General features: G+C 69.4%; 59 protein-coding genes and 1 pseudogene (1 of these 60 running past the window's edge). 18 read left to right on the forward strand and 42 right to left on the reverse strand.

Annotated elements, in window-relative coordinates:
• The 7 genes from ACLBYD_RS07410 to rimP form a co-directional block, all read right to left on the reverse strand.
• The coding region (locus ACLBYD_RS07410) for a DHH family phosphoesterase (protein ID WP_447816060.1) at positions 1–931 on the reverse strand (931 nt) is incomplete at its 3' end.
• 28 nt (positions 932–959) lie between these two features.
• The gene (gene rbfA, locus ACLBYD_RS07415) at positions 960–1,418 is read right to left on the reverse strand and encodes a 30S ribosome-binding factor RbfA (RefSeq protein ID WP_016693580.1); all 459 of its coding nucleotides are present in this window, start codon (positions 1,416–1,418) and stop codon (positions 960–962) included.
• A 53-nt stretch (positions 1,419–1,471) separates the two neighbouring features.
• Positions 1,472–1,762: a DUF503 domain-containing protein gene (locus ACLBYD_RS07420; protein ID WP_006551275.1), complete on the reverse strand. Its 291-nt coding sequence runs from the start codon at positions 1,760–1,762 to the stop codon at positions 1,472–1,474.
• Between the two features lie 124 nt (positions 1,763–1,886).
• Entirely contained in the window at positions 1,887–4,769 is a 2,883-nt protein-coding gene (gene infB, locus ACLBYD_RS07425; RefSeq protein ID WP_447815931.1) for a translation initiation factor IF-2, read from the reverse strand.
• 203 nt (positions 4,770–4,972) lie between these two features.
• On the reverse strand, positions 4,973–5,281 hold the full coding sequence (locus tag ACLBYD_RS07430) for a YlxR family protein (RefSeq protein WP_081314385.1): 309 nt from the start codon (positions 5,279–5,281) through the stop codon (positions 4,973–4,975).
• A 44-nt stretch (positions 5,282–5,325) separates the two neighbouring features.
• Entirely contained in the window at positions 5,326–6,354 is a 1,029-nt protein-coding gene (gene nusA, locus ACLBYD_RS07435) for a transcription termination factor NusA (protein WP_230787453.1), read from the reverse strand.
• The gene (rimP, locus tag ACLBYD_RS07440; RefSeq protein WP_447815932.1) at positions 6,351–6,950 is read right to left on the reverse strand and encodes a ribosome maturation factor RimP; all 600 of its coding nucleotides are present in this window, start codon (positions 6,948–6,950) and stop codon (positions 6,351–6,353) included. The genes nusA and rimP overlap by 4 nt, the downstream gene beginning before the upstream one ends.
• Before the next feature lie 156 nt (positions 6,951–7,106).
• Here rimP and ACLBYD_RS07445 point away from each other — a divergent pair, with 156 nt between their 5' ends.
• The gene (locus ACLBYD_RS07445) at positions 7,107–7,598 is read left to right on the forward strand and encodes a hypothetical protein (RefSeq protein WP_194293741.1); all 492 of its coding nucleotides are present in this window, start codon (positions 7,107–7,109) and stop codon (positions 7,596–7,598) included.
• Entirely contained in the window at positions 7,595–8,038 is a 444-nt protein-coding gene (locus ACLBYD_RS07450; RefSeq protein WP_060650968.1) for a ferritin-like domain-containing protein, read from the forward strand. The genes ACLBYD_RS07445 and ACLBYD_RS07450 overlap by 4 nt, the downstream gene beginning before the upstream one ends.
• Here ACLBYD_RS07450 and ACLBYD_RS07455 read toward each other — a convergent pair.
• The 3 genes from ACLBYD_RS07455 to ACLBYD_RS07465 all read right to left on the reverse strand — a co-directional run bounded on the left by ACLBYD_RS07455 (position 7,956) and on the right by ACLBYD_RS07465 (position 11,413).
• Complete coding sequence (locus tag ACLBYD_RS07455) at positions 7,956–8,837, reverse strand: hypothetical protein (RefSeq protein WP_447815933.1); 882 nt, start codon at positions 8,835–8,837, stop codon at positions 7,956–7,958. The two genes, ACLBYD_RS07450 and ACLBYD_RS07455, sit on opposite strands and share 83 nt — an antisense overlap.
• Positions 8,838–8,900: 63 nt before the next feature.
• A complete protein-coding gene (locus ACLBYD_RS07460) occupies positions 8,901–9,560 on the reverse strand; it encodes an O-methyltransferase (protein ID WP_060650969.1) in 660 nt (219 codons plus the stop codon).
• A 119-nt stretch (positions 9,561–9,679) separates the two neighbouring features.
• Positions 9,680–11,413 (reverse strand): proline--tRNA ligase, encoded by a 1,734-nt coding sequence (locus ACLBYD_RS07465; protein ID WP_447815934.1) that lies wholly within the window; start codon positions 11,411–11,413, stop codon positions 9,680–9,682.
• Positions 11,414–11,516: 103 nt separating this feature from the next.
• Between ACLBYD_RS07465 and yaaA the strand changes: the two genes are divergently transcribed.
• On the forward strand, positions 11,517–12,260 hold the full coding sequence (gene yaaA / locus ACLBYD_RS07470; protein ID WP_447815935.1) for a peroxide stress protein YaaA: 744 nt from the start codon (positions 11,517–11,519) through the stop codon (positions 12,258–12,260).
• Here yaaA and ACLBYD_RS07475 read toward each other — a convergent pair.
• From ACLBYD_RS07475 to mqo, 4 genes are all read right to left on the reverse strand, one after another.
• Entirely contained in the window at positions 12,253–13,335 is a 1,083-nt protein-coding gene (locus ACLBYD_RS07475; RefSeq protein ID WP_277371480.1) for an FUSC family protein, read from the reverse strand. The genes yaaA and ACLBYD_RS07475 overlap by 8 nt on opposite strands.
• Positions 13,336–13,427: 92 nt before the next feature.
• Positions 13,428–14,849, reverse strand: coding sequence for an MFS transporter (locus ACLBYD_RS07480; RefSeq protein WP_447816062.1), 1,422 nt, complete (start codon positions 14,847–14,849; stop codon positions 13,428–13,430).
• 59 nt (positions 14,850–14,908) lie between these two features.
• Positions 14,909–16,171, reverse strand: coding sequence for a uroporphyrinogen-III C-methyltransferase (gene cobA / locus ACLBYD_RS07485; RefSeq protein ID WP_447815936.1), 1,263 nt, complete (start codon positions 16,169–16,171; stop codon positions 14,909–14,911).
• A 96-nt stretch (positions 16,172–16,267) separates the two neighbouring features.
• A complete protein-coding gene (gene mqo, locus ACLBYD_RS07490) occupies positions 16,268–17,794 on the reverse strand; it encodes a malate dehydrogenase (quinone) (protein ID WP_447815937.1) in 1,527 nt (508 codons plus the stop codon).
• Positions 17,795–17,981: 187 nt separating this feature from the next.
• On the opposite strand from mqo, the gene ACLBYD_RS07495 reads away from it, so the two are divergent.
• Together ACLBYD_RS07495 and mtr are read left to right on the forward strand one after the other, a co-directional pair.
• Positions 17,982–19,043 carry an alpha/beta hydrolase gene (locus ACLBYD_RS07495; protein WP_060650975.1) on the forward strand — a complete coding sequence of 354 codons (1,062 nt, stop codon included), beginning with the start codon at positions 17,982–17,984 and terminating at the stop codon, positions 19,041–19,043.
• Positions 19,040–20,413, forward strand: coding sequence for a mycothione reductase (mtr, locus tag ACLBYD_RS07500; protein ID WP_447815938.1), 1,374 nt, complete (start codon positions 19,040–19,042; stop codon positions 20,411–20,413). The genes ACLBYD_RS07495 and mtr overlap by 4 nt, the downstream gene beginning before the upstream one ends.
• Positions 20,414–20,488: 75 nt before the next feature.
• On the opposite strand, the gene ACLBYD_RS07505 is transcribed toward mtr, so the two are convergent.
• Positions 20,489–21,055 (reverse strand): alpha/beta fold hydrolase, encoded by a 567-nt coding sequence (locus ACLBYD_RS07505; RefSeq protein WP_024100650.1) that lies wholly within the window; start codon positions 21,053–21,055, stop codon positions 20,489–20,491.
• Between the two features lie 121 nt (positions 21,056–21,176).
• Here ACLBYD_RS07505 and ACLBYD_RS07510 point away from each other — a divergent pair, with 121 nt between their 5' ends.
• From ACLBYD_RS07510 to ACLBYD_RS07520, 3 genes are read left to right on the forward strand one after another with little or no spacing between them, the layout of a single operon-like run.
• The gene (locus ACLBYD_RS07510; protein WP_447816063.1) at positions 21,177–21,536 is read left to right on the forward strand and encodes a GntR family transcriptional regulator; all 360 of its coding nucleotides are present in this window, start codon (positions 21,177–21,179) and stop codon (positions 21,534–21,536) included.
• Positions 21,533–22,438: an ABC transporter ATP-binding protein gene (locus tag ACLBYD_RS07515; RefSeq protein ID WP_447815939.1), complete on the forward strand. Its 906-nt coding sequence runs from the start codon at positions 21,533–21,535 to the stop codon at positions 22,436–22,438. Before ACLBYD_RS07510 ends, ACLBYD_RS07515 begins: the two co-directional genes overlap by 4 nt.
• The gene (locus ACLBYD_RS07520) at positions 22,435–23,169 is read left to right on the forward strand and encodes a hypothetical protein (protein ID WP_447815940.1); all 735 of its coding nucleotides are present in this window, start codon (positions 22,435–22,437) and stop codon (positions 23,167–23,169) included. The genes ACLBYD_RS07515 and ACLBYD_RS07520 overlap by 4 nt, the downstream gene beginning before the upstream one ends.
• 72 nt (positions 23,170–23,241) lie before the next feature.
• On the opposite strand, the gene map is transcribed toward ACLBYD_RS07520, so the two are convergent.
• Positions 23,242–24,099 (reverse strand): type I methionyl aminopeptidase, encoded by an 858-nt coding sequence (map, locus tag ACLBYD_RS07525; RefSeq protein WP_447815941.1) that lies wholly within the window; start codon positions 24,097–24,099, stop codon positions 23,242–23,244.
• 65 nt (positions 24,100–24,164) lie between these two features.
• On the reverse strand, positions 24,165–25,808 hold the full coding sequence (locus tag ACLBYD_RS07530; protein ID WP_447815942.1) for an AMP-binding protein: 1,644 nt from the start codon (positions 25,806–25,808) through the stop codon (positions 24,165–24,167).
• A gap of 108 nt (positions 25,809–25,916) precedes the next feature.
• On the opposite strand from ACLBYD_RS07530, the gene ACLBYD_RS07535 reads away from it, so the two are divergent.
• On the forward strand, positions 25,917–26,780 hold the full coding sequence (locus tag ACLBYD_RS07535) for a LuxR C-terminal-related transcriptional regulator (protein WP_006554249.1): 864 nt from the start codon (positions 25,917–25,919) through the stop codon (positions 26,778–26,780).
• A gap of 50 nt (positions 26,781–26,830) precedes the next feature.
• The gene (locus ACLBYD_RS07540) at positions 26,831–28,186 is read left to right on the forward strand and encodes an APC family permease (protein WP_447815943.1); all 1,356 of its coding nucleotides are present in this window, start codon (positions 26,831–26,833) and stop codon (positions 28,184–28,186) included.
• 2 nt (positions 28,187–28,188) lie between these two features.
• Here the strand turns inward: ACLBYD_RS07540 and ACLBYD_RS07545 are convergent, their stop codons facing one another.
• From ACLBYD_RS07545 to dxr, 5 genes are all read right to left on the reverse strand, one after another.
• A complete protein-coding gene (locus ACLBYD_RS07545) occupies positions 28,189–30,030 on the reverse strand; it encodes a penicillin-binding transpeptidase domain-containing protein (RefSeq protein WP_447815944.1) in 1,842 nt (613 codons plus the stop codon).
• A gap of 32 nt (positions 30,031–30,062) precedes the next feature.
• On the reverse strand, positions 30,063–30,899 hold the full coding sequence (locus tag ACLBYD_RS07550; RefSeq protein ID WP_447815945.1) for a GNAT family N-acetyltransferase: 837 nt from the start codon (positions 30,897–30,899) through the stop codon (positions 30,063–30,065).
• Between the two features lie 114 nt (positions 30,900–31,013).
• Complete coding sequence (ispG, locus tag ACLBYD_RS07555; RefSeq protein WP_016691224.1) at positions 31,014–32,168, reverse strand: flavodoxin-dependent (E)-4-hydroxy-3-methylbut-2-enyl-diphosphate synthase; 1,155 nt, start codon at positions 32,166–32,168, stop codon at positions 31,014–31,016.
• A gap of 45 nt (positions 32,169–32,213) precedes the next feature.
• Positions 32,214–33,431: a M50 family metallopeptidase gene (locus ACLBYD_RS07560; protein ID WP_447815946.1), complete on the reverse strand. Its 1,218-nt coding sequence runs from the start codon at positions 33,429–33,431 to the stop codon at positions 32,214–32,216.
• 15 nt (positions 33,432–33,446) lie between these two features.
• The gene (dxr, locus tag ACLBYD_RS07565) at positions 33,447–34,598 is read right to left on the reverse strand and encodes a 1-deoxy-D-xylulose-5-phosphate reductoisomerase (protein WP_447815947.1); all 1,152 of its coding nucleotides are present in this window, start codon (positions 34,596–34,598) and stop codon (positions 33,447–33,449) included.
• Between the two features lie 151 nt (positions 34,599–34,749).
• On the opposite strand from dxr, the gene ACLBYD_RS07570 reads away from it, so the two are divergent.
• Positions 34,750–34,998, forward strand: a complete 249-nt coding sequence (locus ACLBYD_RS07570) for a DUF2631 domain-containing protein (protein ID WP_088897315.1) — start codon at positions 34,750–34,752, stop codon at positions 34,996–34,998.
• Between the two features lie 73 nt (positions 34,999–35,071).
• On the opposite strand, the gene rlmN is transcribed toward ACLBYD_RS07570, so the two are convergent.
• Positions 35,072–36,181 (reverse strand): 23S rRNA (adenine(2503)-C(2))-methyltransferase RlmN, encoded by a 1,110-nt coding sequence (rlmN, locus tag ACLBYD_RS07575; RefSeq protein WP_016691228.1) that lies wholly within the window; start codon positions 36,179–36,181, stop codon positions 35,072–35,074.
• Positions 36,182–36,317: 136 nt separating this feature from the next.
• Here rlmN and ACLBYD_RS07580 point away from each other — a divergent pair, with 136 nt between their 5' ends.
• Positions 36,318–37,157, forward strand: a complete 840-nt coding sequence (locus tag ACLBYD_RS07580) for an HpcH/HpaI aldolase/citrate lyase family protein (RefSeq protein WP_447815948.1) — start codon at positions 36,318–36,320, stop codon at positions 37,155–37,157.
• 6 nt (positions 37,158–37,163) lie between these two features.
• Here ACLBYD_RS07580 and ACLBYD_RS07585 read toward each other — a convergent pair whose 3' ends face one another.
• The 6 genes from ACLBYD_RS07585 to rpsB form a co-directional block, all read right to left on the reverse strand.
• The gene (locus ACLBYD_RS07585; protein ID WP_447815949.1) at positions 37,164–37,907 is read right to left on the reverse strand and encodes a class I SAM-dependent methyltransferase; all 744 of its coding nucleotides are present in this window, start codon (positions 37,905–37,907) and stop codon (positions 37,164–37,166) included.
• 7 nt (positions 37,908–37,914) lie between these two features.
• Entirely contained in the window at positions 37,915–38,853 is a 939-nt protein-coding gene (locus ACLBYD_RS07590) for a phosphatidate cytidylyltransferase (RefSeq protein WP_271038222.1), read from the reverse strand.
• A 2-nt stretch (positions 38,854–38,855) separates the two neighbouring features.
• Positions 38,856–39,413, reverse strand: coding sequence for a ribosome recycling factor (gene frr, locus ACLBYD_RS07595; protein WP_024100638.1), 558 nt, complete (start codon positions 39,411–39,413; stop codon positions 38,856–38,858).
• 28 nt (positions 39,414–39,441) lie between these two features.
• Entirely contained in the window at positions 39,442–40,170 is a 729-nt protein-coding gene (gene pyrH / locus ACLBYD_RS07600) for a UMP kinase (RefSeq protein WP_006550976.1), read from the reverse strand.
• Between the two features lie 188 nt (positions 40,171–40,358).
• Positions 40,359–41,183 carry a translation elongation factor Ts gene (tsf, locus tag ACLBYD_RS07605; protein WP_006550975.1) on the reverse strand — a complete coding sequence of 275 codons (825 nt, stop codon included), beginning with the start codon at positions 41,181–41,183 and terminating at the stop codon, positions 40,359–40,361.
• Between the two features lie 130 nt (positions 41,184–41,313).
• Entirely contained in the window at positions 41,314–42,156 is an 843-nt protein-coding gene (gene rpsB / locus ACLBYD_RS07610; protein ID WP_060650992.1) for a 30S ribosomal protein S2, read from the reverse strand.
• Between the two features lie 307 nt (positions 42,157–42,463).
• Between rpsB and ACLBYD_RS07615 the strand changes: the two genes are divergently transcribed.
• Entirely contained in the window at positions 42,464–42,967 is a 504-nt protein-coding gene (locus tag ACLBYD_RS07615; RefSeq protein WP_447815950.1) for a M23 family metallopeptidase, read from the forward strand.
• A 73-nt stretch (positions 42,968–43,040) separates the two neighbouring features.
• Here ACLBYD_RS07615 and ACLBYD_RS07620 read toward each other — a convergent pair whose 3' ends face one another.
• Positions 43,041–44,579 carry a MinD/ParA family ATP-binding protein gene (locus tag ACLBYD_RS07620; protein ID WP_447815951.1) on the reverse strand — a complete coding sequence of 513 codons (1,539 nt, stop codon included), beginning with the start codon at positions 44,577–44,579 and terminating at the stop codon, positions 43,041–43,043.
• Between the two features lie 66 nt (positions 44,580–44,645).
• Positions 44,646–45,584 carry a tyrosine recombinase XerC gene (locus ACLBYD_RS07625; RefSeq protein WP_447815952.1) on the reverse strand — a complete coding sequence of 313 codons (939 nt, stop codon included), beginning with the start codon at positions 45,582–45,584 and terminating at the stop codon, positions 44,646–44,648.
• Positions 45,585–45,669: 85 nt separating this feature from the next.
• On the opposite strand from ACLBYD_RS07625, the gene ACLBYD_RS07630 reads away from it, so the two are divergent.
• On the forward strand, positions 45,670–46,857 hold the full coding sequence (locus ACLBYD_RS07630) for a multidrug effflux MFS transporter (protein ID WP_024100634.1): 1,188 nt from the start codon (positions 45,670–45,672) through the stop codon (positions 46,855–46,857).
• Between the two features lie 16 nt (positions 46,858–46,873).
• On the opposite strand, the gene ACLBYD_RS07635 is transcribed toward ACLBYD_RS07630, so the two are convergent.
• Positions 46,874–47,638, reverse strand: coding sequence for a siderophore-interacting protein (locus ACLBYD_RS07635; RefSeq protein ID WP_060650997.1), 765 nt, complete (start codon positions 47,636–47,638; stop codon positions 46,874–46,876).
• Between the two features lie 115 nt (positions 47,639–47,753).
• Here ACLBYD_RS07635 and ACLBYD_RS07640 point away from each other — a divergent pair, with 115 nt between their 5' ends.
• Together ACLBYD_RS07640 and ACLBYD_RS07645 are read left to right on the forward strand one after the other, a co-directional pair.
• On the forward strand, positions 47,754–48,020 hold the full coding sequence (locus ACLBYD_RS07640) for a DUF6953 family protein (protein ID WP_447815953.1): 267 nt from the start codon (positions 47,754–47,756) through the stop codon (positions 48,018–48,020).
• 140 nt (positions 48,021–48,160) lie between these two features.
• Positions 48,161–49,233, forward strand: a pseudogene (locus ACLBYD_RS07645) (chloride channel protein).
• A 23-nt stretch (positions 49,234–49,256) separates the two neighbouring features.
• Here the strand turns inward: ACLBYD_RS07645 and dprA are convergent.
• Positions 49,257–50,390 (reverse strand): DNA-processing protein DprA, encoded by a 1,134-nt coding sequence (gene dprA, locus ACLBYD_RS07650; RefSeq protein WP_447815954.1) that lies wholly within the window; start codon positions 50,388–50,390, stop codon positions 49,257–49,259.
• Positions 50,387–50,506 (reverse strand): magnesium chelatase subunit ChlI family protein, encoded by a 120-nt coding sequence (locus ACLBYD_RS07655; RefSeq protein WP_447815955.1) that lies wholly within the window; start codon positions 50,504–50,506, stop codon positions 50,387–50,389. The genes dprA and ACLBYD_RS07655 overlap by 4 nt, the downstream gene beginning before the upstream one ends.
• 72 nt (positions 50,507–50,578) lie before the next feature.
• On the opposite strand from ACLBYD_RS07655, the gene ACLBYD_RS07660 reads away from it, so the two are divergent.
• Together ACLBYD_RS07660 and ACLBYD_RS07665 are read left to right on the forward strand one after the other, a co-directional pair.
• Positions 50,579–51,013, forward strand: a complete 435-nt coding sequence (locus ACLBYD_RS07660; protein ID WP_447815956.1) for a hypothetical protein — start codon at positions 50,579–50,581, stop codon at positions 51,011–51,013.
• The gene (locus ACLBYD_RS07665; protein WP_447815957.1) at positions 51,010–51,156 is read left to right on the forward strand and encodes a hypothetical protein; all 147 of its coding nucleotides are present in this window, start codon (positions 51,010–51,012) and stop codon (positions 51,154–51,156) included. The genes ACLBYD_RS07660 and ACLBYD_RS07665 overlap by 4 nt, the downstream gene beginning before the upstream one ends.
• Before the next feature lie 851 nt (positions 51,157–52,007).
• Here the strand turns inward: ACLBYD_RS07665 and ACLBYD_RS07670 are convergent.
• The 8 genes in view from ACLBYD_RS07670 to ACLBYD_RS07705 are tightly spaced (at most 21 nt apart) and all read right to left on the reverse strand, a layout consistent with a single transcriptional unit that may run on beyond the window.
• A complete protein-coding gene (locus ACLBYD_RS07670) occupies positions 52,008–52,454 on the reverse strand; it encodes a hypothetical protein (RefSeq protein ID WP_447815958.1) in 447 nt (148 codons plus the stop codon).
• A gap of 14 nt (positions 52,455–52,468) precedes the next feature.
• Positions 52,469–53,344: a major capsid protein gene (locus ACLBYD_RS07675; protein WP_447815959.1), complete on the reverse strand. Its 876-nt coding sequence runs from the start codon at positions 53,342–53,344 to the stop codon at positions 52,469–52,471.
• A gap of 18 nt (positions 53,345–53,362) precedes the next feature.
• Positions 53,363–53,734, reverse strand: a complete 372-nt coding sequence (locus tag ACLBYD_RS07680) for a capsid cement protein (protein WP_447815960.1) — start codon at positions 53,732–53,734, stop codon at positions 53,363–53,365.
• A 10-nt stretch (positions 53,735–53,744) separates the two neighbouring features.
• The gene (locus tag ACLBYD_RS07685) at positions 53,745–54,290 is read right to left on the reverse strand and encodes a hypothetical protein (protein WP_447815961.1); all 546 of its coding nucleotides are present in this window, start codon (positions 54,288–54,290) and stop codon (positions 53,745–53,747) included.
• Positions 54,291–54,311: 21 nt separating this feature from the next.
• On the reverse strand, positions 54,312–54,713 hold the full coding sequence (locus tag ACLBYD_RS07690; RefSeq protein ID WP_447815962.1) for a helix-turn-helix domain-containing protein: 402 nt from the start codon (positions 54,711–54,713) through the stop codon (positions 54,312–54,314).
• An 11-nt stretch (positions 54,714–54,724) separates the two neighbouring features.
• Positions 54,725–55,189, reverse strand: a complete 465-nt coding sequence (locus ACLBYD_RS07695) for a hypothetical protein (protein ID WP_447815963.1) — start codon at positions 55,187–55,189, stop codon at positions 54,725–54,727.
• A gap of 15 nt (positions 55,190–55,204) precedes the next feature.
• Positions 55,205–55,456 carry a hypothetical protein gene (locus tag ACLBYD_RS07700; protein ID WP_447815964.1) on the reverse strand — a complete coding sequence of 84 codons (252 nt, stop codon included), beginning with the start codon at positions 55,454–55,456 and terminating at the stop codon, positions 55,205–55,207.
• Positions 55,453–55,702, reverse strand: the 3' portion of a protein-coding gene (locus tag ACLBYD_RS07705; protein ID WP_447815965.1) for a hypothetical protein. The gene runs 107 nt beyond the window's last position; the window shows 250 of its 357 coding nt (coding positions 108–357); its start codon lies off the right edge, out of view — the gene reads right to left on this strand; the stop codon is at positions 55,453–55,455. Before ACLBYD_RS07705 ends, ACLBYD_RS07700 begins: the two co-directional genes overlap by 4 nt.

Consider the following 55,702-nt stretch of genomic DNA (forward strand, 5'->3'; position numbering starts at 1 on the left):
GTCCTCCGCCGCCGAGTGCGGTGGCGACGGCGGACACGTCCACCGAGGTCTTCGCGCGCAGCGAGACGGTCCACTCCTCGGGAGCGACCTCCTTGAACACCGCGGCGACCTCGGCCTCGGCGGTGGTGCGCACGATGTCGATGACGCTCTCGACCTCCTCCGGACCGAGATGCGCGGAGTCGGCGCGCCGGACGAAGGCGTAGACCAGTCCCCTGCCCTGAGCAGCGTCGCGTTCGAGCGTGGCGGTGGCCAGCACCGACGACAGCATCGGCAACCACCCGAAGGGATGGGTGTCGAGCAGGGCCCGCGTGATCGACGTGCCGTCGATACCGGTGGCGAGCAGGCGCTCGGCAAGTCCGTGGGCCTGCGGGCGACCCCAGCGGAACGATCCGGTGTCGGTCACCAGTCCCGCGTACAGGCAGTGCGCGAGTGCGGCGTCGATCTCGACACCCCACACGTCGAAGAGGTCGGCGAGCACCATCGCGGTGGCCTCGGACTCCGGGTCGACGAGGTTGTGGGTGCCGAACCGCGTGTTGGACAGGTGGTGGTCGATCACCAGGACGTTCGGGGCGGTCTTCAGACGGTCGCGCAGGACACCGAGACGGCCCGCGGTACCGCAGTCGACGGTCACCACGAGATCGGCCTCGCGGCGCACCTCCGCGACCGGCGTGACCAGGTGTGCGCCCGGCAGCGACCGCATCGATTCCGGCATGTCCGCGGGCGAACCGAACGCGACCTGCACGGCGACACCGCGTCGTTCGAGCGCGAGCCCGAGGGCCAGCCCGCTGCCGAGGGTGTCGGCGTCGGGGTTGATGTGGCACAGCACCGTCACGGTGGCCGCCGCGTCGAGCAGTGCGGCGGCACCGTGCAGGTCGACGGATCCTGCCGGGCCGGACGGGACGCCGGCCTCGTCCCGGTGCGACGGGACCATCGGAGGAGTCGGGTCGGGCACCGGTGCGTTATTCGTCGTCGTCACCGGCGTCGCGCTCACGGGGTTCCTTGTAGGGATCGGCATCGCCGGCCGGAACGGCGCCCTCACGGGCGCGTGCGACCTCGTCGTCGGCAGCGCGAGCACGCGCGAGGAGTTCCTCCATGTGCCGTGCCGTGTCGGGCACGGTGTCGGTGACGAACGTCAGCGTCGGGGTGAACCGCACACCGGTGCCGGCGCCGACCTTCGAGCGGAGCACGCCCTTGGCCTTCTCGAGGCCGGCAGCAGCGGCCTCGTGATCGGGTTCGGTGTTCAGATCCGCGCCCCGGACCGTGTAGTAGACGGTGGCGTCGTGCAGATCCGCGGTGACCTTCGCGTCGGTGATCGTCACGAACTCGAGCCGCGGATCCTTGATCTCGAGGTCGATGGCGGTGGCCACGATGGTGGCGATGCGCTTCGCGAGTCGGCGGGCCCGTGCTGGATCGGCCATGTCGTTCGTTCCCTTCTGTGGCCGCCGGCAGGCGGCCTGTCGTGCGGCCGGGATCAGTCCTCGGGCCCGTACAGCCTGCGTCTGACCGACAGCAGGTCGAGTTCGGGCCGCTGGGCGACCAGCCGCTCACACTTGTCCAGTATCTCTCCGACGTGCGCGAGGTCGGGGGCGACGACCGCCACACCCACCTGCGCCCGGCGGTACAGATCGTGTTCCCCGGTTTCGGCGGCGGACACCCCGAGCCGGCGCAGTTCTGCGACCACCGGACGGATCGCCGATCTCTTCTGTTTGAGCGAATGCACGTCGCCGAGCAGCAGGTCGAGTTCGAGCGCTCCCAGATACATCCGCTTCTCCCCTCGAGGACACTCCGGTCGGCCGCCCGGTCGGCTCCGTGCCGGCCGGGTCGGGCGTCCCGACACACCCGTGGCGGCGAACGACGAATCGTTCACCGCCACGGGTGCGGGTGGATCAGTCGCGCGGCTTCTCGCGCAACTCGTACGCCTCGATCACGTCGCCGACCTTGATGTCGGAGTAAGTGATCGTCAAACCGCACTCGAAGCCCTCGCGGACCTCGGTGACGTCGTCCTTCTCGCGGCGCAGCGACGAGATGGTGACCGTCTCGGCCACGACGTTGCTGTCGCGGATGAGGCGGGCCTTCGCATTGCGCTTGACGATGCCGGACTGCACGAGGCAACCCGCGATGTTGCCGACCTTCGACGACTTGAAGATCGCGCGGATCTCGGCGCGGCCGAGCTCGACCTCCTCGTAGATCGGCTTGAGCATGCCCTTGAGGGCCTTCTCCACCTCGTCGATCGCCTGGTAGATGACCGAGTAGTAACGGATGTCGACACCCTCGCGGTTCGCGAGCTCCGTGGCCTTGCCCTCGGCGCGGACGTTGAAGCCGATGATCACGGCGTTCGACGCGGCAGCGAGGTTGACGTTGGTCTCGGTGACGCCACCGACACCGCGGTCGATGACCCGCAGGCGCACCTCGTCGTCGATCTCGATACCCATGAGCGCCTCTTCGAGGGCCTCGACGGTACCCGAGTTGTCGCCCTTGAGGATGAGGTTGAGCTCGTTGTGCTCCTTGAGAGCGGCATCGAGGTCCTCGAGGCTGATGCGCTTGCGGCTGCGTGCTGCGAGCGCGTTGCGCTTGCGGGCATTACGCCGGTCGGCGATCTGACGCGCGATGCGGTCCTCTTCGACGACGACCAGGTTGTCGCCGGCGCCGGGCACCGACGTGAAGCCGACGACCTGGACCGGACGCGAAGGCAGTGCCTCGAGCACGTCCTCGCCGTGCTCGTCGACCATGCGGCGCACGCGGCCGTAGGCGTCGCCGGCGACGATCGAGTCGCCGACCCGCAGGGTGCCGCGCTGGATGAGCACCGTGGCCACCGGACCGCGACCGCGGTCGAGGTGCGCCTCGATGGCGACGCCCTGCGCCTCCATGTCCGGGTTGGCCCGCAGATCGAGCGCTGCGTCGGCGGTGAGCAGCACCGCTTCGAGCAGCTGGTCGATGTTGAGGTTCTGCTTCGCGGAGATGTCGACGAACATGGTGTCGCCGCCGTACTCCTCCGCGACCAGCCCGTACTCGGTGAGCTGCTGACGGATCTTCTGAGGGTTCGCACCCTCCTTGTCGATCTTGTTCACCGCGACCACGATCGGGACATCGGCAGCCTGCGCGTGGTTGATCGCCTCCACCGTCTGCGGCATGACGCCGTCGTCGGCTGCGACCACGAGGATCGCGATGTCCGTCGACTTCGCGCCGCGGGCACGCATGGCGGTGAACGCCTCGTGACCCGGGGTGTCGATGAAGGTGATCAGGCGATCTTCACCGTTGAGGTGCGTCATCACCTGGTAGGCACCGATGTGCTGGGTGATGCCACCGGCCTCGCCCTCGCCGACGTTCTCCTTGCGGATCGTGTCGAGCAGGCGGGTCTTGCCGTGGTCGACGTGACCCATGACGGTGACCACCGGCGGACGCTGACGGAGGTCTTCCTCGCCGCCTTCGTCCTCGCCGTACTGGATGTCGAACGACTCGAGCAGCTCGCGGTCCTCGTCCTCGGGCGAGACGACCTGCACGACGTAGTTCATCTCCGAGCCGAGCAGCTCGAGGATGTCGTCGTTCACCGACTGAGTGGCCGTGACCATCTCACCGAGGTTGAACAACGCCTGCACCAGGGCCGACGGGTTCGCGTCGATCTTCTCGGCGAAGTCGGACAGCGATGCGCCGCGAGCGAGACGGATGGTCTCGCCGTTGCCACGCGGCAACCGCACGCCGCCGACCGACGGCGCCTGCATCGAATCGTATTCCTGCCGCTTCTGGCGCTTCGACTTGCGACCACGACGCGGAGCGCCACCGGGACGACCGAACGCGCCGGCTGCACCGCCGCGACCGCGTCCACCGCCGCCGCCACCGGGGCGACCGCGGAAACCACCGGGAGCACCTGCACCTGCGGGTGCGCCGCCACCGGCGCCGCCACCGCGGTAGCCGCCGCCGCCACCACCACCGGGACGTCCACCGGGAGCTCCGCCCGGACGACCCGGACGACCGGATGCGGCCGGACGCGCAGCACGCTGCGGCATCGCACCCGGGTTGGGACGCGGGGGCATCGAACCCGGGGACGGACGGGGTCCGCCCTGACCGGGCGCGGGGCGGGGACCGCCCTGTCCGGGAGCCGGACGCGGACCGGCCTGGCCGGGTCCGGGACGCGGGCCACCGGGGCCTGCTGCGGGACGTCCCTGTCCGGGCGTGGGGCGGGGGCCGCCCTGTCCGGGGGTAGGACGCGGTCCGCCCGGGCCGGGGCGCGGGGCACCCGGACGCGGAGCGGGACGCTCGGCCGGAGCCGAGGAGTACGGGTTGTTACCGACGCGCGGGGTCTTCGGACCCGGACGCGGACCGGCCGGCTTGGGGCCGGGCTTGGCCGCGGGAGCCTGCGGCGTCGCGCCGGGAGCCTGAGCAGCCGGGGCCTGCGGAGCCACCTGGGCAGCGGGGGCCTGCGGCGCGGGAGCCGCGGGCTTCTCCGGTGCCGGAGCGGGCTTGGGAGCAGCCGGCTTCGGTGCGCCGGGCTTCGGACGTGCGGTCTCGGCCGCGGGGGCCGGGCTCGCAGGGGTGGGCCGGGGACCCGGCCGGGGGGCACCGGGCTTCGGTGCGGGGTTGGGTGCAGCCTTCGCGGCTGCATCGCCTTCGGTCTTACCGAACGATTCGCGCAGTCGACGCGCGACCGGCGGTTCGACGGTCGACGACGCGGACTTGACGAACTCGCCCTGTTCCTTCAGGCGTGCGAGTAGTTCCTTGCTGGTGACACCGAGTTCTTTCGCCAACTCGTGCACGCGGGCCTTGCCTGCCACTGCTCTCCTCACTGATGAGGTCGAGCGGCCGACTGCCCGCACGACCTCGGGTTATCTCCGATGGACGTTCATCGCTGGTGCTTCACGGTGTGCTCATGAGTGTTCGTGCCTGTTCTTCTCAGAGTGCGATGTCACTGTTGGTGTTCCTCGTCGTCGTTCCCACGTCCGTCTACCCGGCCGAAGCCGATTCGATGCGTCCGTGATCACTGTTCCGTGGACCCGACCAGCTGATCCAGCGCTGTGGTGTCCGGTTGTCCGGTCACGCGCAGTGCCCTGCCGAATGCTCGACGCCGAACCGCCAGGCCCAGACATTCCGAAGTGGGATGCAACCAAGCACCTCGCCCGGGAAGCCTGCGTCGGGGATCGGGAATCACGGCGAAACCTGACGGTTCCTTCTCGCGCGCCACCACCCGGAGCAGTTCGGCAGCCAGCGTTCGCTGCCGACATCCGACACAGGTCCGCACCGTAGTGGCGCGTTCCCCGCCGGTCGAGGACAGGTCATGCTGAACCATCGACCACTGTACCGCTGATTTGCCCGGAATCCCGCATCCCACTCCTACGCGCCTGTCGAGCCGCCGCGTGAATCGTCGTTCCCGGCCGGTGCCGCGTCGCTGCGGATGTCGATCCGCCAGCCGGTCAGCCGGGCCGCGAGCCGGGCGTTCTGCCCTTCCTTGCCGATCGCGAGGGACAACTGGAAGTCGGGAACGACCACCCGGGCGGCACGCGCGTCGGGGTCGACGACCGTGACCGAAACCACCTTCGACGGCGAGAGTGCGTTGCCTACGAACTTCGCAGGGTCCTCGTCGTAGTCGATGATGTCGATCTTCTCCTCGCCCAGCTCGCGCATGACGTTGCGCACCCGCTGCCCCATCGGGCCGATGCACGCACCCTTCGCGTTGAGGCCCGGGACGGTCGAGTGCACGGCGATCTTCGATCGGTGCCCGGCCTCGCGGGCGACCGCGACGATCTCCACCGACTCGTCGGCGATCTCGGGAACCTCGAGGGCGAACAACTTGCGCACGAGGTTGGGGTGCGTCCGCGACAGGGTGATCTGGGGGCCGCGCTGTCCGCGGGAGACGCCCACGACGTAGCACTTGATGCGGTCGCCGTGCTCGTAGGTCTCCCCCGGCACCTGCTCTGCCGGCGGGATCAGTCCCTCGGCGTTGTTGGTCTCGCCACCGATCTTCACGACGACCATGCCGCGGGCGTTGGCACGCGAGTCGCGCTGCACGACGCCGCTGACGATCTCGCCCTCGTGGGTCGCGAACTCGCCGAAGCGCTGCTCGTGCTCGGCGTCGCGGATGCGCTGCATGATGACCTGACGCGCGGTGGTCGCCGCGATCCGGCCGAAGTCCTCGGGAGTGTCGTCCCACTCGGCGATCAGGTTGCCGTCGGCGTCGCGCTCCTCGGCGAGGACCTGGATGGCGCCGGTCTTCGTGTCGACCACGACCCGCGCGTGCGGCTGGTGTCCGTCGACGTGCCGGTACGCCGTGAGCAGGGCCGTCTCGAGCGTCGCGATCAGCTCGTCGAACGGGATGTTCTTCTCCGCCTCGAGCATGCGCAGGGCGGCGATCTCGATATTCACTTGTCCACCTTCGTTTCGTTCGTCTCGTCGTGGTCGTCGCTGCCGGTCTCGTCGTCGGGTCCTTCGGCCAGCTCCCCGGCCGCGACCCGGCCGTCCGGAACCCCACCCGCCAGCTCGAGTTCCCTCGGCGGCGGCGGGGAGAACTCCACCTCCACCACCGCTCTGCGCACCGCCGAGAGCGGGACCGAACGCACGACCGGCCCGGACCGATCGGGCAGGACGAGCCTGATCTCGTCGCTGACGAGCTCGCCGATGCGGGCGACGAGGATCTCGTCGGCCAGTTCCACCTTCGCCTTGCGACCCTGGGCGCGCCGCCAGTGGCGGGGCTCGGTCAGGGGCCGGCCGATCCCGGGGCTGGTGACCTCGAGGACGTAGGGCGACTCACCGAAGTCCGAGACCCCGTCGAAGGCCTCGGAGACGATCCTGCTCAGGCGGGCCGCCTCGTCGAGACCGAGACCTGCGTCGCTGTCGACGAGGAGGCGCACCGTACTGTGCTTTCCGGCGGCCGTGACCACCACGTCCTCGAGGTCGTATCCCTCTCTGGCGAGCAGATCGGAGACGAGCTCGACGATCCTCTCCGGGGGCGGCACAGGCATGGCGGGCGGGCTCCTCGTTCAGTTGTGGTCGCAGCGGACAGCGGGCCGGAACGGATGCGTACCGGCAGACATCAAGCCTAACCCGCGTTTCGTGCTGCCGTGACCAGGGCGGCGTCCTTCGTCGGACGACGGGACTGGCAGGATGGTCCGGTGCCGATGCCACTCGACCGTCCCACCGTCTCCCGACGAACCCTCCTGCGATGGTCGTCGGTCGCTGTCGGTGGGTTCGGAATCACGACGATCACCGCGTGCGGCGCCTCCGACGAGGATGCCGCCGAACCGGATCCGCTTGCGAGCCAGGCGACCCGCGCCCGCACCGACGCCGCGACGGCCACCGCGTTGGTCGCGCGGGCGCCGGAGCTGTCCGCGGCGCTCACCACGATCGCGGCCGAGCGGACCTCCCACGCCGACGCTCTCGAGGCCGAGATCGCCCGCATGGAGGGTGCCACCACGAGTTTCACTCCCCCGTCGACCACGGTGACCACTCCCACCGGTGAGCTGCCGACCGTCGAGGCGCTCCGTGAGCGGTTGAACCGGTCGCAGCGCGAAGCCGCCGACCTCGCACGCACGCTGTCGGGTTACCGCGCGGGTCTGCTCGCCTCGATCAGCGCGTCCTGCGCCGTGCAGACGGCGGTGATGTTGCCGTGAGCTCACCCGAACTCGGTTCCGAACAGCAGGCCCTCGCCGACGCCCTCGAGGCCGAACACGCGGCGGTCTTCGGATACGGCGTGATCGCGGCCTTCGCGGATCCCGCCCGCGCGAACGCCGTGGCGGAGGACACCGCAGCGCACCGCGCACGCCGTGATGCGACGATCGAGGCGTTGCGCGCCGCGAGCGTCGAGCCGCCGGTCGCGGCACCCGGTTACACCGTGCCGTTCCCGGTGATCGACGCCGCGTCCGCCGCGCAGCTCGCCGAACAGATCGAGAGCGACACCGCGGTCGCGTGGCGGTCCGTCGTCGAACGGGCACGCAGCGAGGCCACCCGGGCCACGGCCGTGGGCGCACTCACCGAGGCGGCCCTGCGGGCGGCGCGGTGGCGGCAGAGCCGCGGAGTCGTGCCGTCGGTGGCCTTCCCCGGTCAACCCTGATCGAACGAGCCCAGCGCTCGTTCGACCACCTTCTCCACCGGAGAGAGTGGCCGGTCCATGGTCGAGAGCAGGGGTCCGACGAGCTCGAGCGGCGGCTGCGCGATGATCCGCGGTCTCGTCCCCCGGAGCGTCTGTGCAGCGTGGACGAGGAAGGGATGGCAGAGGTAGACGTCGCCGGCCCGCCCCGTTGCCTCCACGCTGCTGCGGTGCGGTGCGGTGCATCGAGCGTCCCGTCGGCGTCCATCTCCTCGCACAGGTCGAGCACCGACCGACCCCGTTCGCCGTGCCCCGCGAGATACCGCGGCACGTCGAGATGGGATCCGACCTTGATCCTGGTGGGCGCGTCGTCGGGTCCGACGTCCGAGAGCAGGAAGAGCATGAGCAGGCCGCGTCCCCGCGAGACGAGATTCACGTACGGCCAGTTCTCCCCCGGGACGTAGAACCCTCCGTCGATGTGCCATCCGGTATCCCCGGGGTCGTCGACATGGGGGAACCGGACCGGGAAGGTCCCGAGCCCACGCGGCGGGATCCATCGGTCCCGTCCGACGAGTCGGTCGTAGGTCTCGGTCAGCACCGGGGTGTTCGCCGCCGCGACGAAGGGGGGATCCGACATCCAGTCGATCCGCACGACCGGCCGCGTCCAGGTCGCCGGATCGTCGGGATCGGCGTCGATCTCGTGCCACAGCGCCGCCCGGCACTGCACGACCGTGTCGAGCGGCACGGCCCCTCGCACAACGACGAAACCGTCTTCCACGAATCGGTCGACATCGACTCCGTCGAGCCTCGAAGTCTCCACCACGGTCCGATCGTCCTGTGCGGATCACCGCCGCGCAACGGATTTTCGTCCGGCGCTCGCCGTCACTCAGTCCGTGACCAGGGCCAGCGCGAAGCCGTCCCAGCCCTTCGATCCGACGGTCTGCAGCGCCGTCGCGTCGAGGCGCGGTTCGCGGGCGAGCAGTTCGAGCACGTCCCGCGACGCGCGGACCCGTTCGTCGTCGCTGCCCTGATCGACGATGGCCCCTGCCCGCACCACGTTGTCGACGACGATAACGGTGCCGGGTCGCGACAACCCGAGCGCCGCGCGCACGTAGTTGCTGTTGTTCTCCTTGTCGGCGTCGATGAACACCAGGTCGAAGGGATCCTCGTCGACCAGGCCCGGCAGCGAGTCCAGGGCGGGGCCGACCCGGATGTCCACACGGTCACCGACGCCGGCGCGGTCGAGATTGGCGCGGGCCACCTCGGCGTGCTTGCGCTCGTATTCGAGGGTGACCACCCGGCCGGACTCCCCGACGGCCCGGGCGAGCCAGATGGTCGAGTATCCGCCGAGGGTGCCGATCTCCAGGACCCGGCGGGCACCCCGGATCCGTGCGAGCAGGTGCAGGAACTTGCCCTGCGGCGCGGAGACGTCGATGGGCGGCAGTTCCGCTGCGGCGTTCGCCTCGAGCGCTGAGCTCAGCGCAGGATCGTCGCCGATCAGCACGTCGGTGAGATAGTTGTCGGTCGCACTCCAGTTGTCGGCCATGCACCTCATTGTGGTTCGGTGCGCAGCGCACCACGGCGACTTCTGCCACATACGCCGGTGCCCCCGCGACGGCAGGTCGCAGGGACACCGGGTTCCGCCTGTATCGGCGAAAAAGAGCGTCAGCGGTTGACGATGCGCTGGACGACCTCACCGATCGGCAGTTCGTCGGCCTCGCCGGAGAAACGGTCGCGGACCTCGACCTTGCCGTCGGCGAAGCCGCGGCCGACCACGACGACGAGCGGCATGCCGAGCAGCTCCGAGTCCTTGAACTTCACGCCGGGCGACGCCTTGCGGTCGTCGAGGAGCACCTCGAGGCCGGCGTTCGAGAGTTCCTCGGCGAGGTTCTCGGCGCCTTCGCGGGCCTGCTCGTCCTTGTTGGCGATGACCAGGTGCACATCGAACGGTGCGATCTCCGACGGCCAGCGCAGGCCCTTCTCGTCGTGCTGCTGTTCGGCGACCACCGCGACGAGGCGTGACACGCCGACGCCGTAGGAGCCCATCGTGGGGCGGACGGGCTTGCCGCTCTCGCCGAGGACGTCCACCGCGAAGGCGTCGGTGTACTTGCGGCCGAGCTGGAAGACGTGGCCGATCTCGATGCCGCGGGCGGAGACGAGCGGGCCGGCTCCGTCGGGCGACGGATCGCCGTCGCGCACCTCGGCGGCCTCGATCGTGCCGTCCGGGGTGAAGTCGCGACCGGCGACCAGCCCGAAGACGTGCTTGCCCTGCTCGTCGGCGCCGGTGATCCAGCTGGTGCCGTCGACCACGCGGGGGTCGACGAGGTAGCGGACACCGTTGGCGAGCAGCGCCTTCGGGCCGATGTAGCCCTTGACGAGGAAGGAATTGGCCTCGAAGTCGGCGTCGGTGAGCAGCTCGACCTCGGCGGGTTCGAGCGAGGCCTCGAGGCGCTTGTCGTCGACCTCGCGGTCGCCGGGGATGCCGATGCCGAGCAGCTCCCACTCGCCACCGGGCTGCCGGACCTTGACCATGACGTTCTTGAGCGTCTCGGCCGCGGTGACCTCCCGACCGAGGACCTCCGACGCCGCGGCGACGAGCGAGGCGATCGTCGGGGTGTCGGGGGTGTCGTGCACGACCGCTTCGGGCTGTCCGTCGATCGGCAGCGGTTCCGGCGCGAGGGTCTTCACCGCTTCGACGTTCGCCGCGTAGCCGGACTCGAGGCACCGCACGTAGGTGTCCTCACCTGCGGGCGAGTCGGCCAGGAACTCCTCGGAGGCGCTGCCGCCCATCGCGCCGGAGGTGGCCGAGACGATCACGTACTTCACGCCGAGGCGCGCGAAGATGCGCTCGTAGGCGTCGCGGTGCGCCTTGTACGACTGGGCCAGACCCTCGTCGGTGAGGTCGAAGCTGTAGGAGTCCTTCATGACGAACTCACGACCGCGGAGGATGCCGGCGCGGGGGCGCTCCTCGTCGCGGTACTTCGTCTGGATCTGGTAGAGCGTGACCGGGAAGTCCTTGTACGAGTTGTACTCACCCTTCACGGTGAGCGCGAAGAGCTCCTCGTGCGTGGGGCCGAGGAGGTAGTCGCCGCCCTTGCGGTCCTTCAACCGGAACAGGCTGTCGCCGTACTCCGTCCACCGGTTGGTGGCCTCGTAGGGTTCGCGCGGCAGCAGCGCGGGCAGAGCGATCTCCTGCGCACCGATGGAGTTCATCTCCTCGCGCACGACCCGCTCGATCTGCCGCAGCACCCGCAGACCCAGAGGCAGCCACGAGTACACACCCGGCGCGATACGTCGCACGTATCCGGCTCGGACCAGCAACTTGTGGCTCGCGACCTCGGCGTCGGCCGGGTCGTCTCGGAGGGTGCGGAGGAACAGGTGCGACATGCGGGTGATCACGACCCTGCAGCCTACCGTGGCCATCTCGGGCAGTGACGTCGGCGCCCGGCACCTCGGGCAGTGACGTCGGCGCCCGGTGGCGGGGTCGGTACGGTTACCGGTTGTGCTGGTGCTTCTCCCTCCATCCGAAACCAAGTCCGACGGCGGCGACGGCGGGCCGCTCGATCTCGCCGACCTGTCGATGCCGCAGTTGACGGAGACGCGGGAGATGCTCGTGCAGGCCCTCGTCGACCTCGCAGCCGACCCCGAGGAGTCGAGCCGCGCACTCGGGCTGGGCACGAAGGGCGCCGACGAGATCGAACGCAACGCGAAGTTGTGGGTCTCCCCCACCCGCCCGGCGCTCGAGCGGTACACCGGCGTGCTGTACGACGCGCTCGACGCGGGAGCGTTCACGAAGGCGCAGCGCGACAAGGCCTATCGGCGCCTGGGCATCGGGTCGGCGCTGTTCGGCGCGGTCCGGGCTGCGGATCCGATCCCCGCCTACCGTCTCTCGGGAGGGTCGAAACTGCCCGGCTTCGGCACCTTGAAGTTCGTATGGCGGAACGAGCTCACCGACGCGCTGGTGGCCGAGGCCGGCGGCGACCTCGTGGTCGATCTCCGCTCCGGTGTCTACCAGCAGCTCGGTCCCGTGCCGGGTGCGGTGACCGCGACCGTGCTCACCGAGCAGCCCGACGGCACCCGCAAGGTCGTCAGCCACTTCAACAAGCACCACAAGGGCCTGCTGGCCCGCGCGCTGGTCCTCACCCGCGCGGAGCCGAGCGATATCGGAGCGCTCGCCCGCGTCGCGACGAAGGCGGGACTGAGGGTCGAGGTGGAGTCGCCGACCGAGCTGGTCGTGCTCACCTGACCTCGAGTCCCATCGCCGCGACGATCCGGCGGGCCGTGTGCAGGACGGCGCCGAGTCGTGCGGTCAGGACCAGGTCGTCCGATTCGGTGGCGAACCGTTCGAGTTCGGTGAGATTGCTGCGGCACGTCCCGTCGGGGTCGACCTCCCGGCCCGCCCCCACGGCATCGACCATCTCGGCGAGGGCGTCGAGCATCGCTGCGATCCCCGTCCGCAAGCGGTCGCGGTCGGCTTCGGCGATATCGTCGCCGAGTACGGGGTCCAGAGCGTGCGCGAGTTCCTCGACGGCGCTGGACACCGACGAGAGGTCGTCGAGGGTCCGGTCCCAGCGACGTGCCCGTTCCCCGGCCCGTGCAGCGGCGGGGCGTGGGTTCATCCGGGCACTCTCGTGCGCCCACCGTGATTCCTCGAAGGCGCGCTGCACGAGGCTGTCGATGCCCCGCGCCCGCTGCACCCAGTCCCGCACCCCCGACGATCCCTCACGGCATCCGGACGCCATGTCCCGCAGCAGGTCGCGCAGCTCATCGGTGAGTTCGCGGGCCTCCTTGCCTGCCGAGTACACCGGTGGGAAGACCAGCGCCGTCACGGCCACGCCGATCGCCGCGCCGATCATCGTCTCCGCGAGTCGCTCACCGAGCAGGATCGGACTGTCCGAGGCGCCCGTCGCGATCACCAGCAACGCCGTGATCGCCACCCAGATGCCGCTGGCCCCGAACCGCCGCCAACGACCCGCGAAGTAGCCGACCGCCACGGCGATTCCGATCGCAGCGGTCGTCGACTCCACGAGCCGTGTCACCACGACCGCGACCAGCAGACCCGCAACCACCGCCCCGACCTGCACCACCGCCTGCTGGAGCGAGCGCACGAGTGTCGCCTCGACGAGGAAGACCGCGACGTAGGGCGCGAGGAAGGCCTGCTGGAAGTGGAAGACCTCGGTCACGACGAGCCACGCGACGACCGCGGCGAGCGTGGACCGGAACGCCTGGAGGGCGACGTACCGCTCGTGTCCGGCCTCGCGCACCGCCCGGACGATCCACGATCCGACGAATCTGCCCCGTTCGAGAACACCGACCTGCATGAGTGTCGGGTACCCGGGGGTCGTGCGTGGCAGGCGTGAGCAAACTCATCCGCCGCAGCGGTCGCTCGTCCGCCACGGTGACGGTCCGACGGTCAGGAGGTCTGCGCGGCCTTCTCGGCCTCCTGCGCCTGCGCGACCTCTTCGGGAGTGAAGCGGATGAACAGCGCCGCGGCACCGGCGATCACCGCGCAGACCGCGCAGCCGACGAGCGCGAACATGTATCCCTCGCCCTGGGCGACGAGCTGGGCGTCGGTCATGTCGGCGACGGCTCCGGAGACACCACCGAGCGACATCGTCCGCGAGGTGGCCATCGCACCGATCACCCCGAGGCCGACCGGACCTCCGAGAGTCTGGGCGACCTGCGCGATCGCCGAGAGCGGTCCGATCTCGTGCGGTCCCACCCCGGATATCGCGCACAGCGGCAGCGGGACCACGGCCAGGCCGACCCCGAAGCCGACGACGAGCACCAGCACGAACAGGGTGGGGAAGTAGCGGACGCTGCCGTCCATGGTCGAGCCGTAGAGCAGGCTGACAGTCATGATCGCCGAGCCGGTGACCACGAGCCAACGCGGTTCGATCCGCGCGACCAGCTTCGACGACACCGCGGCGGCACCGCCGAGACCGAAGGCGAACGGCACGAAGGCCAGACCCGCGGCGAGCGGGCTGTAGCCGAGGATGTCCTGCACGAACAGGGCGACGAAGGCCGCGAGGCTGAACATCACGGCGCCCGCGAAGAAGATCGCCACAAAGGTCGCGACGCGATCCTTGTTGCGGAACAGCACGAACGGCAGCAGCGGGTTCTCCGCCCGCCGCTCGACGAGCAGGAACACTCCGAGCAGCACGAAGCCGGCGACGATCGCGCCGATGACCGAGGGGCTCGACCAACCGACTTCGGGACCCTCCGTGAGACCGAAGACCAGGCCGGTGCATCCGAGCGTCGCGAGGATCGCGCCTGGCACGTCGAGCGCGAGGCGTTCGGAGGCGGTCTCACGCAGCGCGATCGCGGCGAGCACGACGATGAGGACGCCGATGGGGACGTTGATGAGGAATATCCAGCGCCACGAAACCTGGGTGAGCGCACCCCCGAGGATCAGTCCGGCGATGGACCCGACACCGGTCATGGCCGCGAAGACCGCGATGGCGCGGTTGCGTGCCGGACCTGCGGCGAAGGTCGTCGCGACGAGCGCGAGGGCGGTCGGGGACGCGACCGCGGCGCCGACGCCCTGCAGAGCGCGGGCGCCGATGAGCATCGCCTCGCCGGTCGCCAGACCGCACAGCAGGGACGCCAGGGTGAACAGGCCGACTCCGCCCATGAACATGCGTTTGCGTCCGTAGCTGTCGCCGAGACGGCCGCCGAGGAGCATCAACCCGCCGAAGGCGAGGGCGTAGGAGGTGAGGACCCAGTTGCGACCCGCATCCGAGAGTCCCAGATCGCTCTGCAGCGGCGCGAGCGCGAGGTTCGCGACCGTTCCGTCGAGCACGACCATCAACTGGAGGCCGCTGAGGACCAGCATGGCCAGAGCGACCGCGCGGGTGGCCGACGGATGCGAGGTGGCTGACACGTGATCCAACGTTACCCACCGTCCGAGTCGGAGCCGGTCCGCGGATCGAGTCCGAATCCGGCCACCGGCCCGATCACGACGATCGCGGGCGGGCGCACGGCCTCGTCCCGGACACGCTGAGCGACGGTCGACAGGTCGGCACGCACCACACGCTGGCTGCTCAGCGTGCCCTCCTGCACGACGACCACGGGGGTGTCGGTGGGACGTCCGCCGGCGATCAGGGCGTCGGCGAACTGCTCGATGCGTTCGACGGCCATGAGCAGGACCAGGGTGCCGCGCAGCTTGGCGAGCGCGTCCCAGTCGGTGAGCGAGTCGGGATGTCCGGGCGCGACGTGGCCGCTGACCACGACGAATTCGTGGGTGACCCCACGGTGGGTGACGGGGATCCCGGCCGCGGACGGCACGGAGATCGCGCTGGTGATGCCGGGGACGACGGTCACCGGGATGCCGGCCGCGGTGCAGGCCTCGAGCTCCTCGTAACCGCGTCCGAAGACGTACGGGTCGCCGCCCTTGAGCCGGACGACGAACTTGCCGGCCTTTGCGCGGTCGATGAGGGTCTCGTTGATGACCTGCTGGGCCATGGCCCGTCCGTACGGGAGCTTCGCCGCGTCGATCACCTCGACGTGCGAGTCGAGTTCCGCGAGCAGTTCCTGCGGGGCGAGATGGTCGGCGACGACCACGTCGGCGCGGGTGAGGAGGCGGCGACCGCGCACGGTGATCAGGTCGGGATCGCCCGGTCCTCCGCCCACGAGGGCGACGCCGACCGGCTTCGGCGCGGTCTCGGCGAACTCGGTGACGGCCGCTCCGGCGAGGGCGTCACGGATCGAGGTGCGCACGGCGGCGGACCGGCGGTGGTCGCCACCGGCGAGGACGCCGACGGTCAGACCCTCGTAGCGGGCCGTGGCGGGGGTGACGGCGCTGCCGTGACGGGCGTTGTCCGCGCGGACGCAGAAGATCCTGTTGCGTTCGGCTTCGGCGACGACCGCGGCGTTGGTCTCGGGTTCGTCGGTGCAGGCCATGGCGTACCACGCGCCGTCGAGGTCGCCGTCGCGGTATTCGCGCAGGTCGAGGGTGATGCGGCCCTTCGTCGCCATGCTCTCGACCACGGGGGTCGCGGCCCGGGCGACGACGTGGATGGCGGCACCGGACGCGACGAGCAGACCGAGACGCCGCTGCGCGACGCTGCCTCCTCCGACGATTACGACGCGGCGCCCACGGAGATCGAGTCCGACCAGGTAACTGGTCTCGTCCTCAGCGGCAGCGGACACGGGCATCTCCCCATCTCTCGTGTCGGGGCGAATCCGATCGGACCCACCTTCAGGACACCTGTGGCCCGGGCATCGCCCCGGGCCACAGGTGCAGTGATCGGATCAGACCGCGGCGGCCTCTGCGGGCGCCTCGGCCACGGTTTCGGAGACGACGTCGAGCTGCAGCGACTTCGTGCTGTGGTCCCATACCTGGCGGAACAGGTCGGGGTTGTCGGACAGCTTCAGACCGAGCGACGGGACCATCTCGCGGAGCTTGGACTGCCAGCCCGCCCACTGCTGCGGGAAGCAGCGCTCGAGGACGTCGAGCATGGCCGGAACGGCCGTCGAGGCACCCGGCGACGCACCGAGCAGACCGGCGATCGAACCGTCACCCGCGTTGACCACGGCGGTACCGAATTCGAGGACACCGCCCGCACCCTTGCGGCGGATGACCTGCACACGCTGACCGGCGACGATGAGCTCCCAGTCCTCGAGGCGCGCCTCGGGCACGAACTCGGCGAGGGTGCCGATGCGGTCGGCGGGCGACTGCATGAGCTCACCGACGAGGTACTTGACCAGGCCGAGCTCGGTGACGCCGACGCCGAGCATCGACATCAGGTTGCCGGGCTTGACGGACTTGGGCAGGTCCATGATGCCGCCCTGCTTGAGGAACTTGGGCGACCAGCCGGCGTAGGGACCGAAGAGCAGACCCTGCTTGCCGCCGATGACGCGGGTGTCGAGGTGCGGCACCGACATCGGAGGGGCACCGACCGCGGCCTTGCCGTAGACCTTGGCGCTGTGCTGCGCGATGACCTCGGGGTTGGTGCAGCGCAGGAAGGCACCGGAGACGGGGAAGCCACCGAAACCCTTGATCTCCTTGATGCCCGACTTCTGCAGCAGGTGCAGCGCGCCGCCGCCGGCGCCGACGAAGACGAACTTCGCCTGGACCTTGCGCGACTCGCCGGTGCGGCGGTTGCGGACCTTCACGATCCAGCTGCCGTCGGACTGCTTGGACACGTCGGTGACGTCGTGGCCGAAGAAGACGGTGCCGCCGGAGGCCGCGACGTGGTTGATGAGCTGCTTGGTGAGGGCACCGAAGTCGACGTCGGTGCCGGTCTGCGTCCAGTTCAGGGCGACCGGGTCGGAGAAGTCGCGGCCCTTGCCCATGAGCGGCAGACGCTCGGTGAAGACCTCGGGGCTCTCGGTGTACTCCATGCCCTCGAAGAGGGGATGGCCGGCAAGGGCGTCGTAGCGGGCACGCAGGTACTTCACGTTCTCGGCGCCGTGCACGAAGCTGACGTGCGGAACCGGGTTGATGAAGTTCTTGGGGTCGGACAGAATGCCGTTGTCGACGGCGTACGCCCAGAACTGGCGCGAGACCTGGAACTGCTCGTTGACGTTGACGGCCTTCGCGATGTCGACCGAACCGTCCGGCTTCCCGGGGGTGTAGTTGAGCTCACACAGCGCGGAGTGGCCCGTACCGGCGTTGTTCCAGGGGTCGCTGCTCTCGGCGGCCGCGGCGTCGAGGCGCTCGAACGCGGTGATCGACCAGTCGGGCTGCACCTGACGCAACAACGCACCGAGGGTTGCGCTCATGATGCCCGCGCCCACGAGCACTACGTCGGTTTTCGCTACTACGTTCTCTGACACTGGGAAATCGACTTCCTTGTCTGGTTCGCACGCGCCGCCGAAGTACGGAGGTACCGTCTCGCGTGGGTGTCCCGTCAACGCGGCGCGCGAATGCGACCGACAGGTTACCCGCGCGTGTTCCGGCGTTTCATTTCACCTCATTGTGTACCCATGAGCGGTGGTCGGCGAACACACCTAGGGTGTGATAGTGACTACTTGGCGTCCTGACGTCCTCGGAGACGGCTACGAGCAGCTCGAACTGCCGCTGGGCACCGACCCCGACGGCGAAGGCGAGATCTCGGCGACCCTGGTGCGCTACCAGCCGCCGTCCACCGATCTCCCCGACCGCGCGGTGCTCTACGTCCACGGCTTCACCGACTACTTCTTCCAGCAGCACCTCGCCGAGCACTTCGCGGCGCGCGGTTACCGCTTCTTCGCGCTGGACCTGCGCAAGTGCGGCCGTTCGCGGGCACCCGGGCACACCCCTCACTTCGTCACCGATCTCTCCCACTACGACGCCGAGCTCGACGAGGCGCTGCGCGTGGTGCGCGAGGAGGTCGGTGGCGGTGTGCTGCTGGCGGCCCACTCGACGGGCGGGCTCGTCCTGCCGTTGTGGCTCGACCGGCTCCGTCGCCGGCCCGGCGGGGTTGCCGCGGCGGGCATCGTGGGTCTCGTCCTGAACAGCCCGTGGTTCGACCTGCAGGGACCGTCCTACCTGCGCAATGTCGGCACGGCGGCCATCGACGTCGTCGGCCGCCTCCGCCCGCGCGCGCTCATCCCGCTGCCGAAGACCGAGGCCTACGGCCGCAGCCTGCAGAGCGACGGCTGGCGCTACGACCTCGACTGGAAGCCGTTGACCGGCTTCCCCATCCGCTTCGGCTGGTTACGTGCCGTGCGGCGGGGCCAGGCCGTCCTGCACCGCGGGCTCGACATCGGGGTGCCGTCGCTGATCCTGCGGTCCGGTGCCTCGCGCTCCGCTCCGCGGTACGACGCGAGCGTCGACACCGTCGACGCAGTCCTCGACGTCCGCCAGATAGCCCGATGGGCGGGATGCCTCGGCAACCGCACGACGATCGTGCCGATCGACGGTGCCCGTCACGACGTGTTCCTGTCCACACCCGGTCCCCTGGCGGAGGCCTTCCGGGAATTGGACCTGTGGCTGGAATGGTTGGACGGAGCGGACGAGGCGGACACCTCCGGTTCCCGAACCGAGGCCGACGACTCCGCCACCGTTTCCGTACTGCACCGACCCATGGGAGAGCACGCGTGACCCACTACGACCTCGCGATCATCGGCACAGGATCGGGGAATTCGATCCTCGACGAGCGGTACGACGGGAAGCGCGTCGCTCTCCTCGAAGAAGGCACCTTCGGGGGCACCTGTCTCAACGTGGGCTGCATCCCCACGAAGATGTACGTCTACGCCGCGGAGGTCGCCCACACGGTCCGCACCGCGGCGAAGTACGGCGTCGACGCGTCGATCGACGGAGTGCGGTGGAACGACATCGTCGACCGGGTCTTCGGTCGCATCGATCCCATCGCTGCGGGCGGCGAGCGCTACCGCTGCGAGGACTGCGCGAACGTCACCGTCTACGACGGTCACGCGTGGTTCGTCGGCGAGCGCCGCATCGACACCGGAACCGGTGAGGTGATCACCGCGGACCAGGTGGTCGTCGCGGCCGGTTCGCGGCCCGCGATCCCGCAGGAGGTACTCGATTCCGGTGTGAGATATCACACGAGCGACGACGTCATGCGGCTGCCGAAACTGCCCGAGTCCCTCGTGATCCTCGGGACGGGCTTCATCGCGATGGAGTTCGCCCACGTCTTCTCGGCGCTCGGCACGCGGGTGTCGGTGGTCGCGCGGACCGACCGTCTGCTGCGGCACCTCGACGCCGACGTCTCCGAGCGGTTCACGGCGCTCGCCGCGGCCAAGTGGGACGTCCACCTCGCCAATCCGGCCCGGGCGTTCCGTCCGGTCGGCGACGGCGTGGAGGTCGAACTCGCCGACGGCACCGTCGTGAGCGGCGACGCCCTGCTCGTCGCGACGGGTCGGCAGCCCAACGGTGACCTGCTCGACGCCGCGGCGGCCGGCATCGAACTCGATGCGAAGGGCCGGATCGTGGTCGACGAGTTCCAGCGCACGTCCGCTGCGGGTGTGTTCGCCCTCGGCGACGTGTCGTCGCCCTACCAGCTCAAGCACGTGGCCAACCACGAGGCGCGGGTCGTCCAGCACAACCTGCTGCACGACGCGTGGAGCGGCGACACCACGGGTCTGCAGCGGACGGACCACCGCTACGTCCCCTCCGCGGTGTTCACCGATCCGCAGATCGCGTCGGTCGGTCTCACCGAGGCCGAGGCCCGGGAGGCGGGATACGACATCTCCGTCAAGATCCAGGACTACGGCAACGTCGCCTACGGCTGGGCCATGGAGGACACCGAAGGTTTCTGCAAGCTGATCGCCGATCGGTCGACGGGTCTGCTGCTCGGCGCCCACATCATCGGGGCCCAGGCGTCGACGGTCATCCAGCCGCTCATCCAGGCCATGTCGTTCGGTCTGCCCGCGCGGGAGATGGCGACCGGCCAGTACTGGATCCACCCCGCGCTGCCCGAACTCGTCGAGAACGCCCTGCTGGGTCTCTGAACTTCGGGGTCTCCGAGCACCTTCACCAGCGCCGTGTGGCCTGCTGCCCTCTCCGGGCCGCAGGCCACACGCGTCTCACCAGCTTCCGGTGCGCAGCGCGATCGCGGACGCGAAGTCGGTGGGCGCCTCGGCGGGCACGTTGGCGACCCCGGCGAGTTCGACCACCCGGAACTCTCCCGTCACGTAGCGCATCGATGCGTCCGCTTCGGGTCGGCGCGAGGCATCGCCCACGACGATCGTGGTGGGCACCTCCGCGGGCGGCGCCGACGCGTCGCGCACCGTGCCGTCACGATCCGCGACCGCGGGATGGCCGCGGTCGGCGACCACCAGGCTCGCGAAGCGTCCGAAGCGTCCTGCGGCGACGGCCCAGGCCAGCTCGGCTCCCGCGCCGCTGCCCGCCAGATGAACCCAGGGCAGGGCGAGGGCGTCCAGTAGGGCGAACACGTCGGCGGGCGCGAGTCCGTCGATCTTCTCGACCACGATCGTCCGCAGGTCGGACGTGTGCAGCCGCTCGCACACGACGTCGTACACACCTGCGTCCTCCCCCGCGTCGGGGAAGAGCAGCACCGTGTAACGACTTTCGGGGCCGCCGATCCGAACCTGCACGTCCCCACCGGGCGTGGTCACCGTCCTCGATTCCATGGGCAAACGCTACATGGCCGCAGTCCGTGCTCCGCCTCTTGCCGTATCGACGACAAGGTCCTATGGTTCATTACATGAGTAATGAACCGATGCACCCGTCTTCGAGTCCCGGGGCGTCGTGCTGAACGACGAGGGCAAGCCCCTCTTCCAACAGATCGCCGAGCTCATCGAGAACTCGATCGTCGACCGCAGCCTCGCGGAGGAATCGCAGGTTCCCTCGACGAACGAGCTCGCGGCCTTCCACCGCATCAATCCGGCCACGGCCGCGAAGGGCCTCAACGCCCTGGTCGCCGACGGAATCCTCTACAAGAAGCGAGGAATCGGCATGTTCGTCACCACCGGCGCCCGCGACAAATTGATCGCCCGCCGACGGGATCGGTTCGCCCAGCAGTACGTCGTCCCGCTCGTCCTCGAGGCCGAGAAACTCGGAATCGGCATCGACGAGCTCAAGTCCATGCTCGACACACGGGAGCACGTATGACCATCACTCCGCCCGTCGTCCGCGCACGTCACCTCGGCATGCGGTTCGGGGACGTCGCCGCCCTCACCGACGCCGACTTCACACTCCGCCGGAACACGATCTACGGCCTGCTCGGCCGCAACGGCGCCGGCAAGACCACCCTGATGCAGCTGCTCGCGGGCCACATACGCCCCACGACCGGCAGCGTCGAGGTGTTCGGAGCCGATCCGTACGAGAACACCGCGGTGCTCCAGCAGGTGTGCTTCGTCGCCGACACCCAGCGCTATCCCGACGACATGCGCGTCGGGCACGTACTCGCCTCGGCGGAACTGATTCTGCCGCTGTGGGATCGAGAGTACGCGGAGCGGCTGGCCGACAGGTTCGCGCTGCCCTGCGGACGCAAGGTCAAGAAGCTCTCCCGCGGCATGAGTTCCGCACTGGGCATCGTGGTGGGTCTCGCGTCGCGCGCACCGGTGACGATCTTCGACGAACCGTATCTCGGTCTCGACGCCGTGGCCCGGCAGATGTTCTACGACGAACTGCTGCTCGACTACGCGGAGCGTCCGCGCACGATCGTGTTGTCGACCCACCTGATCGACGAGGCCGCCGACCTGCTCGAACACATCCTCGTGCTCGACCGCGGACACCTCGTCGTCGACGAGGACACCGACACGCTGCGCACCCGCGCCGCACAGGCGACCGGCCCGGCGGACGAGGTGGCGCGGATCGTCGGCGACAGCACCGTCCTGCACACGGAGAGCCTCGGCGGTGTCGCCCGCACGGCCTTCCTCCGCAACGACGCGGACGAACTCCCCCACGCCTCCGGACGTGTGGACGTGCAACCGATCTCGCTCCAGGACCTCGTGGTCCACCTCCACCGGACACCCGAGACCGTCACCACGAACGAGGAGGCATCGCTGTGACCACCGCGATCCCGTTGCCTGCACCGGTCACCACCGGGTCGGCGCGTGTCCTGTCCGTCGCCCGCCTGCAACTCGTCTCGTGGCCGCTGTTCGTCGCGTGGCCCGTCGGGCTCCTGATCACCTCGGCCCTCATCCCATGGGTGATCTTCTCCCTCGTCGACACGGGTGCGGAGTACAACGTCACCGGCAGCATGCTGTCGGTCTACGGCTTCATCGTCGCCTTCTACATCCTGGCGATGACCCAGATGTTCTCGTTCGCACTGCGTCTCGGTTCCACGCGATCGCACTACATGCAGTCGATGGTGGCGATCGCGGTGGCCCAGTCGGCGGTGTTCGCGATCGCCTTCCAGCTCCTCTCGGTGCTCGAGGCCGCGACCGGGGGCTGGGGAGTGGACATGCGGATGTTCGGGATCCTGCGTTTCGTCACCGACAGTTCCGTGGTGCAGTTCCTGGGCTTCTTCGCCACGATGCTCCTGATCGTTGCGCTGTCGATGCTCATCGGGGCAATCCAGCACCGTTGGCGCGCAACGGGTCTGCTGACGGCCGCCGCGTCCGTCGTCGTGATCGGCGGTCTCGCCGCGATCCTCGTCACGTGGACCCGGTCGTGGTCGTCGCTGTGGTCGTGGATCGTCGACGCGTCGCCGACGACGACCCTGGTGGTGCTCCCCCTGCTGGTGGCCGCGGTGTGCGTGGGCGCGACCTGGCAGGTCGCCCGCAACGCGGCACCCTAGGCCGGCCGCCTTCCGGAACAGGTTCGGCCCCGACCCNGGGGCCGAACTCCGTGCTCGCTCAGCGAGCGGAGGTCACGGCAGGGTGAGGATCTCGGCGCCGGTGTCGGTGACGACGATGGTGTGCTCGAACTGCGCGGTCCACTTGCGGTCCTTGGTGACGACCGTCCAGCCGTCGTCCCAGATCTCGTAGTCGGGCGTACCGAGGTTGATCATCGGTTCGATGGTGAACACCATGCCGGGCTCGATGATCGTGTCGATGTCGGGCCGGTCGTAGTGCAGGATCACCAGGCCGTTGTGGAAGGTCTCGCCGATACCGTGGCCGGTGAAGTCGCGGACGACGCCGTAGCCGAAGCGGTTGGCGTAGGACTCGATGACCCGGCCGATGACGTTGAGGGCCCGGCCCGGCTTGACCGCCTTGATGCCGCGCATCGTGGCCTCGCGGGTGCGATCGACGAGCAGGCGGACGTCCTCGGAGACGTCGCCGGCCAGGAAGGTGGCGTTGGTGTCGCCGTGGACGCCGTCGATGTAGGCGGTGACGTCGATGTTGACGATGTCGCCGTCCTCGACGACGGTCGAGTCGGGGATGCCGTGGCAGATGACCTCGTTGAGCGAGGTGCAGCACGACTTGGTGAAGCCGCGGTAGCCGAGGGTCGACGGGTAGGCGCCGTGGTCGCACATGTACTCGTGCGCGACGCGGTCGATCTCGTCGGTGGTCACGCCCGGCGCGACAGCCTTACCGGCCTCGACGAGGGCCTGTGCGGCGATCTTCGACGCGAGTCGCACCTTCTCGATCGTCTCGGGTGTCTGCACCCACGGCTCGTTGCCTTCCTTCGCCGTGGGCTTCCACACGTACTCCGGCCGTTCGATCGATGCGGGCACCTCCCGGATGGGAGTCGGAGTGCCGGGGACGAGCGGAGCGCGGGTAGCCATGACTTCCAGATTAGCTGCCGCGCCCCGCTCCCCCGTCATCCACCGATCGGGCCGTCGTGCGCCGATCAGCCCACAGCGCCCGCCTGGCGCAGCTTGAAGCGCTGGACCTTGCCGCTCGGCGTCTTGGGCAGGTGCGGCACGAAGTGCACCGCGCGCGGGTAGGCGTGGGCGGCGTACTTCTGCTTCACGAGCTTCTGGAGCTCCGCCTCGAGCGCGTCGTCGCCCTCGACACCCTCCCGCAGCACCACGAACGCCTCGAGGACCTCCCCCCGCAGTTCGTCCGGCAGACCCACAACGGCGGCCTCGATCACGTCGGGGTGCATCACGAGCACCGACTCGACGTCGAACGGGCCGATGCGGTAACCGGCCATGATGATCACGTCGTCGTCGCGGGACGAGAAGAAGAAGAAGCCGTTCTCGTCGACCTTGCCGGCGTCGCCGGTCAGGTACCAGCGGCCGTCCTCGCTGAACCGGTCGGCGGTCTTCTCGGGTGCGTCGACGTAGCCGGTGAACCACACGAGCGGGCTCGCGTGCACGTCGATCGCGACGCGTCCGACCTCACCGGGCTCGGCGATCTCGTCGCTGTCCTCGCGCAGCACCGCGCAGCTCCAGCCCGGCAGCGGCTTGCCCATCGAACGCGCCGGGGTGTCCTCGCGCAGCTCGTCCGCCCACGCGTCGACGACGAACATGCCGTGTTCGGTCTGTCCGTACTGGTCGCGCACCACGACACCGAGGGTCTCCTGCGACCACTCGAGGACGTCCGGGGTCAGCGGCTCACCGGCCGAGGAAGCACGACGCAGCCGCACCGGCGGGTGCTCGGCGGTGTCGGCCTTGAGGCTGCGGTAGACCGTCGGGGCCGCCGCGAAGTTGGTCACCCCGAAGGTGTCGAGGATCTGCCAGGTGAGCGCGGGCGAGAAACCGGCGTGCAGCAGGAGGCTGCGCCGACCGGCCGCGAGCGGCCCGAGCAGCGCGTAGTAGAGCCCGTACGCCCATCCCGGATCGGCCGCGTTCCAGAAGACGTCGTCCTTGCGCACGTCGAGGCCGAACTCCAGGTAGGCGTGGAAGGACGCCAGCGCCTTCACCGGGACGGGAACACCCTTGGGAGTGCCGGTCGTGCCGGAGGTGAACAGCTGGACCAGGCGCCCCTCGGCGCCGACGGCGACAGCCTCGCCACGCGGGTCGTCGGCCGACTGCGCGGCGACCAGCTCGCCGAAGTCGCGGGCCCCACGCCCGGACGCGTCGGCGTCTCCCTCACCGGCCACGACGACCTGCCACGGCACCTCGGCGGGAAGATCCGATCCCGCGGCGAGCTTGCCGGCCTGATCACGATCGGCCACGACCACCTTGGTGCCGCTCGCGTCGAGTCGGAAGGCGATCGCCGGCGGGGCGAAGGCGGTGAAGAGCGGCACGTGCACGGCGCCGCGACGCCAGATACCGAGAACCGCGACCACCAGGTCTGCCGACTTGCCCATGAGCGTCGCGACGTGGTCGCCGGGTTCGACACCGAGATCCGCCAGCGCCGCGGCGAAGCGGGTCGACCGTTCGCGGAGCTCGCCGTAGGTGAGATCGGTGGAGCTCAGGTCCGCGTCGACGACGGTGAACGCCACCGCGTCGGCGGGATGGTCGTCGCACAGCAGTCGGGCTGCGCAGGCGTCTGCCGTGTCGTACCGCTCGAGCAGTGTCCGCACGCGGCTCGCGGTGTCGCCCATTGTGGTCCTTTCGTCCGTACCGGCCAGGGTGTTCCTGATCTGTGGAGCACACCCGTTCGACGTCTATGATTCGAGTCACACCATGTTCCCCGATACCCCCGGAAAGGGGTGGCGTTCGTGTCGTCCTCCTCGTCGGCGCTGCTGCGTCCCCGTGACGGTGATGCCCTGCGCGGTGAACTCCGCCGCACCGCGGCGCAGGCACAGCTGCCGGTGGTCTTCGCCGGCGAGGTCCAGCAGGGATCGCTGCAGCTCAGCGAATTCTTCGGCACCCGCACCAACAGCCTGGCGGGGGTCGTGGTGCCTCCGCGGGCCGGTCTCGGCGGTCGCGTCCTCGCGGAGTCGCGGGTGGTGACGGTGTCGGACTACGGTCGCTCTGCGTCGATCACGCACCACTTCGACCGTCCCGTTCTGTACGAGGGATTGCGGTCCATCCTCGCCGTGCCGGTACTCGTCGAGGGCAAGGCCCGCGCGGTGTTGTACGGCGCCGCGCGCGAGTGCGCGCCGGTCGGTGATCGGGCGGTGACGGCGTTCGCGCAGGCGGCCGCACGTCTCGCGCACGAGATCGAGGTGCGCGACGAGGTCGATCGGCGACTCGCGATGCTCGAGCGGTCGTCCGGCGACCGCGATCCCGTCGCGACCGCGCAGGTCCGCGAGGTCCACGCCGAGCTGCGGGTGCTCGCGCAGGGCACGACCGATCCGGCGCTGCAGGAGAAGCTCCGCTCGTTGTCCGACCGTCTCGCCGGGGTGCTCGACGGAACGGAACCGGAACCGACGGACGTCGTGCTGTCCCCGCGCGAGACCGACGTGCTGTCCCATGTGGCGCTGGGGTGCAGCAACGCCGAGATCGCCCAGCGACTGTCGGTCGGCGCCGAGACGGTCAAGAGCTACCTGCGCAGCGCCATGAGCAAGCTCGACGTCCATTCCCGCCACGAGGCCGTCGTCGCCGCGCGAAAATCGGGTCTGCTGCCCTGAATCCGGCCGGTCCCCCGCCGGCGGACAGGGTGCGCGGAAGGGGGCCTGCGGTGGCCGAGACGACCGACTCACCCCAGCTCGTCCGCGTCCTCGGGCCGGGTCTGCTCCTGCTGTTCGTCATCGGCGACATCCTGGGCACCGGCATCTACGCCCTCACCGGGGAGGTCGCGAACGAGGTCGGTGGCGTGGTGTGGCTGCCGTTCCTCGTCGCGTTCGCCGTCGCGACGGTGACGGCGTTCAGCTATCTGGAGCTGGTCACGAAGTATCCGCGGGCGGCCGGAGCGGCGCTCTACACGCACAAGGCGTTCGGCGTGCACTTCCTGACCTTCCTGGTGGCCTTCGCCGTGATGTCCTCGGGCATCACCTCTGCCGCCACGGCTGCGCGGGCGTTCGCCGCGAACTTTGCCGAGGCCTTCGGACTCGACCTGGCCGGCACGGCCGGGATCACCGTAATCGCGCTGGTCTTCGTCCTCGTCCTGGCGGTGATCAACTTCCGCGGGGTCGGCGAGAGCGTGAAGACCAACGTGGTGCTCACGATGATCGAGTTGGGCGGCCTGCTCATCATCGTCGCGATCGGCATGTGGGCGTTGGGTTTCGGCGGCGGCGACTTCTCGCGTGTGGTCGAGATCGATCCCGGCGACCGGTCCGTCTTCTCCGCAGTGGTGGCGGGGACGGCCCTGGCCTTCTTCGCGATGGTGGGATTCGAGGACTCGGTGAACATGGCCGAGGAGTGCAAGGAGCCCACCCGAATCTTCCCCCGGATGCTGCTGCTCGGCCTGGGTCTCGCCGCGCTGGTGTACGTGCTCGTGTCGATCACCGCGATCGCGCTCGTCGCGCCCGAGGAACTCGGGGCGGGCGAGACGCCCTTGCTGCGGGTGGTCGAGGTCGGCGCGCCGGCGTTCCCGGTCGGGATCTTCGCCTTCGTCACGATGTTCGCGGTGGCCAACACCGCGCTGATCAACATGCTGATGGCGAGCCGGCTGGTCTACGGCATCGCCCGCGAGGACGTCCTGCCCGCCGTCCTGGGGCGGGTGCACCCGACGCGCCGCACGCCCTATGTCGCGATCGCGTTCACGACGCTGCTCGCGGTCGGTCTCGTCGTCTTCGTCGGTGGGGTGCCCGAACTCGGGGGGACGACGGCGCTGCTCCTGCTGGGGGTGTTCGCGATCGTGAACGTCGCGGCCCTGGTCCTGCGCCGGGACCACGTGGAGCACCGGCACTTCCGCGCGCCGACGATCCTTCCGCTGCTCGGGGCGGCCAGCTGCCTGTTCCTCGTCCTGCCGTGGGTCGACCGGCCCGCGACCCAGTACCGGACGGCCGGGGTGCTGCTCGGGATCGGCGTGGTGCTGTGGCTGGTGACGCGACTCGCGGGCCGGCGCGACGGTCGGCCCGCGAGTACGACCTGAGCTCAGGCTCCCTCGTCGTATTCCGGCGGCAGAGCGGCGAACATGTCGCGGGTGACCGCGACCGCGTTGTCGGAGCTGCCGCCGCGCACGACGAGCGTTGCGAACGCCAGATCACCGCGGTAACCGACGAACCACGAGTGCGACCCGCCCTCGACCTCGGCCTCGCCGGTCTTGCCGTAGACGTCGCCCTGGTCCCGGATGCGGTCGGCGGTACCGCTCGTGATCACCAGGCGCATCATCTCGCGCAGACCCTCCACCATCTCCGGCGTCACCGGCGGCGGCGAACCGCTCACAACCGTCTCGCGACCCGCGATGAGATAGGGCACCGGGGTACGGCCGGCGGCGACCGTCGCCGCGGTGAGCGCCATCCCGAACGGGCTCACAACCACCTTGCCCTGACCGAAGCCGTCCTCGGTCCGTTCGACGAGATCCTCCGCGGGCGGAACCGATCCGGTGAAGGTCGGCATCCCGACCACCTCGTAGTCCACACCGATACCGAACTGCGAAGCGGCGACGGTCAGCGCGTCCGGGGCCATCTCGGAGGCGAGCTTGGCGAAGGAGGTGTTGCAGGATCGGGCGAAAGCGGTAGCGAGAGAGACCGTCCCGAGCTCGAACTCGTTGTAGTTCGGCACGCTGCGCTCGCCGATCGTGATGCGGCCGGGGCACGGCACCATCGTGTTCGGGGTCGCGCGGCCCTCGGCGATCGCCGCACCGGAGGTGACGATCTTGAACGTCGAGCCCGGTGGGTACTGGCCGGCCAGCGCGACCGGCCCGTCCCTGTCCGCGGCCTTGTTCTGAGCCACCGCCAGCACCGCACCCGTGGACGCCTCGATCACGACCGTCATCGCCTGCTCGGTGCGGGCGTCGACGGCCGCCTGAGCCGCGAGCTGGAGGGGACGGTCGAGACTGACCGAGAACGACGGCACCGGCTGCGGCGGCGTCTCGGTGAGCACCCCGGTGTCCACGCCGTACTGGTTCACCACGACGACACTCCACCCGGCGGTGCCGTCGACCTCGTCGATGACGGTCTTCTTGATCTGACCCACGAGATCGGGTGCGAAGTTGCGGTCGGTCGCGACGAGGTCGGCCTGCTCGGTCACCACGACACCGTCGATCCCGGCGAGACGTGGGGCGACGCGCTCGTAGTCGTCCTCGCGCAGTCGCATCACCGACCGCGGTCCGGACGAGGCCGTCACCGATTCCGCGATCGCCTGCGCCGTGAGCGAGGAATCGAACTCCGACAACGTCGACGCGAGCTGTCGTGCGGCACCGGCGACGTCGGTGGTCTGCGAGGCGTCGAAGGCGATGCCGTAGACCGTGCCGGGGACGAGGATGTCGCTGCCTGCGTGCTCGTTGACCCGGGCACGCGGCGCCGGGCTGCTGCGGAGCTGCATGGTCTGCCGTTCACCGAGCTGCGGGTGCAGCGCGGACTTCGCCCACCGCACGATCCAGTCGTTCCCGCTGCGCCCCATGTTGAGCTCACCGGTGTACTGCCATACCCGTTCCTTCGGCAGGTGCCACTCGTAGTTGTAGCCCACGGTCGCGGAGTCGCCGCTGATCCGGGTGGATGTCGTTGTGGCGGTGAGGGATTCGGCCTGAAGCCCGTCCAGGACCTCCTCCATCGCGACGGCCGCGTCGTCGGGGCGGTCGGTGCGATCCGCCGCCGACGCGACGTCCTGCGCGGCGAACGAGTCGAGAAACGCCTGGGCGGCGGCCTCCGGCCCGGCCGGCTGCGGCGTGCACGCGACGGCCAGGCCGAGGAGCACGATGGCCGCCGACAACACAGCGCCGATCCGGAGTGCGCGTGCGTACGGGGATGCCGGGGTGGAACTTCGAGGTCTCATCGCCCGTCATCGTAGGCAGAGCCGACGGGAAATCAGTCGAGCAGCACCGTGGAGAACGTCGCGACCTGACGGAAACCCGCGCGGGCGTAGGCTCCACGAGCCGGGGCGTTGAAGCTGTTGACGTAGAGGCTGGGCAGGCGACCGCTGCGAGCGACCGCGCAGGCCACCGCGGCCGTACCGATCGTGCCGAGGCCCGAGCCGCGATGCGCGGGATCGACCCAGACGCCCTGGATCTGGCCCACCGTGGACGACTGCGAACCCACCTCCGCCTTGAACACGACCTGTCCGTCCTCGAACCGCGCCCAGGCGCGTCCCGCCGCGATCAGGCTCGCGACGCGGCGCCGGTAACCCGCACCGCCGTCACCGGTGCGCGGGTCGATGCCGACTTCCTCGATGAACATCGAGATCGCGGCCGGCAGATAGCTGTCGAGTTCGTCGGGCCGGACGGGACGGACCTGCGGGTCGGGTTCGACGAGCGGCTCGCGGTCGAGAACGAGCAGGGGTTGCTCGGCCCTCACCTCGCGGGGAGCGCCCCACACCGATTCGAGCCGCTCCCACATCGGCAGCGCGTACTCCGCGCGACCGACGATGGACGAACACAGTCGCGGCCCGCGACTCGCGCGCTCGGCGAACGCCTGGATGTCGTCCGGACTGCCCAGCAGCGGAATGAGGTTCGCACCCGAGAAGCACAGCGAGGTCTCCGGGCCGCCGCGGCTCCACATCTCGCCGCCGACGGCACGCCCGTCGAGTCCGTACTCCTCGACGCGGCCGGCCACCATGCACGCGGCCACGGGGTCGCGGGAGAGCACCCGGAGCACCGCGGCGGTGTCACGTCCGCCCAACGACCGGACACCCAGAAGCTTGAGCACTCGCTCACCACCCGTCGACAAGCCGATACGAGATCAGAGTGCCATGCCGGACGGCGGCGTGGAAACCTGAGTCCTCGAAAGTGAGAGAACGCCGTCCCGTGCGCCCCACCCGTATCAGCCGACCGACACCACGGGGCCGCCGCCCGAGGCGTTGCCTTCCATCTCGTCGGCGATGCGCATCGCTTCCTCGATGAGGGTCTCGACGATCTGCGCCTCGGGCACGGTCTTGATGACCTTGCCCTTGACGAAGATCTGGCCCTTGCCGTTTCCGGAGGCCACACCGAGATCCGCCTCGCGGGCCTCACCGGGTCCGTTGACGACGCAACCCATCACCGCGACCCGCAGCGGCACCTCCATGCCCTCGAGTCCGGCGGTGACCTCGTTGGCGAGGGAGTAGACGTCCACCTGGGCGCGCCCGCAGGACGGGCACGAGACGATCTCGAGCTTGCGGGGACGCAGGTTCAGCGACTGCAGGATCTGCGTGCCGACCTTGATCTCCTCGGCGGGCGGCGCCGACAGCGACACGCGGATGGTGTCGCCGATGCCCTCGCTCAGCAGCGCCCCGAAGGCAACGGCCGACTTGATGGTGCCCTGGAAGGCGGGGCCCGCCTCGGTCACGCCGAGATGCAGGGGGTAGTCGCACTGCGCGGCGAGCTGCCGGTATGCCTCGACCATCACGACAGGGTCGTTGTGCTTGACGGAGATCTTGATGTCGCCGAAGCCGTGTTCCTCGAACAGGCTCGCCTCCCAGAGGGCGGACTCGACGAGCGCCTCCGGCGTGGCCTTGCCGTACTTGGCGAGCAGCCGGGGGTCGAGCGAGCCGGCGTTGACGCCGATGCGGATGGGGATCCCGGCATCGCCGGCCGCCTTGGCGACCTCCTTGACGCGACCGTCGAATTCCTTGATGTTGCCAGGATTGACGCGCACGGCCGCGCAGCCGGCGTCGATCGCGGCGAAGATGTACCGCGGCTGGAAGTGGATGTCGGCGATCACCGGGATCTTGCTCTTCTTCGCGATGATCGGGAGTGCGTCGGCGTCCTCCTGACGCGGGCACGCGACACGCACGATGTCGCAGCCGGACGCCGTGAGCTCCGCGATCTGCTGGAGGGTGGCGTTCACGTCGTGCGTCTTCGTGGTGGTCATCGACTGCACGGACACCGGGTGATCGCTGCCGACGCCGACATTTCCGACCATGAGCTGGCGGGTCTTGCGTCGGGGCGCGAGGACCGCAGGAATTTCGGGCATGCCCAATCCGACGGGGCTGGTCACAGTTCGCCTTCTTTCGTCGCTACTCGGCAATTCTACCGGCGCAGATCAGAACAGCTTGATGGGGTTGACGATGTCTGCTGTGAGGGTGAGCACCATGTAGGCGCCACCGATGACCACCGCCACATAGGTCAGCGGCAGCAGTTTCATGTAGTCCACGGGCGGGCCGACCGGCAGTCCGCGCAGTCCGCGCAGCCAGTTGCGGGCCTTCTCGTAGATCGCGACGGCCATGTGCCCGCCGTCGAGCGGCAGCAGCGGGAGGAGGTTGAACGCACCGAGGAAGAAGTTCAGCTGTGCGAGCAGCAACACGAACGACTCCCAGATGCCGCGCTCGGCGAATTGACCGCCGATGACACTGGCGCCCACGACGCTGACCGGGGTGTCGACCGCGCGCTCTCCCCCGGTGACGGCCGTCCACAGGTCGGCGACCTTGCTCGGCAGGCTCACGAGGGCCTCGGCCGTGCGGACCGCCAGGTAACCGGTGAAGTCGAAGGTCGCGGGGATCGCCGAGAGCGGCGTGTACTCGATGATGCCCGGCTCCCCCCCGACCCCGATAGCACCGACGGTGCGGGAGACGGGTTCGGCGTCGGGCGACTCGCTCTCGTAGACCCAGCGCTGGACCTGCTGGACCGTGACGGGCACGGTGAGGGTCTCCTCGCCGCGTTCGACGGTGAACGGCACGGTGCCCGCCAGGGGCTGCGTGGCCCGGACGAGGTCGCCGAAGGTCTCGACGGACTGCCCGTCCACGGCGACGATCACGTCGCCCGGTTCGATGCCGGCCTGCTCGGCCGGGCCGGGACCCGAGCAGTCGGCCGGGGTGTAGTCGGGCGGGCCGTCCTGGGTCGGTGCGGCACAGCCGACGGTGCCGACCACCGCGCGGTTGTCGGTGTTGGGCAGTCCCGCACTGGCGGCAAGGCCGTAGATGAGCACGATGCCGAGCAGGAAGTTCATCGCGATGCCGCCCGACATCACGACGAGGCGCTTCCACGTCTTCTGCTTGTACATCGCGCGCTCGACCTCGTCGGGCGCGAGTTCGTCCAGGGCCGTCATGCCGGCGATGTCGCAGAACCCGCCGGCCGGAACCGCCTTGAGACCGTATTCGGTCTCACCGCGGCGGAAGGCGAACACACGGGGACCGAACCCGATGTAGTAGCGCCGGACCTTCATGCCCAGCTTCTGCGCCGTCCACATGTGGCCGGCCTCGTGCAGGGCGATGGAGATGGCGATGCCGAGGGCGAACACCACCACGCCCAGTGCGAACATCATGAGTGGCCGATCCTCCTATACGAGTGTGCGCGCCCGGTCGCGGGCCCAGCCGTCGGCGGCGAGCACGTCGTCCACGGTACTGGGTTCGGCGGACCACTCGTGTGCGTCGTTCAGCACGGCCTCGACGGTCTGCACGATCCGCGGGAACGACAGCGTCCCCGCGAGGAAGGCCTCGGCGGCGACCTCGTTGGCCGCGTTGTAGACGGCGGTGAGGCATCCGCCGCCCGCGCCCGCTTGGCGCGCGAGCCGCACGGCGGGGAAGACGTCGTCGTCGAGGGGTTCGAACTCCCAGGTGGACGCGGTCGAGAAGTCGAGTGCCGGGGCGGCGTGCGGGACGCGGTGCGGCCAGCCGAGGGCCAGCGCGATCGGCAGCTTCATCGACGGCGGCGATGCCTGGGCGAGGGTCGATCCGTCGACGAAGGTGACCATCGAGTGCACGATCGACTGCGGGTGCACCGTCACGTCGATCCGGTCGTAGTCCACACCGAAGAGCAGGTGGGTCTCGATGAGTTCGAGTCCCTTGTTGACGAGGGTCGCCGAGTTGAGGGTGTTCATCGGCCCCATCGACCAGGTGGGGTGGGCGCCGGCCTGTTCGGGCGTCACCGATTCGAGGCGATCGGCGGTCCAGCCGCGGAACGGACCGCCCGAGGCGGTGAGCACGAGACGCGCCACCTCGCCGCCGGTGCCGCCGCGCAGGCACTGCGCGAGCGCGGAGTGCTCCGAGTCGACGGGCACGATCTGGCCCGGCGCCGCCGCCTTCGTGACGAGCGAGCCGCCCGCGACCAGCGATTCCTTGTTCGCCAACGCGAGTCGTGCACCGGTACCGAGCGCCGCGAGCGTCGGTTCGAGGCCGAGGGAGCCGACGAGGGCGTTGAGCACGACGTCGGCCTCGACCTCGCGCACGAGTTCGGTGACAGCGGTCTGGCCGCTCCGGACCGGCAGATCGAGACGTGCGGCGGCGTCGGGGTCGGCCACGGCCACCTCGCGGACACCCGTCGCGCGGATCTGCTCGGCGAGCAGGTCCGTCTTGCCTCCGCCCGCGGCGAGACCGACGACTTCGAAGTCGTCGTGGTTGGCGGCGATCACGTCGAGTGCCTGGGTACCGATGGAACCGGTACTGCCCAGCAGGAGCACCCGGGTGCGGGAAGAAGATCGAGTGTCGGCCACGCGAGCATTGTTCCCCACGCACCTGAACGGTTCCTGAACCGCCCGGTCTGCACCCCTCGGAAGGCGCCACACGCATGCCCCGCTTCGTACGACGCGGGGTCGTATGTCACGATAAGCAGCAACAGCAGCATCTGGTGAGCAGGAGGAAACCGTGGCCGGTACCGAGTTGCAGTCCACTCGTGGTGATGTGGCGGCGGAAGTGCCGTCCGCCGAGTGGGGTTGGAGCGGGGAAGCCCCCAAGTTCTTCCGCGTCATGGCCCTGATCGTGGCGGTGTTCCTGCTGCTGATGCTGATCGGCAACCACGAAGGCCACGTCGAGAGCCTGTACCTCATCGGTTCGTCGGCTCTGCTGATCTTCATCGTCGCGCGCGATGCGGTGCGTCGCCGCCGGTTGCGCTAGGTCCATCGACGAAAGGCNCGGGCCTTTCGTGTCTGTCGGGGGTCGGCTCAGCTCGGCTGTCACATCTGTCGGCTCAGCCCTCGGCAGCGAGCTGACCGCAGGCCGCGGCGATCTCCTGGCCGCGGGTGTCGCGCACGGTGCACGACACGCCCTGGGCCTGCACGCGCCGCACGAACTCGCGTTCGACGTCCTTCGGGCTGGCGTCCCACTCACTACCCGGGGTGGGGTTGAGCGGGATGAGGTTCACGTGCACGAGCGACCCGAGAGCCTTGTGGAGCTTCTTGCCGAGCATGTCGGCGCGCCACGGCTGGTCGTTGACGTCGCGGATGAGGGCGTACTCGATCGAGACGCGCCGGCCGGTCTTGTCGGCGTAGTACCGCGCCGCCTCGAGGACCTCGGCGACCGACCACCGGTTGTTGACCGGGACGAGGGTGTCGCGCAGTTCGTCGTCCGGGGTGTGCAACGACACTGCGAGGGTGACGCTGAGTCCTTCGTCGGCGAGGCGGCGGATGGCCGGTGCGAGTCCCACGGTGGAGACGGTGACCGAACGCTGCGACAGACCGAGGCCTTCGGGGGCGGGTGAGGTGATGCGCCGCACCGCCGCGACCACGCGCTTGTAGTTCGCGAGCGGCTCGCCCATGCCCATGAACACGACGTTCGACAGCCGTCCCGGTCCGCCGGCGACGTCACCGTCGCGCAGGGCAGCGGCAGCCGCGCGCACCTGGTCGACGATCTCGGCCGTCGACAGGTTGCGGTCGAGACCGCCCTGGCCGGTCGCGCAGAACGGGCATGCCATGCCGCATCCGGCCTGGCTGGAGATGCACAGCGTGGCGCGGTCGGGATAGCGCATGAGGACGCTCTCGAGCAGGGTGCCGTCGTGGGCGCGCCACAGGGTCTTGCGGGTCTCGCCTCCGTCGCACGCGATGTGCCGGACCGCGCTGAGCAGGGGCGGGAACAACGCCTCCCCCACCTTGTCGCGGACGGCGGCGGGCAGATCGGTCATCTTCGCCGGATCCGCCTCGAGTCGCCCGTAGTACTGGCGGGCGAGCTGGTCGGCGCGGAAGGCCGGAAGCCCCAGTTCGCGCACCGCATCACGACGCTGATCTGCGTCGAGGTCGGCGAGATGGCGCGGCGGAAGACCGCGCTTGGGTGCATCGAAGACCAGGGGCAGGGAAGAAGCCATAATCACCTATTGTCCCATGATCCGGGACGGATGGGTCCGGGCTTCGCTGTGATACTCGCCCCCATTCCTGTGCCGGTGTCACCGGTCGGTCTCCCTCACGCCGAGTCACCCGGGCGCGGAGGGGGAATACGGGAGCATGGACATCATGACCGGTCTCGTCGCTCCCGAAGTCGCACGCTCGTGGTTGCTCGTTCCGGGCCGCTCCCCCGATCTCTTCGACGCCGCCGCCGACTCGCCCGCTGATGCGGTGGTGCTCGACCTCGAGGATGCCGTACCCGCCGCGGCCAAACCCGCCGCTCGCGACGGCATCGTGGCGTGGCTGCGCGAGGGTGGGAAGGCCTGGGTGCGGGTCAACGACGCCACCACGTCGTTCTGGGCCGACGATCTCGCCGCGCTCGCCGGCCTATCGGGCCTGCAGGGCGTCATGCTCGCGAAGGCGGAGAGCGGTCACCAGGTCGAGGCCACCGCCGACCTGCTGCCGGAGGGCACGCGCATCCTCGTGTTGATCGAGTCGGCGATGGGTCTCGAGGCGGCTCCCGAGATCGCCCGCGCGGAGGGCACCTTCCGCCTGGTCTTCGGCAGCGGCGACTTCCGGCGCGACACCGGCATGAGCGACAGCCCGATGGCGATGGCGTACGCGCGATCGCGGTTGGTCATCACGAGCCGCGCCGCGCGCCTGCCGGGACCCATCGACGGACCCACACTCAGCGACGACCCCGAGGTCCTCGAGCGTGAGGCCGAGCTGACCCGCTCGATGGGGATGACCGGCAAGTTGTGCATGACCGGCGAACGCGCGTCGTACGCGAACGTGGCTCTGAGCCCGAACAGCACGGACGTGGACTGGGCGGAAGGCATCATCGACAAGCTCGGTGAGGACGGGCGCAACGTCCGCGACGGCAGCGACCTGCCGAACCTCGCGAAGGCGAAGAAGATCACCGAGCTGGCGCGGATGTTCGGTATCGGCCGGTCGCGCTGACCGGTCTCAGCTCAGTTCCAGGCCGATGGGTCTGCGGCGCACGTGCAGCCGGTAGCGGACGGTGAGCGTCGTGCCGGGTGTCTCCCGGATCGCCCGGGTCGCGACGCGGGGTGCGAACTCGATGCCGAGCACCCGCTCGAGGGTCGCGCGGTCCGGGAACTCCCACAACGTGTCGATGCGGCGCAGATCGAATCCCTGCGCCTCGAAGAACGCCTCGACCGCGGCCGGGTCGTAGTGCGGCAGGTCGTCGCGCATCCAGTCGCCGTAGGGATGGGCGGTGGCGTCGAGGTCGACGACGGCGAGCGCCCCGCCGGGACGCAGCACACGCATCGCCTCGAGGATTCCGGCGCCGCACCCGGGGCCGAAGAAGTAGGCGGTGCGGGCGTGGACGAGATCGACCGAGGCGTCGGGCAGCGGCATGTCCGCGGCGGAGCCTTCCGTCACGGTGACCGACGGAAGATCTGCCACGCGGGTGCGGGCCGCGGCGACCAGCGGCGGGTGCGGCTCGATTCCGGTCACCGTGCGTGCGTCGGCCGCGAACATCGGAAGGTGGAAACCCGAACCGCACCCGACGTCGACGACGTGGCGGCCGGTCCAGTCCGCGGCCTCCCGCAGCGCCGCGTACACGGCGCCGCGGGGGTCCTGCGCGCGGTTCTCCTCCTCGTACACCTCGGGCCAGTGCCAGATGTTGGGGCTGGCGATCACACCACTTCCCGACTTCGGCGCACGAAGCTTCGACGGACACACCATCGGCCGACTACACGAAGGCCGTGAGGATCAGCCAGGTGACGAAGGCCGACGGCAGGATCGAGTCGAGCCGGTCCATGATGCCGCCGTGACCGGGCAGCAAGGTGCCCATGTCCTTGATGCCGAGATCCCGCTTGACCTGCGACTCGATGAGATCGCCGGCCGTCGCCGTCACCACGAGCACGGCGCCGAGCAGCAGACCGGCCCACCACGGGCCGTCGAGCAGGAACATGACGGTGAGGACACCGACCGCGATGCAGGCCACCAGCGACCCGGCGAAGCCTTCCCACGACTTCTTCGGGCTGATCGCCGGCACCATCGGGTGCTTGCCGAACAGGACACCCGAGGCGTAACCACCGATGTCCGATGCCACGCACACGAGCATCAGGCAGAACACGCGCTGCGCGCCCTGATCCTCGAGGACCATGAGGGTCGCGAACGACGCCAGCAGCGGCAACCAGGCGGCGACGAAGACCGCGACCGCGGTATCGCGCAGGTAGTTGCGCGGTTGCGCGACGAGACCGTGGTCGAACAGGCGCCACAGCATCGTCACGACGACCGTGCCCGCGAACGCGCCGAGCACACCCGTCGTGCCGTACGGCCACCCGAGCCAGATCATCGCCTGACCACCGGCCAGCAGCGGCAGTCTGGGGACGAGCACGTCGGCTTCACGCAGACGCTTGGTGACCTCCCAGGTCGCGATGCCGATGGCGATCGCGACGACGGCGAGCCACGCCTTCGGGGCGAACAGCAGGATCCCGATGACGAGCGCACCCAGACCCCCGCCGACCGCGAAGGCGGCCGGCAGGTCGCGTCCCGCCCGTGAGGGTTTCTTCACCGGCTCCGACGCGGGGTCGGGGGCCGGTGCCGGGTCTGCAGGGGTGGCACCGGAGTCGGCTCCGGCACCGAGTGGAAGCTGCGGGTCGGAGGACCCGTCGGCTCGACCCACTGTCAGACCTCCATCAGTTCGGCTTCCTTGTGCTTGATCAACTCGTCGATCTGACCGACGTACTTGGCGGTCGTCTTGTCGAGTTCCTTCTCGGCGCGGTTCACGTCGTCCTCGCCGGCCTCGCCGTCCTTCTGGATGCGGCCGAGTTCCTCCATCGCCTTGCGGCGGACGTTGCGCACGGCGACCTTGGCGTCCTCGCCCTTGGCCTTGGCCTGCTTGACGAGTTCGCGGCGACGCTCCTCGGTGAGCTGCGGGACCGAGATGCGGATGATGTTGCCGTCGTTGGTGGGATTGACACCGAGATCGGAGTTGCGGATCGCGGTCTCGATCGCGTTCAGCTGCGAGGCCTCGTACGGCTTGACGATGACCATGCGCGCCTCGGGAACATTGATGCTGGCGATCTGCGTGATCGGCGTGGGAGCCCCGTAGTAGTCGACGACGATGCGGTTGAACATGCCCGGGTTCGCGCGACCGGTCCGGATGCCACCCAGATCGTCCCGGGCCACCGTGACGGCCTTCTCCATCTTCTCTTCTGCTTCGAAGAGGGCTTCATCGATCACGGCAGTTCCTCCATGTTCCGTTGTCCGTTCATGACCGTACGAGTGTTCCGATCTTCTCACCGGCGATGGCTCGGGCGATATTGCCCTTGGTCAGCAGATTGAAGACCATGATCGGCATGGCGTTGTCCATGCACAGGCTGAAGGCGGTCGCGTCGGCGACCTTGAGGCCCTGTTCGATGACCTCGCGATGGGTGATCTCCTCGAACAGCACCGCATCCGGGTTCGTGCGGGGGTCGTCGGAATAGACACCGTCCACGGCCTTCGCCATGAGGACGACCTCGGCGCCGATCTCGAGTGCGCGCTGCGCGGCGGTGGTGTCGGTGGAGAAGTACGGCATGCCCATGCCGGCACCGAAGATGACCACACGCCCCTTCTCGAGGTGGCGGCGCGCACGCAGCGGCAGGTAGGGCTCGGCGACCTGCCCCATCGTGATGGCGGTCTGGACGCGGGTGTCGATGCCTTCCTTCTCCAGGAAGTCCTGCAGCGCAAGGGAGTTCATGACCGTGCCGAGCATGCCCATGTAGTCGGATCGCGCGCGTTCGAGACCGCGCTGCTGGAGTTCGGCGCCGCGGAAGAAGTTGCCGCCACCGATCACGACCGCGACCTCGGCGCCACCGCGCACGACCTCCGCGATCTGCTGGGCCACCGTCGTCACCACGTCCGGGTCGAGTCCGACCTTGCCGCCGCCGAACATCTCGCCGCCGAGCTTGAGCAGTACCCGGCGGAATCCGGGCCGATCGTGGGCGTGGTCGGACATGACTCTCCTCTGGTTGCGCATGAATCGGCCCTTATCATCCTGCCTCATCCGCTCGAGGGAACCGAGATCGGGCGGATAGACACGCCACACCTGTCACCGCGCGGGCGCCTCCGGGCCCCGAGGCGGCGTGGCCCGACACACCTCGACCCCGCCGGTAGCAGCACCGACGGGGTCGTGGAGTGGAAGAACTAGCTGGCGCCGACCTCGAAACGCACGAAGCGGACGACGTTCGCGCCGGCCTCGTCGAGGATCGCCTTGACGGTCTTCTTCGAATCCGTCACGGACGCCTGCTCGAGCAGGACGACATCCTTGAAGTACCCGTTGACTCGGCCTTCGACGATCTTCGGCAGAGCCTGCTCCGGCTTGCCCTCGGCCTTGGCGGTCTCCTCGGCGATACGACGCTCGTTGGCGACGATGTCCTCGGGAACCTCGTCACGGGTGACGTACTTGGCCTTCAGAGCGGCGATCTGCATGGCGGCAGCGCGAGCGGCCTCGGCAGCAGCGTCGCCCTCACCGGTGTACTCGACGAGCACGCCGACGGACGGCGGCAGGTCGGAAGCACGCTTGTGCAGGTAGACAGCGGTCTGGCCGTCGAAAGCGGCAACGCGACGCAGCTCGAGCTTCTCGCCGATCTTCGCGGACAGCTCCTGGACGAGGGCGTCGACGGTCTTGCCGTCGGCCTCGACGGCCTTGAGCGCCTCGACGTCGTTCGCGCGGGCCTGTGCGGCAGCGGTGACGACCTTGTCGGCGAGAGCCTGGAACTCGTCGTTCTTGGCGACGAAGTCGGTCTCGGAGTTCAGCTCGACGAGAACGCCGTCCTTGGCGACGACGAGGCCCTCGGCGGTGGAGCGCTCGGCGCGCTTGCCCACGTCCTTGGCACCCTTGATGCGCAGCTGCTCGACGGCCTTGTCGAAGTCGCCGTCGTTGTCGGCGAGAGCGTTCTTGCAGTCCAGCATTCCGGAGCCGGTGAGCTCACGGAGACGCTTGACGTCGGCGGCGGTGTAGTTCGCCATGGAAGCGAGCCTCCTGTGTCTGTGGTGGAAAAGTCTCTGGGGGCGGCCCTATCGCGCGGATGAGCTCGGGCCGCGATGCGACGGCCCCGACCAGGATCTCTCGATCGGAAGGTCGGGGCCGGGCAACGAATCAGGCCTCGGGGGCCGCGTCTGCTGCGGGGGCTGCGTCCGCTGCGGGCGCCTCGGCGTCGGCGGCGGGGGTGGCCTGCGCGAGCAGCTCCTGCTCCCACTCGGCGAGAGGCTCGGCACCGGCCTCGGGCTTGGCCTCGGCGTCGCTGCTCTTGCCGGCGCGGGCCTGCAGGCCCTCGGCGACGGCGGAAGCGACGACCTTGGTCAGCAGCGCCGCGGAACGGATCGCGTCGTCGTTGCCCGGGATCGGGTAGTCGACGAGGTCCGGATCGCAGTTGGTGTCGAGGATCGCGATGACCGGGATGTTCAGCTTGCGGGCCTCACCGACGGCGATGTGCTCCTTGTTGGTGTCGACGACCCAGATCGCCGACGGAACCTTCGCCATGTCGCGGATGCCGCCGAGGGTGCGCTCCAGCTTGTTCTTCTCACGCGTGAGCATGAGGATTTCCTTCTTGGTGCGTCCCTCGAAGCCGCCGGTCTGCTCCATGGACTCGAGCTCCTTCAGGCGCTGCAGGCGCTTGTGGACGGTCGAGAAGTTGGTGAGCATGCCGCCGAGCCAGCGCTGGTTCACGTAGGGCATGCCCACGCGGGTGGCCTCTTCGGCGATGGATTCCTGAGCCTGCTTCTTGGTGCCGACGAACAGCACGGTTCCACCGTGAGCGACGGTCTCCTTGACGAACTCGTACGCCTTGTCGATGTACGTCAGGGTCTGCTGCAGGTCGATGATGTAGATGCCGTTGCGGTCGGTGAAGATGAACCGCTTCATCTTCGGGTTCCAGCGACGGGTCTGGTGTCCGAAGTGGGCGCCGCTGTCGAGCAGCTGCCGCATAGTCACAACAGGCATGCCTGTTTCTCTCTTTCGTGTCGGTTTCCGCGGTGGATCTTCCGATCCCCGCCCTGGCGTCCACATGCCCGTCGAACCCTTGCGGGACCGGCCGACGGCCATTTCCGATGCGGCCCGGAGAAACGGGTCGGCATCGATGCGCGGACGCGCGAAGTCGATCTGCGTATACAGACCGCCCGACAAGTGTACGCGGAGCAGGCGCGGATCCCTAACCGGGAGTCACGGGACCTGTGGACGGATCCGGGGTTGTCCACAGATCGCGTCGCCCCCTGGTGCGCAGCGACTCCGATTCACGAGGCTGGCGGGCATGCTCCTCACCGCTCCCCTCCGGTCGCTCGCCGTCGTGATCGCCGCGTTCGTCGTGCTCACCGCTGCGCCGGGACCCGGATCGGCCGACGCCGGACGGTTCGTGTGGCCGCTCGATCCCCGGCCGGTCGTGAGCCGGGAGTTCGACCCGCCCGAGCAGAACTGGCTCCCCGGTCACCGCGGTGTCGACCTCGACGCACACGTGGGGCAGACCGTCGTGGCCGCCGGTGACGGCGTCGTCGCGTTCGCCGGTCTCGTGGCCGGGAAGCCTGTGGTCTCCGTCGATCACGAAGGCGGGCTGCGCACCACCTACGAGCCCGTGGAGGCGGCGGTCGCCGCGGGGCGCCGGGTGACGAGGGGCGATCCCATCGGCACCGTCGTCGCCGGTCACGAGGGCTGCGCCTCCCCCGCATGCCTGCACTGGGGACTCCGACGCGGCCGCGACGACTATCTCGATCCGCTGCCCCTCGTCGAGCGCCCGGTGATCCGCCTGCTGCCGGTATGAGACGTCCTGGGGCCCGTGCGCCCGCCTGATGCACTGCGTGTCGACCCGACCAGCGCTCCGCGTGTCGACCCGACTAGCGCCCCGCGTGTCGACCCGACAGTGCAGGGAAGTCGTCGGCGACCATCGCGGCGAGTTCGACGAACGCCGTGCGTGTCGCGGGGCGGAGGCGTTCGAGATCGATCTCGGCTCCCTCGGCGAGATGCTCGTCGAAGGGCAGCACCTCCACCGCCCGGCACCGCGCGAGGAAATGCGCGGTCAGCGCGTCCATGTCGATGCTCGCCGCACCCGGGCGCGGCGAGCTGATCACCACGACCGTGCGTTCGACCAGGTCGGAGTAGCCGTGCGCCTGCAGCCAGTCGAGGGTCGCCGCCGCACTGCGGGCCGCGTCGACCGCAGGTGAGGCGACGAGGACGAGGGTGTTCGCCAGGTCCAGCACGCCCCGCATAACCGAATGCATGATCCCGGTCCCGCAGTCGGTGAGGATCACGTTGTAGTAGACCTGCAGGATGTCGACGACGCGGCGGTAGTCCTCCTCGCTGAACGCTTCCGAGGCAGCGGGATCGCGTTCGCTCGCGAGCACTTCGAGCCGGCTCGGCGCCTGGGAGGTGTGGGCACGCACGTCCGAGTACCGGCGGATGTTCGACGCGTTCGCGAGCAGGTCCCGCACCGTCGAGGTGGTCTGCTGCGGAATTCTCTGCCCGAGGGTGCCGAAGTCCGGATTCGCGTCGACGGCGATGACGCAGTCGCCGCGCAGCGACGCGAACGTCGACCCGAGCCCGACGGTCGTGGTGGTCTTCCCCACCCCGCCCTTCAGTGACAGCACCGCGATCCGGTAGTCGCCCGGGATCGGCTGGCGGATCCGGGCGACGAGCTCCTCGCGGCGCTCGCTGCCTCCTCCGTCGAGCCTGCCGCCGGTCAGCCGGTCGACCCGCTCCCGCCACCGCCGCGTGGAACGTCGTGACCTGCGGACGAGCACTCCCGACGCGAGGTCGACATTCGACGGCTGATGGTCGAACCGATGGGCCTCGTGTTGCAGGTCGTCGACCGGAGCGTCCGTTCGCGCCGGTCGCAGGCCCGGGATCTCGGGTTCGACCGGTCCAAGAGCGACCTCCGTAGTCTCCGGGCCCGACACCTCAGGTGCAGGGGCAGGTGCAGGTGCAGGTGCAGGTGCAGGTGCCACAGTCTCGGGCTGCGTCTCCATGGCTTCGGGTGCCGCCTCCGAGAAGACGGGCTCAGGCTCGGGTTCGGTCACCGCTTCCGGAACCGCCGCATCGGGCGCTGCCGAGACCGCCGCCTCTGGCTCCGACGATAGGAGCACCGGATTCTCGGGTCGCGCCGGTTCGTGCGCGACGAGCGGTTCGGACGCCTCCGGCTCCGGGTCGTCTGCGCTGATCCGGGGCCGCAACGCCATGCCGAGAGGCACGGAGGCCGTCATCTCGATCGGAGCGGAGGCAGTGGGCGGAATCGCACCGTCGCCAGGCGAAGTGGAGGAGCCGAGCGTCTCCGCGACTCTGGCCGCGCGGCGGAGGCCGCGTCGCGCGTGGTCGGTTCCGGATTCCGGTGGGTCCTGCAGCCAGGCGGGCACGGCAGGACCCGGTTCGTTGCGTCTCATCTGTTCCCCCGATTCGATGGTGCCGGCGCACGCTATCAAACCGGGACGGCTTCTCGGGCAGGCCGATCAGGCGCGGGGATGGGCCTGATCGTGCGCGGCGCGCAGACGCGCCACCGAGACGTGGGTGTAGAGCTGCGTGGTGGCCAGACTCGAATGGCCCAGCACCTCCTGGACCACACGCAGGTCCGCTCCCCCTTCGAGCAGGTGCGTCGCAGCACTGTGCCGCAGGCCGTGCGGTGCGAGGTCGGGTGCGCCCGGCACCGACGAGACGGCGTCGTGCACCACCGACCGGACCTGCCGCTGATCGATCCGACCACCACGCTTGCCCAGCAGCAGCGCCGCACCCGACGACGGGCGTGCGAGATGCGGGCGCCCGTGACGCAGCCACGCCTCGAGCGCCTCGGCTGCGGGACCTCCGTAGGGGACGATCCGTTCCTTGTCGCCCTTGCCGAGAACCCGGACGACCCGCCGCTCGGCGTCGACGTCGTCGATGTCGACCGCGCACAGCTCACCGACCCGGATTCCGGTGGCATAGAGCAGCTCGACGATCGCCCGGTCACGCAGTGCGACGGGATCGAGTTCACGCGCACCGGATTTCGCGGCCTCCATGATCTCCAGTGCCTGGTCGTCGCGGAGCACGGCGGGCAGGGAGCGGTGCGGACGTGGCGAGACGAGACGCGTCGCCGGGTCGGCGTCGAGTCGCCGGGTGCGCACGAGCCATGCCGTGAAGACGCGTGCCGAGGAGGTGCGCCGCGCGAGCGTGGTGCGGGCCGCTCCCGCCGCCACCATCCCGGCGAGCCAGGACCGCAGCAGATCGAGGTCGAGGTCGGTGATGCGCGCGTCGGGATTCCGGTCGGCGAGGTGCTGCAACAGCGAGCGGATGTCGGTGCGATAGGCGCGGATCGTGTGTTCCGAGCGGTTGCCTTCGAGGCGGAGGTGGTCGACGAAGTCCCCGAGGTGCACGTCCAGCGTCGCCGGGAGCATGTCGGATTCGTTGCCTCGCATGGGTCTACCGTGCGGCACGACCGCCTCGGGTGCAACGACCCGCGCCGACTAAGGTGCTTTCGTGAACAAAACGATCCCGGTACCGATGTTGTGCGCCCTGGCGTTGCTGTCGGCGATCGCGCCGCTCGCCACGGACATGTACCTCCCGGGACTTCCCGTCATGGCGGAGAGCCTGGGCAGTTCGACCGTCGGCGTCCAGCTCACACTCACGACGTTCATGGCGGGTCTCGGGCTCGGCCAGCTGCTCGTGGGTCCCCTGTCGGACGGCTGGGGCCGGCGACGACTGATCCTCGCCGGCACGATCGTCCTGGCGGTGAGCAGCGCGATCTGCGCGATGGCACCCACCGTCGAGATCCTGATCGCGGCGCGTCTGGTCCAGGGATTCAGCGGCGGCACCGGCATCGTCCTCGCCCGGGCGGTCATCGCCGACCGGGCGCGAGGCAATCAGGCCGCCAAGCTGTTCAGCCTGATGATGATCATCGGCGGCATCGCGCCCGTCGCCGCTCCCCTACTCGGTGGCGTGCTGCTGGGCCCGATCGGGTGGCGCGGTATCTTCTGGGTGCTCACGGGCCTTGCCGTCCTGATGGCCGTCGGCGCCTTCGCGTTCGTCCCGGAGACCCTGCCGCCGGAGAAGCGGCACGGCGGCGGTCTGAAGACGATGGCCGGCAACTTCGGGTACGTCCTCCGGCAGCGACGCTTCGTCGGTTACGCCGCCGCGATGGCCCTGGGCTTCGGCGCGATGTTCTCGTACATCTCGGCCTCGCCGTTCGTCACCCAGAACATCCTCGGTCTGAGCCCCGGCCAGTTCTCGATGGTGTTCGCCGTGAACTCGGCCGGTCTCGTGCTGGCCAATGCCGTCAACACCCGCCTCATCGGCCGGTTCGAGGTGCGGACACTGCTGCTCTTCGGTGTGACCACCATGTTCACGGCAGGGGCTCTGCTGTTGCTGACGATGGTCGTCGTCGGCTACGTCGCGGCGCTGATCCTGCCGCTGCTGTTCGTCGCGATCAGCATGATGGGCCTGACGCTGGGCAACGCCACCGCGCTGGCCCAGTCGCAGGTCCCGAAGGCGGCCGGTACGGGCTCCGCCGTGATCGGCGCCTCCCAGTTCGGTCTCGCCGCCGTGGTCTCCCCCCTCGTCGGGCTCGGCGGCGAAGGCACCGGTATCCCGATGGCAGTCGCCATCGTGGTGTGCTCGGGACTCGCGCTCACCTCCGCTGCGGTGCTGGCGCGTGACTCGGCCGCGGTGCCGGCGCGCGAGTCCTCGAGCTGACGCGAACCGCCGGCCGTCAGTTGCTCTCGACGGCCGCCAGTTCGCTCTTCCACACGCGGAAGCCCTCCTCGGTGCGTCCGCGACGCCAGTAACCCGAGATCGACGCGCGTGCCGGCGGTACGGCCCGTTCCTTCCGCAGGTACGGCCGGATGTGCTTCATGACGGCCTCGGCCTCACCGTGCACGAAGACCTGCACGTCGCCGCCCGGCCAGGGCAGGGCCTTCACCGCGGCGACGAGCGGCGAGTTGCCGTCGATCAGGTCGGCACCGGCGTCACCGGCCGCGACACCGCGATGGAGCCACGTGATGTCCACACCCGCCGGGGCGTCGAGTTTCAGTTCGTCGCCGGGACCGATGACCTCCAGAAAGACTGCGCCCCGCGCGTCGGCGGGCAGGTCTTCGAGCGCAGCCGCGATCGCGGGGATCGCGGTCTCGTCGCCGGCGAGCAGATGGAAGTCGGCGGAGCGATCGGGCCGGTATCCGGCGCCGGGTCCTCGCACCACGACCTGCGTGCCCGGCTGTACCGAGCGGGCCCACGGCCCCGCGACACCCTCGTCGCCGTGCACGACGAAGTCGATCCAGATCTCCCGGGCGTCCGGGTCCACGCGCCGGACGGTGTAGGTGCGGACGACCGTCTCGTCCCCCGCGGGCAGCTCGATCTTCACGTAGCTGTCGGTCTCCGCGCGGGCCTGGAACTCGCCGAAGCCGTCTCCGCCGAGCACGACGCGGACGAAGTGCTCGCCGATCGCCTCGGTCCGCAGAACCGTGAGTGTCGTCCCCATGGGCGCTTTCCGTGCCACCGAACCTCCTATTAGGGTTACCTATTCTCACGTCACCGTACTCTGTCGCGGGGTGCGGCGGGAAAGTCACGATCGGGGAGGCTCTAGGCTCGAGAACATGAGCACCACCGCGGCCGACATCGCCACCTGGATGACCGACATCATCACCACCGAACGCAGGGTCACCCAGACCGACATGGTCGACGCGATCGAGGCCAAGTTCGGCTCCGAGTGGATCTACGTGAACGACAACGGCCACCCCTCGATCGACCGCGCTGTCCTCAAGGAGTTCCGCAAGGCCCACCGCGGTGCCGTGAAATGGGACCGCGACGACCGCGCCTGGTACGTCGAGGACGAGCCCACGGCCGAGACCTCCGCCGAGTAAGCGGCCTTCCTCCGAATTCACCCTCACGTCCCGGTGGAACGTCCCGGAGTCTGTGAACATACGGTCACGACTCCTTCGCGCGACCGTCTGCGGTACTGCCGGGCGGACGCGTGCGTCGGCGGCAGGTCGGAGGACACCGGGTGGACATCGAGGACGTGCAGGAACCTTCCGCACCCCCTCGCGAACTGGCAGCCATCTGGGTGCCGGCGATCGTGGCCGGCGCCGTCATCGGCATTGTCGGCGGAGCCTTCCGCTGGTGCCTGGAGCGGCTCGAACGATGGCGGATCCACACCGTCGAATGGGGCGCACGAACTCCCCGGGCCGGGATGGCTCGTTCCCGTGGCGATCACGATCCTCGGCGCTCTGCTCGCAGCGCTGATCGTCCGGATGGTGCCCCTCGCCTCGGGTAGCGGAATCCAGCACGTCGAGGCCGTCGACCGCGGGCAGGCCGAGCCACCACCTTTGTCGGTGCTGCCCTCCAGATTCGTCGGGGCACTCCTGTCGATCGGGTCGGGTCTCGTCCTGGGACGAGAAGGCCCGATCGTGCACATGGGTGCCGCGGTAGGCGCCGAGGCCGCGCGCCGCGCCCGGCATCCCGAGCACGAACGTCTATTGCAGACCTCGGTGTCCGGTGCCGGACTCGCGGTCGCGTTCAATGCCCCGATCGGCGGTGCGCTGTTCGTCTTCGAGGAGGCCACCGGCAGCTTCCGTGTCCGCATCGTCGTACCCGTCGTCCTGTCGGTGGCCGCCGCGGTGGCGTGCTCGCGGACGATCGTCGGCGACACCCCCGACTTCGCCGTGGACTCCATCGCTCCCCCGTCCATCGTCCTGCTGCGTCCTGCTGCGGTTCGTCGCAGGTCCGCTGTCGTACGCGGCCGGGACACCGGGTGGACTGTTCGCACCGCTCCTCGCACTGGGTGCTCTCTGGGGAGTGTTGTGCGCTGGGATTTGCGCCGCGATGGTCCCCGGGATCGGGTCGATGCTGGCCGTGCCGATGGCCATTGCGGGGATGGCCGCCCTCTTCGGCGCGTCGGTGCGGGCTCCGATCACCGGCGTCGTCCTCGTCGTGGAGATGACCGCGGCGACGGGAGTGACGGTTCCGATGCTCGCCGCGACGATCTGCGCCGTCGTCGTGGCGTATTCCACTCGGGTCCCGCCCATCTACGACAGCCTGCGCGACCGCATGTTCGGCGCCCCTCCCGCCCGGGGGTAGACCGCCCCGGCGTCGATCCGCCGTCACGTCCGCCGCCACCCTCCGTCCGTCGCGGCCACCAGACCGTCGAGTTCGAGCAGGGGCAGCGCCGCCCGCACCCGCTCGATCGGCAGCCCCGCCGACTCGGCCACCATCGCCGGATCGCAGACGTCCGACGCGGGAAGCGCCTCGTAGACCACCGCCATGTCGCCCGACAGTCCGTCCAGGTCGCGGCGGAACAGGCCGTCGCGGTCGTCGTCCCCGCCCGCCAGCAGCGGACCGCACTCCTCGACGACGTCGCGCGCCGCGCCCACCAAGCGGGCCTCTCCTTCCCTGATCATGCGGTGACAGCCTTGCGAGGCCGCCGAGGTCACCGGTCCGGGCACCGCCATGACAGGCCGTCCGAGTCGTCGCGCCCACGCCGCGGTGTTGCGCGCCCCGCTGCGCCAGCCGGCCTCGACGACGACCGTGCCGGCGGACAACGCCGCGATCAGCCGGTTGCGGGCGAGGAACCGGTACCGCGCCGGAGTCGTGCCCGGGGGATACTCGCTCACCACCAGACCCGATTCGGAGATCCGCCGCAACATCGTCGCGTGTGCCGCCGGATACGCCCGGTCGACACCGCAGGCCAGGATCGCGACGGTGGTGCCACCCACCCCGAGCGCCGCGCGGTGTGCGGCCGCGTCGACGCCGAAGGCCGCGCCGGACACGACCGTCCATCCGTCGGCGGCGAGATCCCCGGCGATCTCGGCGGTGACGTGCTCCCCGTAACCGCTCGCGGCGCGGGTCCCGACGATGCCGATCGCGCGTTCGGCGAGGTCGTCGATCCGCCGGCTTCCCCACACCCACAGCGCGAGGGGTGGCCCCTCGGCGTCGGTCGCGGTGTCGAGGGTGCCGAAGCCGAGCATCTGCCAGGCAGGCCATTCGTCGTCGTGGGGCGTGACCAGTCGCCCGCCGGCCCGTCCCAAACGATCGAGATCCCGTGCCGCGGTATCGAGGTGCGCCCGCACCGAGTACCGCGACGAGAGTTCGTCGAGGCCCGCACCCGACCGGATGGCCGCTGCCACCTCGAGTACACCCTCGGCTTCCACTGCCGCCGACAACGATCGTGACGCACCCTGCGCGACGGTCGACAGATAGGCCCAGGCCAGGCGCCGTTCGTCGCCGTGCCCGCTCATGCGACACCCCGATCCCGGAAGTCGAGTGCGGCAGCGACGTGCGTCGCCGTCGGCGAATCGGAACCGTCGAGGTCGCTCAGCGTCCACGCGACCCCTAGCGTCCGCGCAAGGCGCAACTAAATACAAACGGCCCCGGTCGGTGTTGGTAGCACCGGATCAGGGCCTCGGCCCAACGGAAGTAGAGTCCGATGAACCGTGACAGCAGTCTATCTGCACCCCGCGACACCCCGCCCGCGTTGCTCTCGATCCGCGCGGCTGCGCAGTACCTCGACGCCACCACGGCCGAGGTTATGGACGCCTCCACGATCACCCTCGGCGAAGCACAGGACGTCGCCATAGCCGCCGGGCTCGACCCGCACATGGACTATCTGCGCGTGCCGATCGTCCCCGAGGATGCCCTCGATCAGATCATGGGGCGGATCCTCGACGAGCGCGCCGAGCTGGCAGCCCTCGACCGTTTCCAGGTGACCATCGACACCGGTAACGCCGCGTTCGACGGGGACGGAATGGCCACCGAGCTGGCGCGGATCCTGCGCACCGTTGCCGATGCCCTCGAGGACGGCCACACCTCGGGCGTGGCCCGTGACCACAACGGCAACACCGTGGGGCGGTGGGCGCTGTGAGCGTTCTCCTGAGCCTGATTGCTGCGCTCGTCCTCGCGCTCGGCGGGACGATCGACGAAGATTCCCCGCTGTTCGATTGCCGGATCCACGGCAACGCAATCTGTGGCCCCGGCGCCACCGTCTACGGCGAGCCTGCCAACTGACCTCGGCGTGTTGAGCCGGGACGGTCTCGCACCGTCCCGTGCTTTGCACGCCGCGTTCCGTGAGCCTCTGCACGTCGCTACACCGCCGAGTCAGACGTAACTCGACCGGCCGCCAGTAAGCACAGTCCCCACCGCTGGCAGTGGGGCACTTGGACCGTTGGGGTGCACACCATGGACCGAGTCAGCACCGCCACGCGTCCGAGTCGACGCGGGGCTATCGGTGCTGCCCGACACGGTGAGGGGCCAGGTCCGTGGGTCGCATGGCGGGACAAGCCCGCAGGGCTAGGGGGACCAAGCCGGGAGACCTCTGCCGCCCCGCAGGGGCGTCTATGCGGCCCGTTGTTCAATACAGCACGGGCGCAGCCCGTTCCGTTGCCGGGCGGTAGCCCGGTCCCCCACCGCGACCACGGCCCCAGAGAATGTGCGCCCACTAGACTGGACTCGTTCGCGGGTGTGAGGCCCCGTGGATATTGGAACGGTCCCGATCGGTGCAGTTGTCAGACGCTCCCACCGATCGGGACCGTGGCATTTGTCCAGCACCCTCGGCCAGCTGGCCAACTGGCGGCCACACTGCGCCTGACCCCCGCCCCCGGCATTTGCTGGGGTGGGGGGCACGGACAGCTCCTCCCACGGTGCCTAGTGTCCGTTTTTTTACGACCGCTCAGCGGCCCTGGTCAGCTGACCAGGGCAAATGGCGGGGCGGTGCCCATATCCGCAGGTCAGGGCGGGGACGACGGCCCTGTGTAGCCTCGATGGCGGTGGCGGCCCCTCGTCTCCCTGCCACCGACACGAGAACGGCCCCCGGTTGTCCGGGGGCCGTTCGTCGTTGCGGGTCCTGCGGTGTCAGCTACTCAGCGGAACCACTCGGGAGTGTTCGCGTCGATATCGGCGTCGGCGCCATGGCTGTGGCCGATCTCGGTCACGGGGATCACTGCCGGTGCGCTGGCCAGGACATCGGCCATGCTCTCGTCAGCTTCGATCAGCTTGACCCAGTGATCCTTGCGGGCCGGTGGGAGCTTGCCGGCCTTGATCGCATCGGTCACGATCCCCTCGACCTTGGCCGCCTTGGCCGCAGCGGCGATCGTTCGGCCTTCCTCCGCTGCGGCCTCGAGGGCGGCGAGCTGTTCGCCGTCGATCAGCGTCAGCCCGGTACCCGCAGCCTTGGCGGCGACGGCGTTCTCTGCCACGGCCAGGTCAGAGATCGCGGCCAGGATCACCGCCACGTCGGTCGTGTCAGCGGAGAGGCCGAGCACGTCGAGCAGGCGTGCGGTCTGGTCATCGTTGAATGTCAGCGTCATGGTTCTATCTCCCCTCAGACCGATGCCAGCGCGGTCAGTTTCTTTGCCGCGTAAGGCTTTTCGACGGCAAACGCGGGCACGCAGAATGCCTGGACCCATTTGGACCGGGTCGCACGGTCGTCGTACACCTCGACGGTCAGCGGATCCTCGAACCCGACCGTGCCGACTTCACCGGCCCGCAGGACGTACGCGGCCCCGGCCTCGAGGCGGGCGTTACTGACCAGGGTCAGCCCGAACGAGTCGAGGACGGCGCCGAGATCCTTGCCGTACAGGGTGCGGAGAACGCGCGCCTCCTGCGGTGCGACCAAGAGTGTGTTGGGCACAATTCCGAGGCTGTCGGACTCGAACATCTCGAGCGCCTGTGCCAGCGTGCCGGTCGGACGCTCGGCCGGGCTGGACGGCGTGGCGCCCTCGATAATGGCCTCGTCCCACGCGGTGGTGGCCACGATCGAATCGATGTCGGCGGCGGCGATCGCGGCCATTGCGGCGGCGTCGACCTTCGATGCCACGGTGTTGCTGAGCTGTGTCACCTGACCATCGAGGTAGCTCACATCGTTGCGCTTGCGCTGCTCGTCGAGCGTCTGGAACCGGCCGCCGTAGTCGTCCACCTTGGCCAGCTTGGGTTCGGGGTCGACGCCCTCGACCACGGGGTACTCGGCGCCGGGTGCGCGCTTCTCCACGCCGGTCGCGTAGAGGTCAGACGCCTTGGCCACCGAGTAGAGGATCCCGCCGCCCTCGACGGGCTTACCGAGGCTCGAGAAGAATCGGGGCATGACCATCTGGCTATCGGCCAACTTGGCGATCCGGTCACGAATCACGGAGGGCTGCGACAGGGCCACCTCGACGGTGAGGAGACGGCCGGTGAGCTGGGGAGTAAGTGCGGAAGTCATAGTCTCTAGTTCTCCTGATCAGTACAGAGCGATTTCGGCGTGTGCACCGGACGCGGCGGCGGTGAGCGCGAGACCCACAGCCTTACCGGCTGCGAGCGTCACCGCCTTCCCAGCGGCCCCGACCTCGACCTCTGCCCCGGCTGCGATCGCGGCACCGGCCACGACACGGACGACACCAGCGCGGTGGACGGCGACGACCTGACCGGTCGCGGCGTCGGCGGCGGCGACACCGAGGGCACGGACACCGGCCCCTGCGGTAGAGGCGGCGATGTTCCCGCCGCCGGCGGTGCGGTTACCGGACACGGCCACGAACGTCGACTGTGCGACGGCGCCAGTGGCCTCGACCGTGATGGCCTGGCCAGGCGAGTAGACCTGAATGCTCTTGGGCATGGTGCGTTACCTACTTTCCTCGAGCACGACGGGCGCGCCGTGCCGATGCGAGCGCCACGGCGAGTGCCGTGGGCGTTTCCGTTGCGGGGACGGTGACGGCGACGGCCTTAGCGGCCACGCCGAAATAGGCCGGGATGTCGGCCAGGGTGCTGATACCGGGATCCGTGACGCCGAGCAGGGCGGTCGCGGTAAGGACGAACGGGTAGCGGGTGCCGTCCACGGCCACGACATCGTGCACACCCTCGACCGACCTCGTCGGGTAGGCGGTGGCCAGGATCTCGGCCAGCCATTGCGGTACGCCGACGTAGTCCCCGACGAGCGTCTGCCCGTCGGCGGTGACACGCAGATTGTCGAGGTACCCCACTGCCGGCTGACCGTCGAACCGGGGATCCTCGTGACCGAGCTTGAGCACCGGCCGACGAACGACACCGGCAGCATGGGCGGCCACAGCGGACTCGAGCGTTTCCGTCGTGACCGTCCACTGCCCTGTGGAGATATCCCACGTGCCGGTGTGGATCAATTCGACCGAGGGGACGGTGACCAACTGTGCGGGCATGGTCACCGCCCCCGGTCCGGGCTATCGGCGCAGTCGGCGGGCGCGCTCGGCTGCGATGCGCTCCGCATCAGCTGCGCTATAGAGCCAACGACCGCCCGCTTTGCGGCTTGCAATCTGACCAGTTCTAGCCCGATAGCGAATGCCACCCGGGGTGATTCCGAGGATGGCCGCAGCTTGGGCGGAGTCAACGAAGGCATACAGGTCACGATCGGGGGTCGACTGTTCCCGATCGGTGCCACTGACGTTCGCGTTGACGTTTGCCCCTCGGGCGTTGACGCGGACGCTAGCCCGCTCCAATTGGGCCCGTAGACGGACCACCAACGGACCGAGTTGGCGGCCGGTCGAACGCATCGCCTCGGCGTGCGCGTCGATCAGTCGAACGATCAAGTCGGCGTCCTCCGCATCGAGCTGCACCGTGGTCACGGCCCGGGCGGTCATTTTGCCGCCGCCTCGGCGTACTTCTCGGCCACCATGTGCCCGACCATGATCGTGTTGTGGTTGATCCATGTCAGCGTCGCCGCCTCGACGGCGTCGCCAATGGTCTCGAATATCGCAGCGCGGTGGCGGTTGGCCCACGATTCCTCGACGCCGAGGGATTCGAGGACACCGTCTGCGGCGGCCGTGGCCACCTCGGTCAGCTGGTCACGCGTGGTGGCGGCCGCGTCGATCGGGGTCAGCGAACACAGGACGGTGCGGCCGCCGTCGTCGGTGAGGCGGTGGATTTCCCCGTCAGAGGAGAGCCTTACGGTCGCGTCCTCGACGGTGCGCTGACCGACGCGGTGCCCCTGATCGGTCAGGATCCCGTGCAGCTCCTCGATCGTGGCCGGGCGGTCGAGGTCGAGCAGGGCAGCGTGGATGGCCACGCGCAAGGCAAGCCCGGTCGTCGAATTTGTGGTCATGGGTCAGGTCTCCGATCAGAGGGAAGTAGTCAGGTGGCGGGCAAAGCGGCGGCGGCCGTGGCCGGCGTGGCCACCGACCCGTTCCCGCCAGCGGTCGAGGGCGGCGTCACGCTCGGCCGGGGCAACGCCGACGCTGCGCAGCGCCAGCGGCACGACCACGGCGTCGAACGTGCAGCGCGGGCACACGCCTGCGATATCGAGGGCGGCCGTCACAGCGGCCTCGAGGGCGGCCAGGGACGGGTTACGGGGCGGTGCAATGGTGATCATCGTCCACCGTCCCGAATCGCAGCCTCGAGGTCGTCGCCATCGGTGAATGCGCGCACCCTGCACCGTTCGACCATCGCCCGCAGCGTGGCGGGGTCGGTGGTTTCGATCAGCAGACCGACCAGAGCGTCGAGCAGTGCCTCGACGCCTATCGGCCCCTTCTCGTATGCCTCCATGACGATTCGGGCGGTGTGCTCGGCGAACACGATGGCCGTGTCATAGTCGCCGCCATACGGGCCGTCGTCGTCC

Source organism: Rhodococcus sp. C26F (assembly GCF_053345925.1).

Excerpts from the sequence above, each read along its gene's own strand:
- rbfA (WP_016693580.1), bottom strand. The coding sequence starts at position 1,418 with ATGGCCGATCCAGCACGGGCCCGCCGACTCGCGAAGCGCATCGCCACC.
- ACLBYD_RS07420 (WP_006551275.1), bottom strand. The coding sequence starts at position 1,762 with ATGTATCTGGGAGCGCTCGAACTCGACCTGCTGCTCGGCGACGTGCAT.
- ACLBYD_RS07430 (WP_081314385.1), bottom strand. The coding sequence starts at position 5,281 with ATGGTTCAGCATGACCTGTCCTCGACCGGCGGGGAACGCGCCACTACG.
- rimP (WP_447815932.1), bottom strand. The coding sequence starts at position 6,950 with ATGCCTGTGCCGCCCCCGGAGAGGATCGTCGAGCTCGTCTCCGATCTG.
- ACLBYD_RS07445 (WP_194293741.1), top strand. The coding sequence starts at position 7,107 with ATGCCACTCGACCGTCCCACCGTCTCCCGACGAACCCTCCTGCGATGG.
- ACLBYD_RS07460 (WP_060650969.1), bottom strand. The coding sequence starts at position 9,560 with ATGGCCGACAACTGGAGTGCGACCGACAACTATCTCACCGACGTGCTG.
- ACLBYD_RS07475 (WP_277371480.1), bottom strand. The coding sequence starts at position 13,335 with ATGCAGGTCGGTGTTCTCGAACGGGGCAGATTCGTCGGATCGTGGATC.
- ACLBYD_RS07480 (WP_447816062.1), bottom strand. The coding sequence starts at position 14,849 with ATGCTGGTCCTCAGCGGCCTCCAGTTGATGGTCGTGCTCGACGGAACG.
- cobA (WP_447815936.1), bottom strand. The coding sequence starts at position 16,171 with ATGCCCGTGTCCGCTGCCGCTGAGGACGAGACCAGTTACCTGGTCGGA.
- ACLBYD_RS07505 (WP_024100650.1), bottom strand. The coding sequence starts at position 21,055 with ATGGAATCGAGGACGGTGACCACGCCCGGTGGGGACGTGCAGGTTCGG.
- ACLBYD_RS07515 (WP_447815939.1), top strand. The coding sequence starts at position 21,533 with ATGACCATCACTCCGCCCGTCGTCCGCGCACGTCACCTCGGCATGCGG.
- map (WP_447815941.1), bottom strand. The coding sequence starts at position 24,099 with ATGGCTACCCGCGCTCCGCTCGTCCCCGGCACTCCGACTCCCATCCGG.
- ACLBYD_RS07530 (WP_447815942.1), bottom strand. The coding sequence starts at position 25,808 with ATGGGCGACACCGCGAGCCGCGTGCGGACACTGCTCGAGCGGTACGAC.
- ACLBYD_RS07545 (WP_447815944.1), bottom strand. The coding sequence starts at position 30,030 with ATGAGACCTCGAAGTTCCACCCCGGCATCCCCGTACGCACGCGCACTC.
- ACLBYD_RS07560 (WP_447815946.1), bottom strand. The coding sequence starts at position 33,431 with ATGATGTTCGCACTGGGCGTGGTGGTGTTCGCCCTCGGCATCGCCATC.
- rlmN (WP_016691228.1), bottom strand. The coding sequence starts at position 36,181 with ATGGCTTCTTCCCTGCCCCTGGTCTTCGATGCACCCAAGCGCGGTCTT.
- ACLBYD_RS07580 (WP_447815948.1), top strand. The coding sequence starts at position 36,318 with ATGGACATCATGACCGGTCTCGTCGCTCCCGAAGTCGCACGCTCGTGG.
- ACLBYD_RS07585 (WP_447815949.1), bottom strand. The coding sequence starts at position 37,907 with ATGGTGTGTCCGTCGAAGCTTCGTGCGCCGAAGTCGGGAAGTGGTGTG.
- pyrH (WP_006550976.1), bottom strand. The coding sequence starts at position 40,170 with ATGTCCGACCACGCCCACGATCGGCCCGGATTCCGCCGGGTACTGCTC.
- tsf (WP_006550975.1), bottom strand. The coding sequence starts at position 41,183 with ATGGCGAACTACACCGCCGCCGACGTCAAGCGTCTCCGTGAGCTCACC.
- rpsB (WP_060650992.1), bottom strand. The coding sequence starts at position 42,156 with ATGCCTGTTGTGACTATGCGGCAGCTGCTCGACAGCGGCGCCCACTTC.
- ACLBYD_RS07615 (WP_447815950.1), top strand. The coding sequence starts at position 42,464 with ATGCTCCTCACCGCTCCCCTCCGGTCGCTCGCCGTCGTGATCGCCGCG.
- ACLBYD_RS07620 (WP_447815951.1), bottom strand. The coding sequence starts at position 44,579 with ATGAGACGCAACGAACCGGGTCCTGCCGTGCCCGCCTGGCTGCAGGAC.
- ACLBYD_RS07625 (WP_447815952.1), bottom strand. The coding sequence starts at position 45,584 with ATGCGAGGCAACGAATCCGACATGCTCCCGGCGACGCTGGACGTGCAC.
- ACLBYD_RS07630 (WP_024100634.1), top strand. The coding sequence starts at position 45,670 with ATGTTGTGCGCCCTGGCGTTGCTGTCGGCGATCGCGCCGCTCGCCACG.
- ACLBYD_RS07635 (WP_060650997.1), bottom strand. The coding sequence starts at position 47,638 with ATGGGGACGACACTCACGGTTCTGCGGACCGAGGCGATCGGCGAGCAC.
- ACLBYD_RS07640 (WP_447815953.1), top strand. The coding sequence starts at position 47,754 with ATGAGCACCACCGCGGCCGACATCGCCACCTGGATGACCGACATCATC.
- dprA (WP_447815954.1), bottom strand. The coding sequence starts at position 50,390 with ATGAGCGGGCACGGCGACGAACGGCGCCTGGCCTGGGCCTATCTGTCG.
- ACLBYD_RS07660 (WP_447815956.1), top strand. The coding sequence starts at position 50,579 with ATGAACCGTGACAGCAGTCTATCTGCACCCCGCGACACCCCGCCCGCG.
- ACLBYD_RS07670 (WP_447815958.1), bottom strand. The coding sequence starts at position 52,454 with ATGACGCTGACATTCAACGATGACCAGACCGCACGCCTGCTCGACGTG.
- ACLBYD_RS07675 (WP_447815959.1), bottom strand. The coding sequence starts at position 53,344 with ATGACTTCCGCACTTACTCCCCAGCTCACCGGCCGTCTCCTCACCGTC.
- ACLBYD_RS07680 (WP_447815960.1), bottom strand. The coding sequence starts at position 53,734 with ATGCCCAAGAGCATTCAGGTCTACTCGCCTGGCCAGGCCATCACGGTC.
- ACLBYD_RS07685 (WP_447815961.1), bottom strand. The coding sequence starts at position 54,290 with ATGCCCGCACAGTTGGTCACCGTCCCCTCGGTCGAATTGATCCACACC.
- ACLBYD_RS07695 (WP_447815963.1), bottom strand. The coding sequence starts at position 55,189 with ATGACCACAAATTCGACGACCGGGCTTGCCTTGCGCGTGGCCATCCAC.
- ACLBYD_RS07700 (WP_447815964.1), bottom strand. The coding sequence starts at position 55,456 with ATGATCACCATTGCACCGCCCCGTAACCCGTCCCTGGCCGCCCTCGAG.